General features: G+C 67.4%; 52 protein-coding genes and 1 tRNA gene (1 of these 53 only partly in view). 14 read left to right on the top strand and 39 right to left on the bottom strand.

From position 1 onward, the window contains the following. Positions 1-145 precede the first annotated feature (145 nt). Together pth and ACFWUP_RS27725 are read right to left on the bottom strand one after the other, a co-directional pair. Positions 146-724, bottom strand: a complete 579-nt coding sequence (pth, locus tag ACFWUP_RS27720) for an aminoacyl-tRNA hydrolase (RefSeq protein WP_379238916.1) — start codon at positions 722-724, stop codon at positions 146-148. A gap of 21 nt (positions 725-745) precedes the next feature. After that, positions 746-1369: a 50S ribosomal protein L25/general stress protein Ctc gene (locus ACFWUP_RS27725; protein WP_379238917.1), complete on the bottom strand. Its 624-nt coding sequence runs from the start codon at positions 1367-1369 to the stop codon at positions 746-748. Positions 1370-1649: 280 nt separating this feature from the next. Here ACFWUP_RS27725 and ACFWUP_RS27730 point away from each other — a divergent pair, with 280 nt between their 5' ends. Then, positions 1650-3290, top strand: coding sequence for a peptide chain release factor 3 (locus tag ACFWUP_RS27730; RefSeq protein WP_379238918.1), 1641 nt, complete (start codon positions 1650-1652; stop codon positions 3288-3290). A gap of 49 nt (positions 3291-3339) precedes the next feature. Here the strand turns inward: ACFWUP_RS27730 and ACFWUP_RS27735 are convergent, their stop codons facing one another. Continuing rightward, positions 3340-3858 carry a nuclear transport factor 2 family protein gene (locus tag ACFWUP_RS27735; protein ID WP_379238979.1) on the bottom strand — a complete coding sequence of 173 codons (519 nt, stop codon included), beginning with the start codon at positions 3856-3858 and terminating at the stop codon, positions 3340-3342. Between the two features lie 294 nt (positions 3859-4152). Then, positions 4153-5025, bottom strand: coding sequence for an Abi-alpha family protein (locus tag ACFWUP_RS27740; RefSeq protein ID WP_379238919.1), 873 nt, complete (start codon positions 5023-5025; stop codon positions 4153-4155). Between the two features lie 297 nt (positions 5026-5322). On the opposite strand from ACFWUP_RS27740, the gene ACFWUP_RS27745 reads away from it, so the two are divergent. Next, on the top strand, positions 5323-6645 hold the full coding sequence (locus ACFWUP_RS27745) for a hypothetical protein (RefSeq protein WP_379238920.1): 1323 nt from the start codon (positions 5323-5325) through the stop codon (positions 6643-6645). Then, positions 6636-7538 carry an Abi-alpha family protein gene (locus tag ACFWUP_RS27750; RefSeq protein WP_379238921.1) on the top strand — a complete coding sequence of 301 codons (903 nt, stop codon included), beginning with the start codon at positions 6636-6638 and terminating at the stop codon, positions 7536-7538. The genes ACFWUP_RS27745 and ACFWUP_RS27750 overlap by 10 nt, the downstream gene beginning before the upstream one ends. Before the next feature lie 59 nt (positions 7539-7597). On the opposite strand, the gene ACFWUP_RS27755 is transcribed toward ACFWUP_RS27750, so the two are convergent. From ACFWUP_RS27755 to ACFWUP_RS27765, 3 genes are all read right to left on the bottom strand, one after another. Beyond that, positions 7598-9388, bottom strand: coding sequence for an ABC-F family ATP-binding cassette domain-containing protein (locus ACFWUP_RS27755; RefSeq protein WP_379238922.1), 1791 nt, complete (start codon positions 9386-9388; stop codon positions 7598-7600). Between the two features lie 182 nt (positions 9389-9570). Beyond that, positions 9571-9981: a hypothetical protein gene (locus tag ACFWUP_RS27760; RefSeq protein ID WP_379238923.1), complete on the bottom strand. Its 411-nt coding sequence runs from the start codon at positions 9979-9981 to the stop codon at positions 9571-9573. 102 nt (positions 9982-10083) lie between these two features. Then, positions 10084-11004: a 4-(cytidine 5'-diphospho)-2-C-methyl-D-erythritol kinase gene (locus ACFWUP_RS27765; RefSeq protein ID WP_379238924.1), complete on the bottom strand. Its 921-nt coding sequence runs from the start codon at positions 11002-11004 to the stop codon at positions 10084-10086. Positions 11005-11150: 146 nt separating this feature from the next. On the opposite strand from ACFWUP_RS27765, the gene ACFWUP_RS27770 reads away from it, so the two are divergent. Beyond that, positions 11151-11357, top strand: coding sequence for a heavy-metal-associated domain-containing protein (locus tag ACFWUP_RS27770; protein WP_379238925.1), 207 nt, complete (start codon positions 11151-11153; stop codon positions 11355-11357). A gap of 332 nt (positions 11358-11689) precedes the next feature. Here ACFWUP_RS27770 and rsmA read toward each other — a convergent pair whose 3' ends face one another. The 6 genes from rsmA to ACFWUP_RS27800 form a co-directional block, all read right to left on the bottom strand. Next, a complete protein-coding gene (gene rsmA, locus ACFWUP_RS27775; protein WP_379238926.1) occupies positions 11690-12574 on the bottom strand; it encodes a 16S rRNA (adenine(1518)-N(6)/adenine(1519)-N(6))-dimethyltransferase RsmA in 885 nt (294 codons plus the stop codon). A 34-nt stretch (positions 12575-12608) separates the two neighbouring features. After that, positions 12609-13763 (bottom strand): lipase family protein, encoded by a 1155-nt coding sequence (locus tag ACFWUP_RS27780; RefSeq protein WP_379238927.1) that lies wholly within the window; start codon positions 13761-13763, stop codon positions 12609-12611. A gap of 78 nt (positions 13764-13841) precedes the next feature. Continuing rightward, positions 13842-14999, bottom strand: coding sequence for a lipase family protein (locus tag ACFWUP_RS27785; RefSeq protein WP_379238928.1), 1158 nt, complete (start codon positions 14997-14999; stop codon positions 13842-13844). 250 nt (positions 15000-15249) lie between these two features. Then, positions 15250-16386: an alpha/beta fold hydrolase gene (locus tag ACFWUP_RS27790; RefSeq protein WP_379238929.1), complete on the bottom strand. Its 1137-nt coding sequence runs from the start codon at positions 16384-16386 to the stop codon at positions 15250-15252. 217 nt (positions 16387-16603) lie between these two features. Beyond that, positions 16604-17731 carry a transglycosylase family protein gene (locus ACFWUP_RS27795; protein ID WP_379238930.1) on the bottom strand — a complete coding sequence of 376 codons (1128 nt, stop codon included), beginning with the start codon at positions 17729-17731 and terminating at the stop codon, positions 16604-16606. Between the two features lie 171 nt (positions 17732-17902). Then, on the bottom strand, positions 17903-18742 hold the full coding sequence (locus ACFWUP_RS27800) for a TatD family hydrolase (protein ID WP_379238931.1): 840 nt from the start codon (positions 18740-18742) through the stop codon (positions 17903-17905). Between the two features lie 16 nt (positions 18743-18758). On the opposite strand from ACFWUP_RS27800, the gene metG reads away from it, so the two are divergent. Then, the gene (gene metG, locus ACFWUP_RS27805) at positions 18759-20327 is read left to right on the top strand and encodes a methionine--tRNA ligase (protein ID WP_379238932.1); all 1569 of its coding nucleotides are present in this window, start codon (positions 18759-18761) and stop codon (positions 20325-20327) included. A gap of 88 nt (positions 20328-20415) precedes the next feature. Here metG and ACFWUP_RS27810 read toward each other — a convergent pair whose 3' ends face one another. The 3 genes from ACFWUP_RS27810 to soxR all read right to left on the bottom strand — a co-directional run bounded on the left by ACFWUP_RS27810 (position 20416) and on the right by soxR (position 22695). After that, entirely contained in the window at positions 20416-21312 is an 897-nt protein-coding gene (locus tag ACFWUP_RS27810) for a hypothetical protein (RefSeq protein ID WP_379238933.1), read from the bottom strand. A gap of 112 nt (positions 21313-21424) precedes the next feature. Beyond that, positions 21425-22177 carry an isocitrate lyase/phosphoenolpyruvate mutase family protein gene (locus ACFWUP_RS27815; protein ID WP_379238934.1) on the bottom strand — a complete coding sequence of 251 codons (753 nt, stop codon included), beginning with the start codon at positions 22175-22177 and terminating at the stop codon, positions 21425-21427. Positions 22178-22209: 32 nt separating this feature from the next. After that, positions 22210-22695 carry a redox-sensitive transcriptional activator SoxR gene (soxR, locus tag ACFWUP_RS27820; RefSeq protein ID WP_379238980.1) on the bottom strand — a complete coding sequence of 162 codons (486 nt, stop codon included), beginning with the start codon at positions 22693-22695 and terminating at the stop codon, positions 22210-22212. A gap of 142 nt (positions 22696-22837) precedes the next feature. On the opposite strand from soxR, the gene arcA reads away from it, so the two are divergent. Further along, positions 22838-24079 carry an arginine deiminase gene (gene arcA / locus ACFWUP_RS27825; RefSeq protein WP_379238935.1) on the top strand — a complete coding sequence of 414 codons (1242 nt, stop codon included), beginning with the start codon at positions 22838-22840 and terminating at the stop codon, positions 24077-24079. Next, complete coding sequence (locus tag ACFWUP_RS27830) at positions 24079-24438, top strand: GntR family transcriptional regulator (protein ID WP_379238981.1); 360 nt, start codon at positions 24079-24081, stop codon at positions 24436-24438. Before arcA ends, ACFWUP_RS27830 begins: the two co-directional genes overlap by 1 nt. Here ACFWUP_RS27830 and ACFWUP_RS27835 read toward each other — a convergent pair. Next, the gene (locus ACFWUP_RS27835; protein ID WP_379238982.1) at positions 24435-26012 is read right to left on the bottom strand and encodes a dolichyl-phosphate-mannose--protein mannosyltransferase; all 1578 of its coding nucleotides are present in this window, start codon (positions 26010-26012) and stop codon (positions 24435-24437) included. The genes ACFWUP_RS27830 and ACFWUP_RS27835 overlap by 4 nt on opposite strands. 217 nt (positions 26013-26229) lie before the next feature. On the opposite strand from ACFWUP_RS27835, the gene rsmI reads away from it, so the two are divergent. Beyond that, positions 26230-27057: a 16S rRNA (cytidine(1402)-2'-O)-methyltransferase gene (gene rsmI / locus ACFWUP_RS27840; RefSeq protein WP_379238936.1), complete on the top strand. Its 828-nt coding sequence runs from the start codon at positions 26230-26232 to the stop codon at positions 27055-27057. Positions 27058-27133: 76 nt separating this feature from the next. Here the strand turns inward: rsmI and ACFWUP_RS27845 are convergent, their stop codons facing one another. The 6 genes from ACFWUP_RS27845 to ACFWUP_RS27870 all read right to left on the bottom strand — a co-directional run bounded on the left by ACFWUP_RS27845 (position 27134) and on the right by ACFWUP_RS27870 (position 34587). Further along, positions 27134-28264 carry a glycosyltransferase gene (locus ACFWUP_RS27845; RefSeq protein ID WP_379238937.1) on the bottom strand — a complete coding sequence of 377 codons (1131 nt, stop codon included), beginning with the start codon at positions 28262-28264 and terminating at the stop codon, positions 27134-27136. A gap of 90 nt (positions 28265-28354) precedes the next feature. Beyond that, on the bottom strand, positions 28355-29338 hold the full coding sequence (locus ACFWUP_RS27850) for a GAF domain-containing protein (RefSeq protein ID WP_379238938.1): 984 nt from the start codon (positions 29336-29338) through the stop codon (positions 28355-28357). An 8-nt stretch (positions 29339-29346) separates the two neighbouring features. Further along, a complete protein-coding gene (locus tag ACFWUP_RS27855) occupies positions 29347-31164 on the bottom strand; it encodes a putative bifunctional diguanylate cyclase/phosphodiesterase (RefSeq protein WP_379238983.1) in 1818 nt (605 codons plus the stop codon). Positions 31165-31232: 68 nt separating this feature from the next. After that, positions 31233-33377: an Rv1355c family protein gene (locus ACFWUP_RS27860; protein WP_379238939.1), complete on the bottom strand. Its 2145-nt coding sequence runs from the start codon at positions 33375-33377 to the stop codon at positions 31233-31235. Positions 33378-33709: 332 nt separating this feature from the next. Further along, entirely contained in the window at positions 33710-34147 is a 438-nt protein-coding gene (locus tag ACFWUP_RS27865) for an AraC family transcriptional regulator (RefSeq protein WP_379238940.1), read from the bottom strand. Then, the gene (locus ACFWUP_RS27870) at positions 34144-34587 is read right to left on the bottom strand and encodes a GyrI-like domain-containing protein (protein WP_379238941.1); all 444 of its coding nucleotides are present in this window, start codon (positions 34585-34587) and stop codon (positions 34144-34146) included. The genes ACFWUP_RS27865 and ACFWUP_RS27870 overlap by 4 nt, the downstream gene beginning before the upstream one ends. Before the next feature lie 150 nt (positions 34588-34737). Between ACFWUP_RS27870 and ACFWUP_RS27875 the strand changes: the two genes are divergently transcribed. Next, complete coding sequence (locus ACFWUP_RS27875; protein WP_379238942.1) at positions 34738-37017, top strand: hypothetical protein; 2280 nt, start codon at positions 34738-34740, stop codon at positions 37015-37017. Between the two features lie 161 nt (positions 37018-37178). On the opposite strand, the gene ACFWUP_RS27880 is transcribed toward ACFWUP_RS27875, so the two are convergent. Next, positions 37179-38066, bottom strand: coding sequence for an alpha/beta hydrolase (locus ACFWUP_RS27880; protein WP_379238943.1), 888 nt, complete (start codon positions 38064-38066; stop codon positions 37179-37181). 366 nt (positions 38067-38432) lie between these two features. On the opposite strand from ACFWUP_RS27880, the gene ACFWUP_RS27885 reads away from it, so the two are divergent. Continuing rightward, positions 38433-39917 (top strand): MDR family MFS transporter, encoded by a 1485-nt coding sequence (locus tag ACFWUP_RS27885; protein ID WP_379238944.1) that lies wholly within the window; start codon positions 38433-38435, stop codon positions 39915-39917. A 58-nt stretch (positions 39918-39975) separates the two neighbouring features. Here the strand turns inward: ACFWUP_RS27885 and ACFWUP_RS27890 are convergent, their stop codons facing one another. The 6 genes from ACFWUP_RS27890 to ACFWUP_RS27915 form a co-directional block, all read right to left on the bottom strand. Next, positions 39976-41565 (bottom strand): glycosyltransferase family 39 protein, encoded by a 1590-nt coding sequence (locus ACFWUP_RS27890; protein WP_379238945.1) that lies wholly within the window; start codon positions 41563-41565, stop codon positions 39976-39978. Positions 41566-42100: 535 nt separating this feature from the next. Beyond that, positions 42101-42173, bottom strand: a tRNA-Ala gene (locus ACFWUP_RS27895). Positions 42174-42270: 97 nt separating this feature from the next. After that, entirely contained in the window at positions 42271-43269 is a 999-nt protein-coding gene (gene glpR, locus ACFWUP_RS27900) for a gephyrin-like molybdotransferase receptor GlpR (RefSeq protein WP_379238946.1), read from the bottom strand. A 136-nt stretch (positions 43270-43405) separates the two neighbouring features. Then, entirely contained in the window at positions 43406-44056 is a 651-nt protein-coding gene (locus ACFWUP_RS27905) for a GNAT family N-acetyltransferase (RefSeq protein ID WP_379238947.1), read from the bottom strand. A 12-nt stretch (positions 44057-44068) separates the two neighbouring features. Next, positions 44069-45328: a gephyrin-like molybdotransferase Glp gene (glp, locus tag ACFWUP_RS27910; RefSeq protein ID WP_379238948.1), complete on the bottom strand. Its 1260-nt coding sequence runs from the start codon at positions 45326-45328 to the stop codon at positions 44069-44071. A 39-nt stretch (positions 45329-45367) separates the two neighbouring features. Continuing rightward, entirely contained in the window at positions 45368-46294 is a 927-nt protein-coding gene (locus ACFWUP_RS27915) for a UTP--glucose-1-phosphate uridylyltransferase (protein ID WP_379238949.1), read from the bottom strand. A gap of 184 nt (positions 46295-46478) precedes the next feature. Here ACFWUP_RS27915 and ACFWUP_RS27920 point away from each other — a divergent pair, with 184 nt between their 5' ends. From ACFWUP_RS27920 to ACFWUP_RS27930, 3 genes are all read left to right on the top strand, one after another. Further along, a complete protein-coding gene (locus ACFWUP_RS27920) occupies positions 46479-47078 on the top strand; it encodes a 5-formyltetrahydrofolate cyclo-ligase (protein WP_379238984.1) in 600 nt (199 codons plus the stop codon). Between the two features lie 71 nt (positions 47079-47149). Further along, entirely contained in the window at positions 47150-47455 is a 306-nt protein-coding gene (locus tag ACFWUP_RS27925; RefSeq protein WP_379238950.1) for an FmdB family zinc ribbon protein, read from the top strand. 89 nt (positions 47456-47544) lie between these two features. After that, a complete protein-coding gene (locus tag ACFWUP_RS27930; protein WP_379238951.1) occupies positions 47545-48213 on the top strand; it encodes an SAF domain-containing protein in 669 nt (222 codons plus the stop codon). 176 nt (positions 48214-48389) lie between these two features. Here the strand turns inward: ACFWUP_RS27930 and ACFWUP_RS27935 are convergent, their stop codons facing one another. The 9 genes from ACFWUP_RS27935 to ACFWUP_RS27975 form a co-directional block, all read right to left on the bottom strand. Then, on the bottom strand, positions 48390-49049 hold the full coding sequence (locus tag ACFWUP_RS27935) for an MspA family porin (RefSeq protein ID WP_379238952.1): 660 nt from the start codon (positions 49047-49049) through the stop codon (positions 48390-48392). Between the two features lie 63 nt (positions 49050-49112). Then, positions 49113-49781, bottom strand: a complete 669-nt coding sequence (locus tag ACFWUP_RS27940; RefSeq protein WP_379238985.1) for an MspA family porin — start codon at positions 49779-49781, stop codon at positions 49113-49115. 269 nt (positions 49782-50050) lie between these two features. Further along, positions 50051-50707, bottom strand: a complete 657-nt coding sequence (locus ACFWUP_RS27945; RefSeq protein WP_379238953.1) for an MspA family porin — start codon at positions 50705-50707, stop codon at positions 50051-50053. A gap of 66 nt (positions 50708-50773) precedes the next feature. Beyond that, positions 50774-51454 carry an MspA family porin gene (locus ACFWUP_RS27950; protein WP_379238954.1) on the bottom strand — a complete coding sequence of 227 codons (681 nt, stop codon included), beginning with the start codon at positions 51452-51454 and terminating at the stop codon, positions 50774-50776. Positions 51455-51978: 524 nt separating this feature from the next. Beyond that, positions 51979-52200: a hypothetical protein gene (locus ACFWUP_RS27955; protein WP_379238955.1), complete on the bottom strand. Its 222-nt coding sequence runs from the start codon at positions 52198-52200 to the stop codon at positions 51979-51981. Continuing rightward, on the bottom strand, positions 52197-52691 hold the full coding sequence (locus ACFWUP_RS27960; RefSeq protein ID WP_379238956.1) for a molybdenum cofactor biosynthesis protein B: 495 nt from the start codon (positions 52689-52691) through the stop codon (positions 52197-52199). Before ACFWUP_RS27960 ends, ACFWUP_RS27955 begins: the two co-directional genes overlap by 4 nt. A 47-nt stretch (positions 52692-52738) precedes the next feature. Beyond that, positions 52739-54007 carry a S1C family serine protease gene (locus ACFWUP_RS27965; RefSeq protein ID WP_379238957.1) on the bottom strand — a complete coding sequence of 423 codons (1269 nt, stop codon included), beginning with the start codon at positions 54005-54007 and terminating at the stop codon, positions 52739-52741. Between the two features lie 93 nt (positions 54008-54100). Further along, complete coding sequence (locus ACFWUP_RS27970; RefSeq protein WP_379238958.1) at positions 54101-55555, bottom strand: ATP-binding protein; 1455 nt, start codon at positions 55553-55555, stop codon at positions 54101-54103. A gap of 9 nt (positions 55556-55564) precedes the next feature. After that, complete coding sequence (locus ACFWUP_RS27975) at positions 55565-56251, bottom strand: response regulator transcription factor (protein ID WP_378911181.1); 687 nt, start codon at positions 56249-56251, stop codon at positions 55565-55567. A 301-nt stretch (positions 56252-56552) separates the two neighbouring features. Between ACFWUP_RS27975 and ACFWUP_RS27980 the strand changes: the two genes are divergently transcribed. Continuing rightward, positions 56553-56733 carry the 5' portion of an ATP-binding protein gene (locus ACFWUP_RS27980; protein WP_379238959.1) on the top strand. It continues 2582 nt past the right edge of the window, so only the first 181 of its 2763 coding nucleotides appear in the window; it begins with the start codon at positions 56553-56555; its stop codon lies beyond the right edge, outside the window.

The raw sequence follows: 56733 nt of genomic DNA on the forward strand, positions 1-56733 counted from the left end.
GCGACGAGGCGCAGCCTCCAGCAACGGCGGCTAACTCGCGGCCCCCAGGGGGCCGCGCTCGAGCGCGCCAGCGCTCCAATAAACACAGCCCCAAACCTCAGGGACTACTCAAACCCCCGGGCCACTGCCAGCCGACTGAAAAACCCTAATGCAGGCTGTTCTGAGCCGCTTCCAGCCCAACCTTCAACAGCATCTCCACCGCATCAGCAGCCTGCTCGACAATCACCGGAACCTCTTTACGCTCCGGCCCCGAAAACGCCTTCAACACATAATCGGCCGGATCCTGCCGCCCCGGCGGACGCCCGATCCCGATCCGCGTCCGCAGATACTCCTTGGTAGTCAACGCCTGCGAAATCGACCGCAGACCATTGTGTCCACCCTCGCCGCCGCCCTGCTTGAGCCGCAACGTCCCGAACGGCAGATCCAGCTCGTCGTGAACCACGATCACCTGATCGGCGGGCACCGAGAAAAACTTGGCCAGCGCGGCAACCGGCCGCCCGGACAGATTCATGTACGTGCGCGGCTTCGCGATGAGGATCTGACGGCCGTCCAGGCGCGCCTGCAACAGGTCGGCGCCGGACTTCTTGTGCACGGCAAAACGGCCGCCGACGCGCTCAGCGAGCACATCGGCGACCAGGAAGCCCACATTGTGGCGGGTGCGCTCGTACTCGGGGCCGGGGTTGCCCAGTCCGACTACGAGCGCGGGCCCGGAAGATTCGGTCACAGGCCGAACCGTAGCGCAGTCCTACTCGGACTCGGGAGCGGTCTCCGCGGTGACGGTGTCGGCGGCGGTGCCTTCGCCCTCGTCGTCCATCTGCGAGGCGGACGGCGCCTCGATGACGTTGACGATCAGCGCTTCCGGGTCACCGGCGAGGGTGACGCCCTCGGGCAGCGCGATGTTGCCGGCCAGGATCTGGGTGCCGGTGGCGACGCCCTCGACCGAGACCTCGATGGTCTCGGGCAGGTTCATCGCGTCGGCCTCGATCGACAGGCTGTTGAGTTCCTGGGTGATCAGGGCGCCGGAGACGGCGTCGCCGACGACCACGACGTTGACGTCGGTGGTGACGCGCTCGCCACGCTTGACGATCAGCAGGTCGGCGTGCTCGATGTAGCGGCGGATCGGGTGGACGACGACCGACTTGGTCATCGCCAGCTGCGGCTGGCCGTCGATCTGCAGGTTCAGGATGGCGTTGGTGCCGTGCAGACGCAGGATCTTGGCGAACGCCTTGGCGTCCAGCGACAGGTGCTGCGGCTCGGCGTGGTGGCCGTACAGCACGGCGGGCACGTTGCCGTCGCGACGGGTACGGCGAGCGGCGCCCTTACCGAATTCGGTGCGGACGGCGGCTTCGATCAGATTGGCGTCGGACATACGAATGCGCTCCTACGGCTCGGTCGTGGGTGACCCTCCTGGTGGGGTCAAGGTCTGCTCGTCGGACGAAGAACGAACGAGGACGGCCCAAACAACTCAGCCGAGCCGCGTCGATCACGGTGTGCGCACCAAAACGGGCACTCACCCTCGCCGAGACAACCCGCCAACCATACCGCACGTGCATCGCCGGTGAAAATCAGGGCCGCCACCCCGGCGACCTGGCGATAAGCCCGACCTCTAGGCTGGATAAGTTGCCGCCCACTGCGAAAGGTCTCATCCGTTGAGCGAGTCCGGAGAAATCGTCGCCGCCACCCCACGCGGGCTACCCGCCGAGGTGGCCCGTCGACGTACGTTCGCCGTGATCTCGCACCCCGACGCGGGTAAGTCGACGCTCACCGAAGCACTGGCCCTGCACGCGCGGATGATCTCCGAGGCGGGCGCCATCCACGGTAAGGCCGGTCGCAAGTCGACGGTGTCGGACTGGATGGAGATGGAGAAGGCGCGCGGTATCTCGGTGAGCTCGACCGCGCTGCAGTTCAACTACCGGGTCGCCGGGTCCGATATCGACAATGTGATCAACCTGGTCGACACCCCCGGTCACTCCGATTTCTCCGAGGACACCTACCGCGTGCTCACCGCCGTCGACGCCGCGGTGATGCTGATCGACGCGGCCAAGGGCCTCGAACCGCAGACTTTGAAACTGTTCCAGGTGTGTCGTCACCGTGGCATCCCGGTGATCACCGTGATCAACAAGTGGGACCGGCCCGGCCAGGATCCACTGGCCCTGCTCGACGAGATCAGCGAGCGGATCGGCCTCACGCCCACTCCCCTCTTCCTGCCGGTCGGCATCGCGGGCGATTTCCGTGGTCTGCTGCGCCGTGGACCCGAGGGCGAGGCGGCGCAGTACATCCACTTCACCCGTACCGCCGGTGGCGCGACCATCGCACCCGAGGAATACCTCACCGCCGACGAAGCCGAAGCGCGCGAGGGCGAACCGTGGACGACCGCCGCAGAGGAGAGCGAACTGCTCTCGGCCGCGGGCCAGGACCACGATCAGGAAATGTTCCTCGCCGGCCAGACCTCACCGGTCATCTACGCCTCGGCGATGCTGAATTTCGGTGTGCGCCAACTGCTCGAGACGCTCGTCGAGCTGGCGCCGGCGCCGGGTCCGCGCGAGGACGTGACCGGCAAGGAACGCACGACCGGTGACCCGTTCAGCGCGGTGGTCTTCAAGGTGCAGGCAGGCATGGACACCGCTCACCGCGACCGGCTGGCATTCATGCGGATCGTCTCCGGTGAATTCGAACGCGGCATGGTGGTGACCCACGCGCAGACCGGTCGCCCGTTCGCCACCAAGTACGCGCTGACGGTCTTCGGCCGCGAACGCACCACCGTCGACACCGCCTACCCCGGCGATGTCGTCGGCCTCGTCAACGCCACCGCGCTCGCGCCGGGCCACACGCTGTTCGTCGAGAAGAAGGTCGAATACCCGCCGATCCCGAGCTTCGCGCCCGAGCACTTCGCGACGCTGCGGGCCCAGAGCGCGGGCAAGTACAAGCAGTTCCGCAAGGCCATCGACCAGCTCGACTCCGAGGGCGTGGTGCAGGTGCTGCGCAACGACGCCCGCGGCGACGCCACCCCGGTGCTGGCCGCGGTCGGTCCGATGCAGTTCGAGGTGGTCACCGCCCGGATGCAGGGCGAGTTCAACGTCGAGACCCAGCTGGACTTCCTGCCCTTCACCCTGGCCCGGCGCACCGATGCCGAGTCGGCGCCCGAGCTGGATCGTCAGCGCGGGGTCGAGGTGTTCACCCGCACCGACGGCGTGATCCTGGCGCTGTTCAGCGACAAGTGGCGGCTGCAGTACATCGAGAAGGAACACCCGAAGCTCACCCTCGAACCGCTCGTCGCGACCGCGGATTAGCCCGTCCCAGACGGCCGTTCACGGGTTTGCGGCGCCAGCCGCCAAAAATTCAAGCTCCGGGGTTGCGTTCCACCGACGAGATGTGGTTCTCCTGCGCGATCATTCCCCAGCGACTCGCGGTGAGCCGCAGGCTGGGCAGGTCGCTGAGCGAGAGCACTACCTCGTAGGTGCGCTCGTAACCCGTATGCGAGATGCGCCAGTGCCCGTCGTCGCAGCGCACGTAGCTGTCGGTGTAGAAGGCGGCGCCGCGTAGGCACATGTTGTGCTCGGGGATGATCACGGTGTCGGCCAGGTACCAGGTGCCGGTGGCGGTGTCGCCGTCGACGTCGATCTCGGGGTGATCGCAGCGGTGCTCGGTGATCACGTGCGGGCCGAGGGTGTTGCGCAGGAAGGCCAGGAAGGCCTCGCGTGACTCGAACTGCAGGTACTCGCTGTAGGTGGCGGTCGCCTCGGGAACCAGCGTGTCGGCGAACTCGTCCCAGGACTTCGTGTCGAGACTGCGTAGGTAGCGGTACTTCAGCCTGCTGATCGCGATGAGGTCGTCGGGGTGATCCGGCGGTCGCGCGATCGGTGCGGGCTGGTCGTCATCCTCCGACGGCGTCGAGTCATCCGACAGCGCCATCCACGCCTCCCCCGAGTCCGACCCGGCGACCAACGGCTCGTCATCACCGGGCAGCAACGGCACAGGACCGATCCACGCGGGCGCGACAGGTTCGTCGACGTGCACGTTCGGAGATTCCGGGCCCTGATCCATCCCTCCACGATCCCACCAGAAACGGCTCGCCGCCCGTTCTGTATCAGATCGCTATCACTGCCGACACCGGAGTGTGACCTCCGGCGCCGGCTGCCCCGGCTGTCTGGGCTACCCCATGGTGAAGCAGGTGCGGCAGAAATCCTCACCGAATTCCGACAGTCGCAGGCTCTTGCGCACGATCTTGGGCGCACGGCCCGCCTTCTTGAGCGCCTGCTCCACGACCGGCTGCACTTCCAGCACCATGTACCGGCTCAGGACCACCGGATCGTCGGAGGTGAGCGTGAGACCGAGGCGGTTGAGGTTGATCAGGTAGGACCGCGAACGGTCCGGGTAGCGCACGCCGGCCTGCTCGGGAACCGAGGTCAGGTCGCCCTGCACCAGCTCCGAGCCGATGCCGAGCGGGCGGTTGGTGCGCACGTCGACCGAGGGTTGCGGACCGTTGAGGGCCATGAACCGCAGGATGCGGGCCTCGTCGGGCGCGACCTCGTCGAGGATGCGGTCATACGCCGGGTGCACGTCCTCGGTGAAGTACACATCCGCCGAGCGGGCCAGCAGCGCGTCGCCGCGTCGGCGCAGGTCATCGGTGGTGGCCGAACGCAGGTACGGGCCGACGGTGATGGCCTGCTGGTTCGCGCCGTTGGGCGTCGGCACATAGCTGACGATCTCGCGCACCGACCCCTCGGTGACGCCGAGTGCGCTGCGCGCGATGGAGCGAAGGGCATTGCCGGTGCGCTCGGCGATATCGGCGGAGGATTCCCCGTCGAGTGCGGCCTGGGCGAGTTCCTTGGTGACCTCGTAGGTGGTGCCGACAGCCCACTGGCTGCCGCGCACCGCGGTACCGGCGGCCAATCCGGCGGCGCGGAAGACGCCACGGATCAACCGTGCCTCATTACTGATCTGGCGCTGCTCGACATCCGAGCTGCGCTCGACGGCGCGGGTACCGGCACGGGCCAGGTCCTGTCCGGTCCTGTCGTCTGTCACGTCCTACTCCGAAGTCTCGCCATGTGAACAAGTACTGCCAGCTATCGCGCGTCCCCTCTGCACGATATTTGTGGCCTGTCACGAACGGTGTTGGTGGTTATTGTGTCCGACTCGCCACGGCGAGTACGGCATTCGGGACAGGTTCTGTGACTGATGTCTCAGACACTACCCTGTGGCCTGACGCACGACGAATGGACCCAGTTCCCCATCTCACAGTAGGGTCACCTCGCCGCGGGGGTGATAAATTTTGGTTCTCGGTGAGGCGGTGGTCACCGGGTATCGGCAGGAGGGCGTGTCGTGTTGGAGAGTGTGTTCGGGTTACACCCGACACTCCTGCTGGAAATTCTGACCATTCCACTTTTCACAGGAATTATCGGTTACATAACCAACTGGTCCGGCATTCTCATGCTGTTCCAGCCGATCCAATTCCACGGTTTCCGGCTGCCCGGTCTGCGCGCGGTCTTCCCCTATCTGCCCAAGCGAATCCAGATTTTGCCGCTGCTCAGCTATGACGGCCGGATCGGCTGGCAGGGCATCGTGCCCTCGCGCGCCGACAAGATGGCCAGCATCGCGGTCGACAAGGGGCTGTCCAAGCTCGGCAGTGTTTCCGACTTCTACCGCGAGCTCGATCCGGAGAAGCTGGCCGAACATCTGGCCGAGGTGGCCGACGCGCAGATCCGCGACATCGTCGAGGTGATCCTGCGCCGCGAACATCCGCAGCTCTGGTACAACCTGCCCGCGGGCGTGCGCGAGATGATCCACGAGCGGGTGCGCTCGCAACTGCCGGAGATTCTGCGCGACTTGACGATCGAGCTCGGCGCCAACATCGACCAGTTGCTCGATGTGAAGCAGATGGTGATCCGCTACTTCCAGGCCCGACCGCAACTGCTCAACCAACTGTTCGAGGTACTCGGCGCCAAGGAACTGCGGTTCATGCAGAACTTCGGCTTCTACTTCGGCGCACCGTGCGGGCTGCTGCTGGTACTGGCGCTGCACACCACCGGGCTCTCGCCACTGATCGTGCTGCCGGTCGGCGGGATCATCATCGGCTGGGTGGTGAACTGGGTCGGCATCAACATGATCTTCGCGCCCGCCACGCCGAAGTGGTGGTGCCCGTGGCGGCAGGGTCTGCTGATCAAGCGTCAGCCCGAAATCACCGCCGGTTATGCGGCTTTGGTGTCCACCGAGGTCGTCACCGTCGCCAATATCGGCGACGAACTGCTCAACGGCCCGCGCTCGGATCGCACGCTGCAGATGCTCGAGGACACCCTGCGCCCCGCCGCCGATCGGGCCCTCGGACCCGCGCGGCCCGCGGTGAAGTTCATGCTCGGCAGCCGCGAATACGACACGCTGCAAACAACACTCACCGCGCAGGCCATGGCGATCGCGCCGCTGGCCTTCGCCGACCCCGCGTTCAACGCCCAACAGGGCAGGCAGGTCAACGAGTACATCGCCCGGCAAATGTCCGCACTTTCGCCGCACGACTTCGTGGACATGCTGCGTTCGGCGATCAAACAGGACGAATGGTTGCTTTTCGTCCACGGCGGCGCGCTGGGACTGCTCGCCGGATACGCTCATATCCTGGTCTTCGGCACAGGAGTAGCTACAACATGGATGTAGACGACGGGACCCCGTCCACCGATGTGGTGCGACGATCGGTACCGCCGCTCGAGGTCTCCGGCGACAAGCGCGGGCTGCTCCCGGTCTCGCCGGTACGGACAGTGCGGGTGGCGACCGGTGTCGCCCGGGTCGCCCTCACCGCCGCCTCGGGTATGACGCTGTGGACCCTCGATACCGCCCTCGGCGTGACCGCCACGGTCCTGCGCGGCAGCATGGCGGGCAACCCGCCCAACGAGGTGCTCGCCGAAGCGGAAACCGAAGTGCGCGAACGGCTTCGGCACGCGCTCGGCTTACCGTCGGGCACCGAACAGCCCGGCGACGCTGGTATGCCGACCCTGCGCGAACAGGGCGCCGAACTGCTGCGACTGTCCGTCAGCACCCATGCCACCCAGCCCGACACCCATCCGGCCTACCCCGGCATCCTCGCCGAGATCACCCCGGATGAGGCCCGGATCCTGCGGTTTCTGCACGTCGACGGCGCACAGCCGTCCCTCGACGTGCGCACCGGCCGCCAGCGCGCGTTCGGCGGCGAGCGGCTGATCAGCGGGCTGACGATGCTGGGTGAGCATGCGGGCCTTCGGTTTCCGAACCGGGTGCCGCAGTACCTGCCCAATCTGCGCCGGTTGGGGCTCATCGAGACCACCCGCGAACCGGTCGGCAACCCGCACCGCTACCAGGTCATCGAGGCTCAGGAGCAGGTGCGAGAAGCGATGAAGCGCCCCGGTTTCGGGACGAAGGTGAGCTACCGCAGCATCGTCCTCACCGAATTCGGGGCGGACTTCGTCCAGACGTGTATCCCGGTCGTCATCAACGACGGTCGCGAAACCACTAGCCCGCCTCCCCGCGACTTCGGGCCGGACTCGGGTGCGCGGTCACGCAGCGTCGGCGGCTGACAGCAGGTCTCCCGGTCCGGCCAGCCCGTACCCCGGGAGTTACCCATGTCCGTCCGAGATCAGTTGTCGGCCTCCTCTGCTAGTACCATCCAACGCTCTTCTGCCGCTTCCTTTTCGGCCACGACAGCCTTCAGTTCTGAGCCGAGCGTGACCAGCTTGTCCGGGTCCGTCGCGGCGTCGGCGAGGGCCTTGTGGAGCTTCTGTTCGCGCTCGTCGAGTTTGGCGATGCTGCGTTCGACCTTCGACAGTTCCTTGCGGGCCGCGCGACGATCGGACGAATCCGTCGAGGTACCACCGGTTTTCGCGGTGAGCGGCTTGGTGTTGCCCGCCATGGTGGCGCGCTTGGCCAGGTAGGAATCGATGCCGCCGGGCAGGTTGGTGAGCTTGCCGTCGCCGAACAGGGCCCAGGTGGAATCGCAGATGCGCTCGACCAGGTAGCGGTCGTGGCTGATGACCACCAGCGTGCCAGCCCAGTTGTCGAGCAGATCCTCGAGCTGCTGCAGGGTGTCGATGTCGAGGTCGTTGGTCGGCTCGTCGAGGAGCAGGACGTTCGGCTCGGCCATCAGGATGCGGGTGAGCTGCAGGCGGCGGCGTTCACCACCGGAGAGGTCACCGACGGGGGTGCGCTGGCGGGCCGGGGTGAACCCGAGCCGTTCGGCGAGCTGACCGGCGGAGATCTCCTTGTCGCCCAGCATGATTCGCTGCGCGACCTGCTGCACGGCTTCGAGCACGCGCATATCGGTGGGCAGGTCGTCGAGTTCCTGACGCAGCCAGCCGATCTGCACGGTCTGACCCTGGATCCGCTTGCCCTTGGCGGGCTCGGTCTCCCCGGCCAGCGCGCGCAACAGGGTGGTCTTGCCCGACCCGTTCACGCCGACCAGGCCGACCCGCTCGCCCGGCGCGAGCCGCCAGGTGAGGTCGTCGACCAGCACGCGACCGTCGGGGGTGGTCAGGGAGGCATCCTCGAGTTCGATCACCACGCGGCCCAAGCGCTTGCGCGCGAACGCGGCCAGCGAGACCGAGTCACGCGGCGCGGGCACATCGGCGATCAGGGCCTCGGCGGCCTCGACGCGGTAGCGGGGCTTGGAGGTGCGCGCCTTGGCACCGCGACGCAACCAGGCCAGTTCCTTGCGGGCCAGGTTCTGACGGCGAGCTTCGGAGGCGTCGGACTGACGGGCACGCTCGGCACGGGCGAAGATCCAGTCGCCGTAGCCGCCCTCGTAGACCTCCACCTTGCCGCCGACGACCTCCCAGGTGCGGTTGGCGACGGTGTCGAGGAACCAGCGATCGTGGGTGACGACGACGAGCGCGGTGCGCCGGGCGACCAGGTGCTGGGCCAGCCACTGCACACCCTCGATGTCGAGGTGGTTGGTCGGCTCGTCCAGGACCAGCAGGTCCAGGTCGCGCACCAGGGCGGCCGCCAGGGCGACGCGGCGGCGTTCACCACCGGAAAGGTTCGTGACGAGAGTGTCCAGGCCCAGATCGGCGATGCCGATGCCCTCGAGGATCGAGCGCACGCGCGAATCGGCAGCCCACTGGTGGTCGGCGATGTCGGCGGTCGACAAGTCGTCGGAAAGCCCGGCGAACACGATCGAACCGATGCTCGCGCCCTCGGGCAGCACGCCGCGCTGGGTGACCACGGCCATCCGCAGTCCACCCACCCGGCTGACTCGGCCTTTGTCGGGCGGCTCCAGTCCGGTCAGGACCTCGAGCAGCGTGGTCTTACCGCCACCGTTGAGGCCGACCACCCCGATCCGTTCCCCGGCGTGAATGCCGAGGGATACGTCGTCCAACAGCGGCTTGATACCGAAGCTCTTGGAGACTTGTTCGAGGTTGATCAGGTTCGACATAGAGGTAGTTCGCCCGCCTTCCGCGTGACTGTTCGCCCGGACGAGCCTACTTGCCTGGTCCGACACGGGTTCGCCCGGCGGGGCAAGACCGGCACAGCCCCGGCCGGTGGCGGCAGACGCGGGCACGGGGTCGACGTGTGCCGGTCACATCACGTCGACCCCGCGATGCCGGTGCCCGTGCGTCAGCGGATCGGCTTCGCCTCGACGAACTCGCCGTCAGCCATCATCCGCTCCAGCTCCTCGGCGGAGACTTCCAGCACCTTCGTGGTGCCGTTCGCTCCGCTGGTCGTCATGGTGCCGTCGGCCTGCGCTCCGTTGCCCTCGGTGGCCTGGACGAACTGCCCGTCGGCGATCATCTTCTGGAGTTCCTCGGGCGAGACTTCGAGCGGCTTGGTATTGGAAGCGCCGCCTTCCCGGAATCCGGGGTTGTCGCTCGTACCGACGGTCACGCTGTGGTCCTGCGCCACAGGGCTCGCGGCGTCGTCGTTCGCCCATGCGGCACCGGGAACGGCCACTGCGGCGAGGGCGGCGGCGCCGAGGGCGGCCATTCCGACGCGACGACGAACGGTGCCTGCGGTGGAGGTCTTGCGCATATCCATTACTCCTTCGGTTGCGCCGAACGCGTTGATCGCTTCGACGAACACCAAGGTATGGACGTATTTTTCAGAAGCGGTTGGCTCCGAATGAGGGTTTGGTCAGGAACCGTCGAGCACGCGGGCGCCCGGAACCGGACCGCTCGCCGTGCGCACGCTGCGACACACGCCCGCGCCCGCCAGTTCGGCGGCGACACCGATCGCGGCTTCCTCGGATTCGCAGAGGAACGCGCAGGTGGGGCCCGACCCCGAGACCAGCCCGGCCAGCGCGCCCGCGCCGACACCCGCGCGCAGGGTGCGACGCAATTCCGGTTTCAGCGACAGCGCCGCGGCCTGGAGGTCGTTGCCGAGCAGCGGGGCGAGGGTGTGCGGGTCGCCCGCGGCCAGTGCCTGCATGAGTTTCTGGGGGTCGCCCAGGCGCGGCGGCTCACCTTCGGCGCGCAGGCGGTCGAGTTCACGGAAGACCGAGGGTGTCGACAGGCCTTCCTTGGCGAGCGCGAGCACCCAGTGAAAAGTGTTGCGCGACAACACCGGAAGCAAGCGTTCGCCGCGGCCGGTGCCCAGCGCGGTGCCGCCGTGCAGGGAGAACGGGACGTCGCTGCCGAGTTCGGCGGCGATGGTGGACAGCTCGTCGCGGCCGAGGCCGAGATCCCACAATTCGTTCAGGCCGACCAGGGTCGCGGCGGCGTCGGCGCTGCCGCCCGCCATGCCGCCTGCCACCGGGATGCCCTTGGTGATGGCGATCTCGACCAGCGGGGCCCTGCCTGCCAGATGGGCCAACCGGACCGCGGCCTTCCAGACCAGGTTGGTGCGGTCGGTGGGCACCTCGGCCGCGCCTTCACCGGTGACGCGCACGGTGAGCGAGGCGGCCGGGGCCAGTCGCAGGTCGTCAGCCAGGGATAACGCCTGGAAAACGGTGGTGAGGTCGTGGTATCCATCCGGGCGCAGATCAGCGACTCCGAGATGCAGGTTCACCTTCGACGGAGCTCGCACGACGACCGGGCTGGGCACAACTGACAGCACGATTGCCAAGCGTAATAGGTTCTACCGACTAGTACGTACGCCGAACACGCACCGCCCGGCCACGGGGTTGCGCTCGGTACCCATGGGGGGTATGTTCGTTCGTGTCGGGGACATACCCCTGGACCGTATGAGCGAAGGAGTCGGCCATGGCCACCAGCACCTACACCGTCACAGGGATGACCTGCGGACACTGCGCGAGCTCGGTCAAGCAGGAGATCGGCAAGATCGACGGCGTCACCAGCGTGGATGTCGACCTCGCCAGCGGCCTCGTCCGGGTCGACAGCGCGAGCGAACTCGCCGACACCGAGGTGGCCGCCGCGGTCGACGAAGCGGGTTACGCACTGAGCGCGTGATCGCACGACCGCCGACGCGAGGTTGTGCTGGGCGAGATGCGTTCTCGCCCAGCACAGTGGCGCGCCTGCTCGACACCGCTACGTTCACCAGCGGTTCACCCTTGCCGCTGACGCAGATCGAATCATCCACAGAATCATCCACAGCGCTCCCCAGGCCTGGTGAGACACCGATTCCGGGGCGCCACCGGGAGCGCTGCCCGCAGATCATGATCAACTGCGGACGCGGCGAAAACCGGTTGTCCACAATTGCTTTCACACCGCGCCACGCGAGCTGCCCCGATGAACGGCCGGTGTACTGCGGGTTCCCCTGCGGGAGCCCACGATTCGCCGAGTTAAGTCGTCGCCGCCAACCGGACGAATGCCGCGGTTTCGAGGGTCTCGCCCCGCGCGGTCGGATCGATACCCGCGGCGACGAGCCGACGCTCGGCCTCGGCGGGCGAGCCCGCCCATCCGGACAGCGCCGCCCGCAACGTCTTTCGCCGCTGCGCGAACGCCGCATCGATCACCTCGAACACCCGCCGACGATGCGCCTCGTCCATCGGCCACGGCGGTTCGGCGTACCGGTCGATCCGCACCAGACCCGATTCGACGCGCGGCACCGGCCAGAAGACCTGCGTCCCCACGTGCCCGGCCCGGCGAACCTTGCCGAAGAAACCGGCCTTGACACTTGGCACCCCGTACACCCGGTTACCGGGCTCGGCGGCCAGCCGATCGGCCACCTCGGCCTGGACCATCACCAGCGACACCTTGATGCTCGGCAGGATCGCGAGCAGGTGCAACAGCACCGGCACCGCCACGTTGTACGGCAGGTTCGCCACCAGCGCGGTCGGCATGGCGGGCAACTGCTCCGGCCGCACCCGCAGCGCGTCGGCTTCGACCACTTTCAGGTGGTCGACCAGGCCGGGCGCGCGATCGGCAACAGTTTCGGGCAGGTAGTTGGCGAGCACGGGGTCGATCTCGACGGCGACCACCTGGTCGACCACGTCGAGCAGCGCCAATGTCAGCGAGCCGAGGCCAGGGCCGACCTCGAGCACGGTGTCACCCGCGCCCACACCGGCCGCGGACACGATGCGTCGCACCGTATTGCCGTCGTGCACGAAGTTCTGTCCGAGCTGCTTGGTCGGTCGGACGCCGAAACGTTCGGCCAGCGTCCGCACCTCGACGGGACCGAGCAGTGCGGCACGGCTACCGCGAGCGGAATTCTCTGGTTCGGACACCGCTAGAACCTACCAACCTCGTCGATCGGGCAGCTCAGCGCTGTGTCGGGGCCGCGTTGACACGCGCGAGGAAACCGTCGATGGCGGCGAGTTGTTCCGGGGTGACCGAGCCGTGCCTGCCGGTACCGACGAGCACCTGCTGGTCGACGCCGTTGGCCGCGAACTGGGCCACCAGTGCCGCGTGCAGCGGAGACGGCACGACCGTGTCGGTGGCGTTCATCGTGAGCAGGATCGGGTCGTCGTAGCCGCTGGTCGGCAGTGCCATGTACGCGGTGAGCGCGTCGCGGAGCGGGGCGAGCGGGCGCGCAAGCAGCTCGGCCGAGGTCACCCCCGTGGTGGCGGCGATGATCTCGTCCAGGCACTGGGTGCCTGCGCCGTCGACCAGTGCCTTGCCGCGCTCGGTCAGATAGGAGTCCACGTCGAGTTCCGGGTGGGTGGCGCGCAGCCCGGCCAGGATGTTGACGACGAACGACATGGTGCCCGACAGTGCCGGTACCGACGGCACATTCGGCCCGAGCAGCGGCAGGACCTTCTCCACATCGGAGGCCGCGTCGATGGCGACGGTCCCGCGGAAGTCGAGCTCGGGGGCGTATTCGGCCTGCAGGTGCGCCGCGCTCAACGCCGCGTGCCCGCCCTGGGAGGTGCCGGCGGCACTCCAGGTCCGTGACAGTTCGGGGCTGGCGGTGCGGGCGGCACGGACCAGGTCGATGGTCGCGGTCGCCTCGCTGCGCGCCTCGAGATACGGGTGCGGGCCGGTGTCGAAACGGCCGAGGCCGAGGTAGTCGGGGGTGACCACGGCGAAGCCCTGGTCGACGAAACGCTTGATCAGCCGGTCCTCGGCGGCGCGGTGCAGTGGCAGCGGCCCGGTCTCCGGGTTTGCCTGACCGCCGCAGCCCTGACCGGCGCCCGAGGAGCCGTGGGCGTAGGCCACGATCGGCCAGCCGCCGGCCGGGACGTCACCTTCGGGGAGGAACATCGCGCCGCTGGCCGGGCGCGGCACGCCCGCCGAGTCGCTCATCCAGTACTCGACCGACGAACCCCTGGTGAGTCCGTGCCAGCCCGCGGGTTCGGCCTGCACCGCGATGAGCGAACCGGGGGGCTCGGCCGCCGCGGGCGCGAAACCGGACGCGGCCAGCGCGCTCGCGGCCAACGCGGCGACAACCGTCGCCCGGATCGGGTTCTTCAGCACAGTGTTCGTCTCCCTACCAGGCGATCAAGATCGGAGCACCAGGATAGTTCAGCACCGACCCGCACCGCGGCGGCCCGACTAGCGCTGCGGCGGCGTCGCGTTGATCCGCTCGACGAAATTGTCGAGGGCGGTCCACATCTGCGGAGTCAGCGTGGTGTGCTGGCCGAACCCGGTCACCGTCTCGAAGTCGACATCGCCGACCGCGAACTGGGCGATCAGCGCGGCGTGCAGCGGCGAGGGCACCACCGTGTCAGTCGCGTTGACCAGCAACAGGATCGGCGCGTCGTAGCCGGTGGTCGGCAGGGTCATGTACTCGGTGAGGGCGGCGCGCAGCGGACCCTCCGACAGCGGCCTGGCGAACAGCTCGCCCAGGCCGAGGCCCTTCACATCAGCGACGATCTCGTCGATGCACTGGTCGCCCGCCGCGTCGAGGACCTCTTTGCCCTTTGGCGTGAGGTAGGAGTCGACCTGCGCCTCGGGGTGGGTGTCGCGCAGGCCTGCCAGGATGCTCACGGTGAAACCGGTGAGGCCCGCGGTGCCCTCCATCGCCGGGACGCCAGGTCCGAGCAGCGGCAGCACCTTCTCCACGTCGGAGGCCGGGTCCACCGCGGCGGTGCCACGGAAGTCGAGTTCGGGGGCGTAGCTCGCCTGCACCGACGCGGTGCTCAGCGCGGCGTGGCCACCCTGCGAGGCGCCGACGGCACTCCAGGTGCGCGACAGGTCGGCATTGGCGGCACGGGCGGCGCGCACGAGGTCGATCGTGGCGGTGGCCTCGCTTCGCACCTCGAGGTACGGGTGGGGGCCGGTGTCGAAACGGCCCAAGCCGAGATAATCGGGCGCGACGACGGCGAAGCCCTGGTCGACGAGGCGCGCGATCAGCTCGTCCTCGGCGGCCCGGTTGACCGGCAGCGGGGCCAGATCGGGATCAGCCTGGCCACCGCAGCTCGTTCCGGAACCGAGGGTGCCGTGGTCGTAGGCGATGATCGGCCAGCCGGTGGCGGGCGCATCGCCCTCGGGCAGAAACAGCGCGCCGCTGGCGGGGCGCTCGGCGCCGGACGAATCGGTGGTCGTGTACTCGATCACCGAGCCACCGAGACCGTTGTGCCAGTCCGCCGACTGCGGTTCGGTGCCCAGCAGGCCGCCCGGTTCCGCCGACGCGGGCGCATAGGTGGCGGTCACCAGCGCAGCAGCGGTGAGGGTGGCTGCGAGCGCAGCGCGGTTCATGGTCTTCGGCATCTGGTGGGGTCTTTCGGGTCGATCGGTACATTGACCTGGACGACCGTGCAGGAGCGATCCTGAGAGAGAACGGCTTCTCGCTATCTCTCGGCAATCCCCGAAAGACGCGCTTGTCCAGGGGTTATACCGATAATTCGGACGCCTGAGAAATTCTCAGTAACGCGGAAGAGTTGTGAGGTGACTCGCAACAGGGGTGATCAGTGAACCTGATCGAGGAAGGTATCGATCGCTGAAAATCAAAAGGTCTGCGCTATCGCGGGTAGACCCGATTCAGGAAAGTATCGATCTCTGACCACATTGCTGGATTCAGGTCGCAGTGGCGGCCGAATCCGACCACCGGCGTGTAGTTCACCCCGCCTGCGGTGAACTGGGCGGCCAGGGAGGCGTGCAGCGGGGAGGGGACCGTTTCGTCGGTGGCATTGACCAGCAGCAGAATCGGCGCGTCATACCCGCTGGTCGGGACCGTCATGTAATCGGCCATCGCCGACCGCATCGGCTCCTCGCCCAGCGGCTTCGCCAGCAACTGCCCCAGGGTCAAGCCCGCGACCCGCGCGTCGATGTCGTCCTGGCACATCGTGCCGATCTCGTCGACGACCTGCCGACCGAGCGGACTGAGGAAGCTGTCCACCTGCGCGTCCGGCCGCGACGCCCGCATCCCCGCCAGAATGCTCGCCGAGAATCCGAGAATGCCCCCGCCGAGCCGATCAGGATTACCAGGAACGAGCACCTGGGCCACCTTCTCCACATCCGATTCCGGGTCGATCGCGATGGTCCCCCGGAAGTCCAGTTCCGGCGCGTAACTCGCCTGCCGATGCCCCGTCCCCAACGCCGCCTGTCCACCCTGCGACATCCCCGCCGCCACCCACACCGGCGACAGATCCGATCGCACCGACCGCGCCGCCCGCAACAGGTCGATGGTGGCCGTGGCCTCGGTGTCGATCCCCAGATAAGGATGCGGACCCGTGTCGAACCGCCCCAGCCCCAAATAGTCGGGCGCGACAACCGCGAACCCCTTGCTCACCGCCCGCCGCAAGAACTCGTCCTGCGTCACCGGCCAAGCGGTCCCACCCGCATTCGACATGCCCCCACACCCCGATGCGAGCCCCGTCGTCCCGTGATCCCACGCGACAATCGGCCACCCGCCCGCTGGCGCCTGCCCCTCGGGCACGAACACCGCACCGCTGGCAGGCTGCGCAACCCCACCGACGCCCCGAGTCCAGTAGTCGATGATCTGGGTTTCGCCCATCCCCCGAAACCCGTCGGCCCGCTCGACCGCGATCACCACTCCCGGCGTCTCGGCGTGCGCGACAGCAGCCCCACCGAGCCCGACACCCGCCGCCAACGCTGCGGCAACAGCCGCCCGCAACCACGCCGAACTCGAACGCATCAGAAAACCACCCGTCGCCGCTGTTCCGCCTCTCCGCGTATTCAGCGTGCCGTCCGGTAGCTCGACCGTTAGTTCTCGGCCTCGCGAACAGTGCGCACCAGTTGGAGGGGGTTGGGGAGTTACCCATGTACTTGCGAAATCAGCGTAGTTCCAAGCGACCGGTGCACGCGGGCGACGCGCCCCAGCCCTGGCGTGCCCGGGTCAGGTACTTACGAAATCAGCTGAGCCCCAAACGACCGGTGCAAGCGGGCCATGCGCCCCAACCCTGGCGTGCCCGGGTCACTTCCGCGATCGCGATCTGTTCTTCGCGGGTGGCCAGGTCGGCGCGGGGGGCGTACTTCAGGCCACCCTGGCGTGCCCATGTGCTCTCGTCGAACTGGATTCCGCCGTAGTAGCCGTTGCCGGTGTTGATGGCCCAGTTCCCCGTCGACTCGCACTGCGCCAGCGCGTCCCACACCGCACCGTCGCGGACCGGCGGCACCTCGGTGCCCGGCTTGGCGCCCTTGCGGATCGTCTTGTTCTGCGCGGGCGTGATCACATTCGAATGCACCTGCACGCGTTCGGCTTCGACGCCGTTGACCATTTTCACCGCGAACGTCGCCTCGTGCAGACCGGCCGAACCCGGGTTCTCGACCACCGTGCGGCTCATGTTCATGGTCACGTCCTCGATCACCGTTTCGGTGGGTTCGAGCGGCAGGGTTTCGGTGCGGTGCTCGGTGCGCTGCCGAGTGACGACAACCTGCATGCCCTCGGCGAGGGGGGTGTCCGCGGCGGGCGTCGAGAAGTCCTCGGCCGCGAGCGGAATGCCTGCGGCGGTGAGGAATTCACCGACGGTCGCGGCGGCGAGGCGCAGGTCGACCGGAGCGGCGGCGCCGTCGATCAGCGAGATGTTGCGCGGGGTGTAGACGCTCAGCGCGGCACCCTCCAGCGGCAGCTTCTCGGCGCGCGAGGGCAACACGTGCGTGTCGGACGGGATCTGCATCGCCACGAGCGCGTCGCCCGCGGTGGTGCCGGTGGTCCACACCTTGCGCTCGACACCGTCGACGGTGACCGTGATCTCGCGGCCACGATTGAAGGTGATGGTGGCGCCGTCGCCCACCTTGGCGCCCGCGGCCGGAATCACCTCGTCGTGTTCGGCGATCTCGTAGCCCGCGTCGGCCAGAATGGCGCGCACATCGCGGGACATGGTCGTGAGCTCGGTGCGTTCGCCGTCGACGACCAGGGCGACCGTCTTGTGATTGACGATGGCCAGTGAGGCGCCGACGAGCAGAATCAGCAGCATGGCCGCCACCGCTGCGAACAGCAGCGGTGAACGTGACGAGTTGATTCGTGCGAAAGCTGACATGGTTACAGAACGATAACGACAAGGTTGGCGCCAGACAACACCAACTGCCCGATCAGCGGGACTGCAGATCACGATTCGATATAGACGCCGCTGGTAGATAACGGCCAGGTGGGCGAAATGTGAGCCGGAACACGTTTAATGTCCAGTCCCCTTCCGACCAGACGAAACGGACTATCGAATCCGATAGAGCCTGCGCGCGTTGGCGGTGGTGATCTCGGCCAGCTCCTGAGGGTCCTGCTCGCGAACTTCGGCCAGCGCGCGCACCGTGTACGGCAGGCAGTACGACTCGTTCGGCGCCCCGCGATACGGGTGCGGCGTCAGGTACGGCGCGTCGGTTTCCACCAGGATCTGATCATCGGGGACCAGCTTGGCGGCTTCGCGAAGTTCGTGCGCGTTCTTGAAACTGACGGTGCCGGAGAAACTCAGCACGTACCCCTCCGCCACGCACGCCTGCGCCATCGTGGCGTCGGAGGAGAAGCAGTGGAAGATCACCGTGTCCGGAGCGCCCTCGTCGAGCAGCACCGTGAGCAGGTCGTGGTCGGCTTCGCGGTTGTGGATCATCAGCGGTTTGCGCACGCGCTTGGCCAGGTCGATGTGCCAGCGGAACCCCTCGATCTGGGTTTCGACATCGGCGCAGCCGTCGAGCTTGCCCGGCCAGTAGTAGTCGAGGCCGGTCTCCCCGACCGCGACCACGCGCGGGTCGGCGGCGAGGCGTTCGAGTTCGGCCTTGACCTTGTCATCCAGCGCGTTGGCCCGGGTCGGATGCAGTGCGACGGCGGCGTACACCCGCGGGTCCCACTGCGCGGCCTGCACGGCCCATTGCGCGGCCGCGAGATCGTCGGCGACGGTCACCACATGGCCGACACCGGCCGAGGCGGCGCGGTCCACGATGGCCGTGGTCGACTCGGCATCGGTTGCGCCACAGGCATCGAGGTGCGTATGCGCGTCGATCAGGGGTGCGAGCGGCGCGGGAACAGGCGGAGCCGGACGATTCGTGTTTGCCACCCGCATTACAGTAATGGGCATCATGAGTGCAGCCGAAGGCGCCGAGGCGCCCGCCTTCTACGTCACGACGGCCATCGCGTACCCGAACGGTGTGCCGCATATGGGCCACGCGTACGAGTACATCTCCACCGACGCGATCGCCCGCTTCAAGCGACTCGACGGGTACGACGTGTTCTTCATGACCGGCACCGACGAGCACGGTCAGAAGATGCAGCAGACCGCGGCCACCGAAGGCATCCCGGTGCAGGAACTCGCGGCCCGCAATTCCGACGTCTTCGAGGCGATGGACAAAGCGCTCGATATCTCGTACGACCGCTTCATCCGCACCACCGATGACGACCACATGGCCGCGAGCGTCGCCATCTGGGAGCGGATGCTCGCCAACGGCGATATCTACCTGGACAACTACTCGGGTTGGTACTCGGTGCGCGACGAGGCCTTCTACAACGAGGACGAGACCACCCTCCTGCCCGACGGCACCCGCGAGTCCACCGAGACCAAGACCCCGGTCACCTGGTCCGAGGAGTCGAACTACTTCTTCAAGCTCTCCGAGTACCAGGACAAGCTCCTCGCCCTCTACGAGGAGCGGCCCGAATTCATCGCGCCCTCGACGCGGCGCAACGAGATCGTCAGCTACGTCAAGTCCGGCCTGAAGGACCTGTCGATCTCCCGCACCACCTTCGACTGGGGCGTTCCGGTCCCCGGCGCGCCCGAGCACGTGATGTACGTGTGGGTCGACGCGCTCACCAATTACCTGACGGGCGTTGGCTTTCCGAACACCGACTCCACCGCGTTCAAGAAGTTCTGGCCCGCCAACCTGCACATCATCGGCAAGGACATCACCAAGTTCCACACGGTGTACTGGCCCGCCTTCCTGATGTCGGCCGGGATCGAACTGCCGGGCCGGGTGTTCGTGCACGGGTTCCTCTACAACAAGGGCGAGAAGATGTCGAAGTCGACGGGCAATGTCGTCGACCCGCTCGAGCTGGTCCAGAAATACGGCCTCGACCAGGTCCGTTTCTTCCTGCTGCGCGAGATCTCCTACGGCCAGGACGGCAGCTACAGCAACGACGCCATCGCGGGCCGCATCAACGCCGACCTGGCCAACGAATTCGGCAACCTGGTCCAGCGCAGCCTGACCATGGTGAACAAGAACTGCGACGCCAAGTCCCCCACCCCCGGCGAGTTCACCGACGAGGACCGCGCCCTGCTCGACCGCGCGAACGGCCTACTCGCCAAGTGCCGCACCGAGTTCGACGCCCAGCAGATGCACCTCGCCCTGGAAGCCATCTGGCTCACCCTCGGCGAAACCAACCGCTACTTCTCCGCCAACGCCCCATGGGCACTGCGCAAATCAGGCACCGTAGAAGACCTCGCTCGCATGGCCACGGTCCTCTACGTCACCCTCGAGGTCATCCGCATCGTCGCCATCCTGGTCCAACCGGTCATGCCCGGCTCCGCCGCCAAAATCCTGGACCTCCTGGCCCAGGAAGGCCGCACCTTCGCCGACATCGCGACTCCCCTGGTCTCGGGCGTCGACCTCCCCACCCCGGAACCGATCTTCCCGCGCTACCTCGAGCCCAAGGAATAGCCGAACACACTGTGGCGCATGGTGTTTCGCTGTGCGCCACAGTGGCCGGACAGTCCACTCCGACTCGAGTTCCGGGGCCGCGCGGTCATCATCTCTGGCATTTGTCGAAGTCGGCTCGGATGCGCGCCTGGATTCCCGCACTCACCGACGATTGTCCGCCGGGATGCGGCTGGGTCGTGAGGCAGCCGTAGATCGCGGCACTTCCGGAGTGCTGCGACGCTTCCCGCGGGAAGTCCCACTGGAGCTGGAGCGGGTGCTCAGGTGTCGGCGCGACCACCGCGATCAGATCGCGCAGTTCCTGTTCCGCGCTGTTCACATCGTGGACGGTGACATCGAGGTTTTCCAGGTGATCGTCGGCAATGCGAACGTAGCTGTAAGCCGCGGTCGGTAGTCGTGCCAGCTCATCACGAATGCGCAGTTCGGTTTCCTCGGTGAAGGGGAATGACACCGTCCACGCGTTCGCGTTCCTGGCCGGTTCGATCCGCACGCTGGTGGGCTGGGTACCGACGGCCGCGCGGACAGCCGCGAGCACCTCCGGGGTCGGCGACGCTCGCACGATTTCGAGCCGAGCTTGCGTGTGGTGCAGCGGTTCCCAGCTGACAGCGGACCGCGCAACCTCGACTCCGAGGCGCCGGATCTCCTCGGTGTGCTCGGTGACAACGGCGCGATCCGGTGCGGCACCGTACTTCAGCGTCAGCCCGGTGCCGACGACGATCTTGGTAGTCAGGCTGTAATCGTCGAAGTGGCGACGCTGGTGCCGTGCCAGTTCGTCGACCGCATCGGCGATCTGCGCTTCGGCCGCCTGACGCATCGTGAGCGTGACAGTCAGGTAGACCCCCTGGGTCATGGTGTTGGAATAGCCGACGTCGACATCATCGACACCGGCCATCGCCGCGAGCGCCTGCTTAACCTGCTCGGATTCAGCATCGCGATCCGGTGTGGCCGACAGCGAGACAATGACGACTATCCCCACCACGGCCAGCATCACAGCACCGAATAGTGCGGCCAGAATTTTGGCCGCTGTACGCAGCTTGATGACATCCCCCTCTGAGACAAGTCCAACCCGGTCAGACCCCGAAGTCGTTTGCCGCGCGGCCTTACTTCCAGGCTGCCAGCAGGTTTGTCGCTTCGGTGCCCAGTGCCGCCTGGAGGAATGGGCCGAAGCTGATGCGGGCTACGCCGAGGTCGGCGAAGTGGGACTTGACGGGGGTGCCGGGTTGGGCGATCGCGTTGATCGGGAGCGGAAGGTCGGTGGCGAGGCGGCGCAGGTCGGCGTCGGGGTGTCGGCCGACGGGGTAGAGGACGTCGGCGCCGGCTTCGGCGGCCAGGGTGAGGCGGGCGATGGCACGGTCGAGGCGGTCGGATTCTTCGCCGTCCTGGCGCAGGAACAGGTCGGTGCGGGCGTTGACGACGACGTGCACACCCGCCGCGTCGGCCGCTTCGCGCAGACCGCGGACCAGGTCGGCGTGTTCGGTGGCCCCGCGCAGGCGCTTGCCCTCGCTGTGGACGGTGTCCTCGATGTTGAGGCCGACAGCGCCCGCGGCGAGGAGGCCGTCGATGAGCTGGAGGGGCTCCAGGCCGTAGCCGGATTCGATGTCGACCGAGACCGGGACCTCGACCGAAGCGGTGACCTGGCTGACGCGGGCGAGCAGTTCGTCGAAGCTCATGCCCTCACCGTCGGCGCGACCGATCGAGTCGGCGACCGGATGGCTGCCCATGGTCAATCCCGAAAACCCGGCTGTCACAGCGATATTCGCCGACCACGCGTCCCACACGGTCGGCAGCACCACCGGATTTCCCGGCTGGTGCAGTTCGAGCAGCGTCTTGGCCAAAGTCTCGAGAGAAGTCATACCGCGATGATGCCCGAGGCCTCCGACAACATCTAGACGCAGCCGGATTTCGGCGGGCAGTTCACGTGAACATCGAGCACGCGCGCGCCCGGACCTTCGGCGCCGAGCCGGTCGTGCTCGTTGACGAGTTTGCACGAGCCGAGCGACAGGCATCCGCAGCCGATGCAGCCGGTCAGGTTGTCGCGCAGGCGGACGAGCTGGGTGATGCGGTCGTCGAGATCCTCGCGCCAGGTCGTCGACAGGTTCTCCCAGTCGCGACGGGTCGGGGTGCGGCCTTCGGGGAGGCGATCCAACGCCGAGCGGATCTCACTGAGTGGGATGCCGACGCGCTGCGAGATGCGAATGAACGCCACCCGCCGCAGGGTCTCGCGCGAATATCGACGTTGATTGCCACTGGTTCGACGGCTCGATATGAGACCTTCGCGTTCGTAGAAGTGCAACGCGGACACTGCAACTCCACTACGATCGGATAGCTGCCCCGGGGTCAGCTCCTTCGTTTGCCAATCGGCCATCGTCATCATTAGCTCCTCCCACTTCCACCTGAACAATACTTCAGGTATTCGTGTCCTGTACGAAAAATGAGCGGAACACCTACGCACGACGAGCCGAACCAGCGCGTTGCGGCTCGCAGACACGCCGTCCTCGCATTACGGTTTGCAGATGGGAACCGCCCCCGACTCACGCCTGACCGTCACCTCCGAGGTCGGCCGGCTACGCACCGTGCTGCTGCACCGCCCCGGCGCGGAACTGCGCCGCCTCACCCCGAGCAACAACGATCAACTACTTTTCGACGGCATCCCCTGGGTCGAACGCGCGCAAGAAGAACACGACGCCTTCGCCACCGTACTGCGTGAGCGCGGCGTAGCAGTGCTGTTACTGGCAGATCTGTTGACCGAAACCCTCAGTGCCAGTGGGGCGGCCAGAATCCAGGGCATCTCCGCGGCGGTCGACGCCCGCAGGCTCGGTCACGGTCTGGCCGACCAGCTCGCCGCCGAACTGCGCAAATTCGACGCCCGCGAGCTCGCCGACATCCTGATGGCCGGGATGACCTTCGACGAGCTGCCGTTCGGCCCCGACGCCACCTCGCTGGTGCGGCGCATGCACCACGGCGGCGATTTCGTCATCGATCCGCTGCCGAATCTGCTGTTCACCCGCGATTCCTCGTTCTGGGTCGGCCCCAAGGTCGCGATCACCTCCCTCGCATTGCCCGCGCGCAGCCGCGAGACCTCCATCACCGATCTCGTCTACGCGTTCCATCCACGCTTCCTCGGCGTGCGGCGCGCCTACGAATCGCACACCGCGCCGATCGAGGGCGGCGATGTGCTGCTGCTCGCCAAAGGTGTTGTCGCCGTGGGTGTGGGCGAACGAACCACGCCCGCCGGCGCGGAAGCATTGGCGCGCAGCCTGTTCGACGACGAGCTGGCGCATACTGTGCTGGTGGTGCCGATCGCGCAGAACCGGGCGACCATGCATCTCGACACCGTGTGCACGATGGTCGACACCGACGCGGTGGTGATGTATCCGGGCGTGCGGAAATCCTTGGAGGCGTTCACGATCCGCCGCGAGGACGGTTTCGCCGGGCGCGGCGACCTCGAACGCATCAGCATCACCGGACCCGAACCGTTCCTGCCCGCGGCCGCCGCGGCGATGGGTATCTCGAAGCTGCGGGTGATCGACACCGGCCGCGAAGGACCCGACGCCGAACGCGAACAGTGGGACGACGGCAACAACACCCTCGCCCTCGCACCCGGCGTGGTGGTGGCCTACGAACGCAACGAGATGACCAACTCACGCCTGACGGAAGCGGGGATCGAGGTGGTCACCATCAGCGGTTCGGAGTTGGGTTCCGGTCGCGGTGGTCCCCGCTGCATGTCCTGCCCACTCTCCCGAGACGAGGCATGATGTTCCACGTCGAGCTGTCCACCGATTCCACCCAGCCGCCCTACGAGCAACTGCGAATGGGCGTGATCGAGCAGGTCCGCGCGGGTACGCTCACCGCGGGCACCAAGATCCCCACAGTGCGCGCGCTGGCCGCCGACCTGGGCATCGCCCCCAACACCGTCGCCCGCGCCTACCGCGAGCTGGAAGCCGACGGTGTGCTCGAAACCCGTGGCCGCCAAGGCTCTTTCATCGCCTCCTCCGGCGACCCCACCCGCGATATCGCCAGCCGCGCCGCCGTCGACTACGTCACGACGATTCGCCGTCTCGGGCTCGAGGACACCGACGCGATCGAGTTCGTTCAGCGGGCGTTGGACACCTAACGCCAGCTCGGGAGCCAGAGGTGGTCTTGCCAGTTCTGTGGCGTGATCGCCTGACCGGTGAGGATCGGCCACAGCCACACGAAATTCGCGATCACCAAACCCAGATAGATGCTCACGATCAGCAATCCGAGCGCGTATCGCTCGTTCACCGGGGCCGGTAGATAGGTGCCCGTCGGACTGCGTGGTATCCCCGCGGGTCTGGCCGACCCCAGGATGTCCCCCAGCGCCAGCGCCATTCCCATCACCAGGAACGGCGCGAGCACCACCGCGTAGAAGAAGTACATCTGCCGGTCCAGCGTCAGGAACCACGGCAGCAGCCCGGCGCCGTAGCCGACCAGCACCGCCGCGTAACGCCAGTCGCGGCGCACGACCGAACGCCACACCATCCAGCCGATCAACGGCAGCGCCAGCCACCACAGCGCCGGCGTGCCGACCGCCATCACGGCCTTCACGCACTGCGCTTCGCCGCAACCGGTGACCGTGCCGTCGGCGTAGTAGTAGAGCATCGGACGCAGGCCCATCGGCCAGGTCCACGGCTTGGATTCCCACGGATGGTGGTTGCCCGCCGAATTGGTGAGGCTGGAATGGAAGTCGAGGGTCTCGCCCTGGTAGTACCAGAGCGAGCGCAGCGCGTCGGGCAGGAACGCGAACGCGCCGCCGCTGCCGACCTGATTGCCGACGGCGTACCGGTACGTCCCGGTCTCGCTGGCGAACCACGCCCAGTACGAGGACAGATACACCACCAGCGGAATCACCACCAGCGCGTACAGCGCGGGCCCCACATCGCGCACCGCGGTGCCGAGCCACGGCCTGCGCACACCGTAGGCGCGGCGCGCGCTCACGTCGAAGGCCACGCTCATCAGGCCGAAGAACATGATGTAGTAGATGCCCGACCATTTGGTGCCGCACGCCAGCCCGAGCAGCACGCCCGCGCCGAACCGCCACCAGCGCACACCGAGTCGCGGCCCCCAGTCCGAGACGCCGATCCGACCGGCCAGGTCCGCGCGAGCCAGCCGCTCGCGGACTTCGTCGCGGTCGACTATCAGACAGCCGAAAGCGGCTGTGACCAGCAGTGACATGAAGATGTCGAGCATGCCGATGCGGGAGGAGACGAAGGTCAGGCTCTCGGCGATGAGCAGCACGCCCGCGAACGCGCCGATCAGCGTCGACCTGGCCATCCGACGCACGATCCGCACCACCAGCAGCACCAGGACCGTGCCCGCCAGCGCCGCGGTGCCGCGCCAGCCCCACGCGTTGTAGCCGAAGAGCGCCTCGCTGATGGCGATGAACTGCTTGCCGACCGGCGGGTGCACGACCAGGCCGTAGGCGGGGTTGTCCTCCACGCCGCCGCCGGTGACCATCTGCCAGGCCTGTGGGGCGTAATGCTTTTCGTCGAAGACGGGGGTGCGCGCGTCGGTCGGGTAGTTCAGGTTGACGAACCTGGTCAGCGCGGCGATGAAGGTGAGGACACCGGTGACCACCCAGCCGCGCGCGGTGTCGAGCGGTCCGAAATCGGGGGCCGGGCGCAACGGCGCCGGACTGACCACCGCCGACACGGGACGCGACGGGGGCATCGCGCGCTCATCGGTCACCGGGATCACGCCCCGATCGTAGGCGGTGACACCCACGAAGTCCGACCCGACACTTGTCCCCCCTCGTTTCCCCACTACGCGCCCTCGGGCGCGGCTTCCCCGCCTGACAGAATGAAGCAGGCGCCATCTGCTCACCTGGCTTTCCAGGCAACCCTCGCTCGCCTGCGGGGAGAACTTACCGGAGAGGTCGGACAACACTGTGTTGGTCTTAGCGGCAACCCCCATGGGCGATATCGGCGACGCGTCGCAGCGACTGCGCGACGCGCTCGGTTCGGCCGACGTGGTCGCCGCCGAGGACACCCGCCGCACGAAATCGCTCGCGAAGGCGCTCGGGGTGGAGATCACCGGCCGCATCGTCAGCTTCTACGACCATGTGGAGACCGCCCGCATCCCCGCGCTGCTCGACGATATCGAGAGCGGGCTGCAGGTCCTGCTCGTCACCGATGCCGGGATGCCGTCGGTGAGCGACCCCGGTTATCGACTGGTCGCCGCGGCCGTCGAACGCAACCTGCCGGTCACCTGCCTACCCGGCCCCTCCGCCGTCACCACCGCGCTGGCCCTGTCCGGCCTCCCGGTCGAACGCTTCTGCTTCGACGGCTTCGCCCCCCGCAAGGGCGGCCAACGCCGAGAGTGGTTGCGCACCTTGGCATCCGAACAACGCGCCATCGTCTTCTTCGAAGCTCCCCACCGCCTCGCCGACTGCATGGCCGACGCGGTCACCGTCCTCGGCCCCGACCGCCGCGCCGCCATCTGCCGCGAACTCACCAAAACCTACGAGGAAGTGGTCCGCGGCACCCTCGGCGAACTGGCCGCCTGGTCCGCCGACGGCGCCCGCGGCGAGATCACCGTCGTCCTCGAAGGCTCCCAACCGGTTTCGGCCGAACCCGCCGAATTGGTCGACGAGGTCGAAACATTGGTGTCCGGTGGTATGCGACTCAAAGACGCATGCGCCGAAGTCTCCGCAGGCCGAGGCGCCTCCCGCCGCGAACTCTACGACGCGGTCCTCGCCGCACGCTCGGAGACCTGAACAGCTGATCACCACGCCCTCAGCACGTTATTCTGTCCGAAATCCCACCATGAGAGCATGGTGATCAGCCGTCCAGTTATGGGCGACCCAGGACTGCCAGCATTCCGGCGACGGCGCGGGGCCAGCCGAATTGTTCGGCTCGGGAGCGGGCGGCTCGGCGGCGGGTGGGAGTCGGCATGGCCAGGACTTCGGTGACGGCCTGAGCGAAGGCTCGGGGGCGGTCGGCGGAGATGGCGCCGCAGTCGGTGGTGACTATGTCGGCGAGGGCGGAGGAGCGGCTGGCTACTACCGGGGTGCCTGCGGCCAGGGCTTCCAGGGCGGCGAGGCCGAAGGTTTCGTGAGGGCCCGGAGCGAGTGAAACGTCTGCGGTGGCAAGGAGTTTCGCCACCATCGCGCGGTCGTTGATGAAGCCGGTGAAGTGGACCGCGGGTTCGCCGCCGGGGAGGGTGGGCAGGGTGCGGGCGCGGCGTTCGAGGGATTCGCGGCGGGGGCCGTCACCGGCGACGACCAGGCGGGCGGGGACACCGGCGCGGTGCAGGGCGCCGACGGCTTCGATGCTGCGGTCGACGCGCTTCTCCACCGACAGGCGTCCGCAGTGCACCAGCATCGGATGGCCGTCGACGCCGAGGTCGGCGCGTAGGCCGAGGTCGCGGCGGCGGGGGCTGAACAGGTCGAGGTCGACGCCGAGCGGGACGAGTTCCACGTTCGGTGCGCCGATCCGCAAGAACTCCTCGCGCGCGAAATCGGTGGTGCACACGACCATGTCGTAGTCGTCGGCCGTGCGCCGGTTGGCGACGTCGGCGCAGCGGCGCGCGACGGGCCCGGGCAGGAACTGGCCGAGCAGTCGGTCGAGGCGTTCGTGCGAGATCATCACACTCGCCACCCCGCGTCGCCCCGCCCAGCGGCCGAAACCGCGCAGTGTGAGCCGGTCGGACACTTCCAGGACGTCCGGTGACAGCCCGGACAGCACATCGGCCACCCGCCGCGGATCGGCCGCCCGATAACCACCGGTCCACGGAATCCCCAATGCGGGCAAGGTGATTCGAAGCGCTCCCGTGGGCAGCACCTCTTCCGACCGCCGTGACCCCGGCACGATCAGCACCACTTCGTGCCCGGCTGCCACATACCCCTCACCGAGGTGGTGCAGGGCAGTGCGCAACCCGCCCGATCGCGGGCCATAGAAATTGGCTAACTGCACGATGCGCACCTGCCGATCGTCGCGCCGCGCGGGTTACCCAGGGGTTATGCCCGAGGAACGGGGAGTGAACAGCATCGAAAGATGCACCCAACCGGGGCCTCACCGGTCATCTAGAGGCCAAACCCGCAACAGCCCGTGCCCGGTGGCAGCGGTGGTGATCGTCACCAACTCGGCCTGCGCGCGGATCCACTCCCCCTCGGCGAAGCGGACCCGCAGGTCGAGCCGCCGGGTGGCACCCGGGTCCGCGGCGACAGCAGCGCAGGCGGCGCGCAACGCGGCAAAATCGGCGGGGTCGATGGTCGGTCGCTCCACTGCCCACCGGTCGAGGGGCGGTGGCGGATCTGCGACCCATTCGTAGATGACCCCGCTGGACAACAGGATGATGCCGACGCCGACCCCGCTGCGCTGCGACACCGCGCGCAACATAGCGACGTCGAGGTCGACAGCCGTGGTGTCGTCGCCGAGTTCGGGGATCGCGTGCATCAATGCGCTCACCCTGCGCTGGTCGGGCCGTGCCCTTGTCACCATCTGGAATCGGCGAACGCCGTCGTCGTCGCCGAGCATGTCGACCTCGCCCTGCCAGTGCCCGCCCGGTTCCAGCCGGGTAGCCATTTCGAAGTATTCGACCCTGCCGTCGAAGCGAACCATTCGCCCGAACGCGTCCGGCGGCGTACGCACCACCTGCACCTGATCGGATTCCCTGGCGAAGACGAGTTCCTCCAAACCGGGCCCGTGGTGGGCGAGTTCGGTGACCGCGTCCCAATCCCAAGCGGCGACCCGCCGTCTCGGCCGCACCGGCGCCTCCGCCGAACCCACCCAGATCTGGACACCGTGGATTCCGTCGAATGCGCACCGAACCGGCTCGGCCAGCACCACGCTGTCACCTACGTCGACGCGCTCGGGGTCCCCGTCGTCCGCGCATCGACGGACCGCGTCGAGCACGACGCGGGCGCACGCCGGACCGACGCTGCGGTGCAGTCGCGCGGCCGCGGTCCACGGTTTGGTGCGGGCGTCGTCAGCGACGAGTGTGGGCTCATGATCCCCGGTGAGGGACTCGAACAGCAGCCATCTACCGCGCGACATGTCCGCGATCAGCTCGGCGCCACGCCGCGCCCCGCGCGCGGCAGGTCGAGATCCAGCGGGATGCGGCCCTCGCGTAACTGCGCCTCGACTTCCTCGGCGGGCATCGGCCGCGCGATCAGGAAACCCTGCGCGCGATAGCAACCGAGCCCGACGAGGGTTCGCGCGGCCATCGCCGTTTCGACACCCTCACCGACCACGCCCAGGCCGAACGAACCGGCAAGTCCGATAATAGATTTCACGATAGCGAGGTCGTCGTTGCTGTCGCCGAGGCGCTGCACGAACCCGCGGTCGATCTTCACCGCGTCCACCGGCAGGGCCTTGAGGTGCGACAGCGAGCTGTAGCCGGTGCCGAAATCGTCGATGGCGATCTGCACGCCCATCCGCTTGAGCCCGCGCAGAGTGAGCCGGGTGCGGACGAGGTCTTGCACCACAACGTGTTCGGTGATTTCCAGGCACACCGAACTGCCGTCGATATTGAACAGACGGAGGACGTCTTCGATGCGTTCGACGAAATCGACCGAAACCAGCTGCACCGGAGACACATTGATCCGGATCACCACATTCGAGGCCAGCCCGCGCCTGCGCCAGTCGGCGAATTGCGAACAGGCGGAACGGATCACCCACCGGCCGAGCTCGCCCGCCAGGTTGGTGGCCTCGGCCACCGAGACGAACGCGCCGGGCGGCAGCAGCCCTCGGGTGGGATGCTGCCAGCGCACCAGCGCTTCCAGCGCCACGATCCGGCCCGTGCGCAGGTCGACTTCGGGCTGATAGTGCAGCACCAGCGACCCGTCCGACACCGCGCTGCGCAGATTCAGCTCCACGTCGTCCTGCAGTTCGAACTGCGCACGCATGGCATCGGTGAACACCGCGACCCCGTTGCCACCGCCGGACTTCGCCGACAGCAGCGCGTGATCGGCACGGCGCAGCACATCCGAGACCAGGGTCTCACCCGGAATGCCCAGCGCCACACCGACACTCACACCCCGGCTCACCGATTCGCGCCCCACCGAGACGCGGCGGCCGATGAGTTCCTGGATGCGGGTCGCCTCCAGCTCGGCGGCGACGGCGTCCATCGGCGCCGCGGGCACGATCACGAACTCGTCGCCACCGAGGCGCGCGATCATGTCGTCGGGTTCCAGATTCTCGCGCAACCGGTGGGCCAGCGTGCGGATGAAGTTGTCGCCCGCGCTGTGGCCGAGGAAGTCGTTGAGCGCCTTGAGCCGGTCCAGGTCGAGGAAGAAGGTGGCGATCGGTCCCGGATTGCCCGGCTGCAGTCGCCGCTCCATGTATTCGAGCAGGGCGCGCCGGTTGGCCAGCCCGGTGAGGTCGTCGTGCAGGGCGATGTAGCGCAGCTTCTCCTCGGCCACCACGCGCGCCTGCAACTGCGCGAACAGCGCGGCGATCGCCTTGAGGACGTTGAGTTCGCGTTTGGTCCAGGCCCGGTCGCCCATCTTCACGAAGCCGAGCACGCCTGTCGACTCACCGCGCGAGACCAGCGGCACGCACGCCATGGCCACCTCGGGGATACCAGAGGACTTGCGGATCGTCTCCTGATAGTCGGCGCTGTCGGTACCCGGTCGCACGATGATCGGTTCGACGGCGAACTCGAGGGCACGGAAGACCGAATCGGCGTGCTCGAATTCGACCTCGCGCAGCGGGTCGGGATCGGGGATGTCGGCGCGCGGCGGCCACTCCGCGACGAGGACGGTCGAACGCCGCGCACGGTCGGTGTGGCGTAGATAGCTCACGTCGACATCGAAGTGCTCGACCAGGGAGGCGAGCACTCGCTCGCTCGCCGCCACCATGGTCGTGGCGTCGACACCCATCAACTCGGAGGCGACCTGGGTCACCAGTGAGTCGAGCGTTTGCCGAGGCACGTTGTCTCCGATCCGCGCTATCCGTCGTTGCTACTGCCGGGCACCGGCACAGTCCCACTGCCGGGCACCGGCAACCGTCGACTGCGAACGCTCGCAGCCGCGGCGTAGCTCAGACGAAGAACCAATGCCACGTTCTCATCCTCAGGGATTCCCAGTAGGTCCAGGAAACGTCTCTGAATGCTGGCAAGTGTATCTGTGAACTCGGGAGAAACGCTGCGCAAATCATCGGGCCGGTCCGCGTAGAGGAACACCGGCGACACCGGCTGCACCGCCAGACCCAGCAGTTGCGCACGTAGCCACACTCTTTCCACCGCGGCACCGGCGCGCGCGTAGGCGGCCAGATCCGGTTCGCCGCCGCCGGTCTCGAAGGTGATCGCCACCAGCGCGGAACTGGCCCGCACCCGGTCGACGGTGAATTCGCCGAGTGTCGAACCGGCCGACCACTCGCGCAGCCGATCCATCACATCGGTGCGCCGACCGACCTGCATCTTCGCCAGTTCGTCCGGGGCCGGATCGAGCGTGCGCACATCGATCCCGGTGCTGAGATCCTCACCTGGCCAACGGAATTCGGCGTAGAGCTGTTCGTGCAGCTGGGGCGTGAGGAAGCGGACGCGGTCGCTGGCACCGAGCAGCAACGCGGCCTCGGCGAGCGCGTCGGTGCCGGTGATCGCGCGCACGCGCGCTCGCTCGGCCGCCGCGGCGCCTGCCAGTGCGGGCAGCACCGTTGCGGGCAGCCGCATCGGGATGCCGCGGCGGCGGTTGGTGTGCCTGGCGAGGGCGAGCGGATAGTCGGCGGCGAGGTCGGGATCGGTGCCTGCGCGCAGTCGCAAGCGGGCGAGCAAGGGCGCGGTTGGGTCGTCGAGGATCAGTTCGGGATCCGCGAGCAGGTTGTGCGCGGCGGCGGCCGCTCTGGCGTTGTGCAGTGCGGCGCCGACCGCGACGGCGCTGCCGCGCAGGTGCACATCCATCGCGGTGGTCGCGGTGGGATCGAGGGCGAGTTCGATCGTGGTGGCATCGCCGCGCAAGCGCCACGGCTGGACATTGCCGCCCGACGGCGCACGCTGGGCGCAGGCCAGGATCGCCTCGATCGGGTCCTCGGGCGGCGCTTCGACGGGGGCGTCGACGATGGAGTCGATGCCGTCGTCGAGGTAACCGGGTTCGGCGAGGGAGTCGAGAGTGGCGTCGAGGTCGACGCGGGTCCTGCCCGAGGACAGCTTGGCGCCGAGCCCGATCCGGCGCACCGCCGCGGTCACGATCGCGGCGCCGAGCTGCACGTCGCTGCCCAGTTGCGGCCAGGTGGTGATCGTCTCCCCGATCTCGGCGAGGCTGGCCGCCATCCGCGCCGACAGCTGTCCGGGATCGAGGATGCGCAGCACGTGCGGCGCCTTGGCCTTGGTGTCGAGGTCGGCCAGCTGTTCGCCGGTGGTCGCGCCGAGCAGGCCGTGGAAGGGTTCGCGGTCGGGTTCGAGGTCGTAGCGTTCGACATCGAACAGGCCGCGGTCGCTGGTCTCCATGAGCAGCGGCATCCGGTGCCTGCGCGCGGCCTCGCGGACCGCGAACTTGATGTCGAGGGAATCGCATTCCTCCACCACCACCGACAGTCCGTCGAGGAACTCGTCGACGGTGTCGGTCAGCACGCCCGCGGGCCAGATCTCGACCGGCAGGAACGGGTCGAGTTCGGCGATCCGGCGGGCGGTGACGATCGCCTTGTTCACGCCGACGTCGAACAACCCCCCTGGCACCCGATTCAGATTCGACAGTTCGATGGTGTCGAAGTCGGCGAGGCGCAGCAGCCCGCAGGCCCCTTCCAGCGCGAGGGTGTAGGCGACCGAGTGGCCGACGCTCTGTCCGACGACACCGACGGACAGCTGGGCGAGGCGCTGCTGTTCGTCCCTGGTGAGTTTGTTGCGATTGCGGTCCGAGCGGATCGCCTGGAACGCGGCAGGCCCGAGGACGGCGACCAGCGCGCGTCGCCACGGGTAATAGATCCAGCGTTCCTCGCTCGCGTCGATCCCCGGCGGCCCGCCGGTGAGCCGGTCCAGCTCGGCACGCAGCCCCGCACGCAGGTCGTCGGTGCGGATGTCGGGCAGGCCCGCCAGCTGCCGCAGAGTTGCCGCGTCGGTGGGGTCGGCCGGATCGAGGACGAGGGGGCGGTGGTCCATCGCCGGATAGTCAGGGCTGGTCACCGAGTGTGCCGACCCCGTGTCGGGCGCACCTCGACCGATTCGGTGCGACGGTGAATGCCCCGCAACCACACTCCAGCCTGTATTACTTCGACAGCCATCGTGTTCCTACTCCGTGCTCAACGCCCGCGCGCGGTCGGCGTCCTACCGATGCCAACTGGTGCAGTATCCGTCATCCGGAAGGAATGCACCATACGAGTGGCTAATTTTCCGGTAACCTTCTGAGCCAGTTGAAATAAGCCCAGGTCAGAACGGGTGTATACACGAGAGTGAGGCGAGTCCAAACCGATCGGTTCGAATTCGGCTAACTTTCAGTTATCTACCGTGATCGACACGAAGAGTTCGACCGTGCCGGGGCCGTGCCACACCTCGATCTCCTCGCCGTAGGCGCGCGAGATCTCGGCCGACGCGGTCGCGTCGTCGACCTGAGCCCAGACGTCCTCGACCGGATCGTGGTAGTCACCGTTGGGCGCGAAACGGGCGTAGATGCCCTTGGGGACGCGCAGCATGAGGTCGCCGACCGGCACGTCGGCTGGGGTCGCGTATTCGCGCGCGACCAGCGCGTTCCAGTTGCCCGCCGGGTCAGGGACATAGACCGTGTGCAGCGGTTCGCCGCCACCACGTTCGCGCAGCCGGTCCTTGAGGAACTCGATCAGGTCGCTGTTGCTCACCTTGAAGCTCGGATGGACTCGCGGCACCGCGAGGCCGCCGTACAGCGCCGCGCCGCGCACCACGATCGAATAGGTCATCGCGGATCGACCGCCAGGTACAGGTCGATCTTGTACGCGTGCGGGTAGCACTCGAAATCGCCGGTGAAGGTGCGCTTGATCTGGTTGTGCTCTTCGGCGTAGGCGATCTGGGTCCACAGATCCGTCATCACCTGCGGGAAGTTACCGACCGAGGAGAAGCGCGCATAGGTGCCGCGCGGTAGCCGGGTCGCCAGATGACCACGGGTGACCTGCTCGAGCGAATCGCACTGATAACCCACGATCTGGGTGTTGTAGGTGCTCAGCTCGCCGGTGTAGTCGGTGTAGGCGCTGGCCAGTGGCCCGCCGAGATCCTGGTGCAGGACGGCCGACCAGGCCGCCTCGAGGTCGCGGTCGCGCAGCTCACCGAGTGCGCGTTTGGGACTGCGGACCGGAAGCCCGGCCACCCAGGTCTCGTCCCGCTCGACGATTTCGAACTGCAATTGATGACTCTCTCGAAGGTCGTGCTCGGGTTGCGCCATGCTATCAAACCCCAGCCTGACCTCACCTGAGCTGGACAAACGTCCACCACCGTGGCGTGGATTCCGCGCGCTATTGTTCGATTCACCTCGATGCCTTAAGCTCCCGCGCTCGTGTGGGTACGCGCGGAGCTCGAACCGCGAAAACAAATCGCGCAGTGGGCCGGTGTCGTCGTCGCCGCCGTTCTGGTCGGGTATCTCGCCGTACTGCTCGGCGATTCGCGGCACTTCTATACCGATGACACCGAGGCGCAATACGTGCCGATGTGGCAGCTGCTCGGTACCGAACTGCGGGCGGGCCGATTCCCGGCGATGGTGCCGTGGGAATGGATGGCCGGTAACTACAGCCTCGAGGAAGCCGGGCTGTACAACCCCGCGCAGTTGCTGGTGTACCTGCTGGCGCCCTCGTTCGACAATCTCGCCATGTACGCGACCGCCGTGAAGTTCGTGTTCTCGGCGATCGCCGCGCTCGGCGTGTTCCGGATCTGCCTGGCCTACGGTGCCCGCGCGCCGTGGGCCGCCGTCGCGGGCGTGGCGTTTCCGTTCAGCGGCTGGTTCCTGTTCTTCGACGAGGCCAGCTGGTTCACCTCGCAGACCGGCACCGCCTGGCTCGTACACGCCTGGGCCTCGGCCGTGCTCTACGCGCGCGGACGCAGCGGGCCGATCCCGGTGTTCGTGTTCCTCTATCTGGCGCTGACCATCCAATACGCCTTTCCCGCAGTCGAATCCGGGCTGATGATCGCCACCGTCGCCGCGGGTGAGTACCTGTACCAGCGCAAATGGGCGCCGGTGCTGCGACTGCTCACCGCGTCCGGTCTCGCGGTGCTCGCGTCGATGATCGCGAATCTGCCGATCCTGCTGTCCTCGCAGGCCACCTGGCGCGGTGATGTCTCGACCATCCACAACGACCCCTTCCTGACCGTGCCGTGGTCGGAATCGCTGAACGCGAGCCTGCCCAGCACTGTGCCCGCCTTCACCGGGTGGTGGGGACACGTCCAGCCCCTGCCGATGGTCTATATCGCGTGGTTCGTGATTCCCGCGCTCGCGTTCATCGATTGGAAGGCCGCGGCCCGTCACGCCGCCTCGTGGAGTGGGATCGCGCTGTTCGCGGTGGCGACCCTGATGTGGACGGCCGGGCCAGGAGCGATCGGGCCGCTGCGTTGGCCTGCGCGGGTGTTGCCGATGCTCGCGATCGCGCTGCTGGTGCTGGTATGTGTGCTGATCAGTCGCTACGGGGATTTCGCGCCGTCGCGGCGGCGGTACGCGGCGGCGGGCGCGCTGATCGCGTTGCTGTTCATCCGATCGTTCTCTGCCGCACCGGAACTCGTCGAACGACACGCCCTCGCGGTGTTCGCGGTGGTGGGGCTCGGCGCCGGGGCGGTGTGGTTGGCACGCACCCGCGGAATCGCCGCTGCGGCCGCCCTGACCATCGTCGCGACCTTCCCGATCGCGTTCGCCCAGGTGGCGTCGGCGCCGCGGACCCCACTGTCGTACGGATTCGCCGAGAAACGCTCGGAGATGACGGCAGCGTTCCCCGACTTCGACGGGCGCACACTGCAATTGGCGGACCGCATCATGGTGCGCGACGAAGAGCGCACGCTCGCAGACACTTACGGCTCGATCGCTCTCGGCAGCTACGCCAAGAACCTCGGCCTGCAATACGTGAACGGCTACACCCCCGTCGGCCACGCGGCCTTCGCCGGCCTGCTGTGCATGGCCTGGGACGGCGGCACCTGCCCCGACGCCTACCGGCGAGTCTTCGCCGTCGAACCGTCCACCGACACACCGGTAGTCGACCTGATGCGCATGGATCGCGTTGTCCTGCAACGCAGTCAGTACCCCAACGCAGGCAACGAACCCGCCCCCGCCGGTTGGAAATTCGTCCACTACCCCGGCCACGAACACCAGATCTGGGTACTGGAACGCGTCAACCCCCTCCCCTCCCCCGGCGACCTCATCGCCCACGAGTCCGGCGTCCACGCCACCGTCATGCCCGAAGCAGGCCTCACCAACCGCGCCACCGTCTCCTCCGGCACCGGCGGCCGAATAGTGCTGTCCCGCCTGGCCTGGCCCGGCTACACCGCCACCCTCGGCAACAGCGAAATCCCCATCCGAGCAGTAGCAGGCACCTTCGTCGCCGTAGACATCCCCCCCGGCACCCACAACGCCACCCTCACAGTCACCTGGCGCCCACCCGGCCTGTCCATCAGCCTCACCTGCGCCCTACTGGCCCTGATCGGCATCGCACTGCTGCAGTGGTGGTCCCGCCGCGCCCGCCGCACACCCCACAAGGCACACCCCGAATCCGCCATGACCGCACAACCCAGCCACCACGACCCGACCCCGAGGAGGGTCCCGCCGCGCAGCGGCGGTAGCGGCCCGGCCGCGAGTTAGCCGCCGTTGCGTCGAGGCGCAGCCTCTAGCAACGGCGGCTAACTCGCGGCCCCAAGGGGGCCGCGCTCGAGCGCGCCAGCGCTCCAACAAACACAGCCTAAAACCTCTGGGACAACTCAAACCCCGAAGGCTCTGCGATACAACCCCGCCCGAACCACCACTCAGCTGATAGCACCGGCCAAATGCGGCCAGGCCTCATGCAAATCAGCCTCGAACTGCCCCCACGTATGCGACCCCGTCGGCCTATGAACATGCACAGCCGGTATCCCCAACTGCCCCAACCGCCCAGCGAACGCCGCCGTGCACGCCCCGGCAAGCGTCTCGATCGGCGGCATCGGCAACCCCCGATCCGCCGCACCCGGCAACCCCGTCGCAGCCGACAGGAAAATAGCCTTCCCCGCAAGCCGCCCCGCATTGGCGAACACATCGTGCTCCTGCCACCCCGGCCCACCGGGAATCCCCCACATGTTCCCCGGATTCCCCCCACCACGCACCGCCTGCGCACTCGCCATCGCGATCCCCATGGGATCCGAAGCCCACGGACACCCACTCAACGCCGCCACCGCGGAAAACCGCGACCCACTCTGAATAGCCAGGTCCAAAGCAGACGCCGCGCTCATCGACACACCCGCGATCGCATTACGCCCACTCGTATCGAGCGCACCGTCGATCACCCCGGGCAGCTCCTGAGTCAGATACGTCTCCCACCGCACCCGCCCCACACCCGGGTCATCGGAAATCCAGTCGGTGTACAGCGTGAACGCACCACCCACCGGCATCACCACGTTCACGAACTTGTCGGCGAAGAAGTTGCGGACATCGGTGTTGTCCCACCACGAGATCCCGTCGGCCCCGCCGCCTGCCCCGGTGAGCAGGTACAACGTGGGCGCCCCGGCCCCCGCCGCCTTGATCACCTTGTTCTGGATCACCCGCCCCATCGCGGGCGAGTACACGTCGATCTGCGCGGACCTACCACCCAGCGGCACCTCCCCCGCCACATGTGCCCCCGGATCAGCCGATGCCTTCGCACCCCCGAGGACAGCAACCATCGCGCATACCACAGCAAGCCACGTTCTCGATGCAGTCACTGTTCGTTTGTACCCCGCTCTCGCGGGCCCACACCCGCGAACACACCGAACCGCTCCGGGTCGAAATCCACCAGTGACCAGGCTCACCATCGGCTGTGAGATGCGTTTCGATAACGCCCGGACCTGCGATCTTCGATACGCACCTGGCGTGTCGCGCCCGAAAAACCAGGTGATTTGTGTCGTACCCGAACGGAATACTGTCCCTCGCCCGATGAGTTGGACCGACGGAACCCGTCTTTTCTCTTGTGGTGCCGGGACGCGGATCGACTCGGCATCGGGCGACAGCTCACGCCCGCCGAATCCACCCATGCTTCCCGGAGGTACCCGATGCCAGCCGATATATCCCCACCGATGACGAAGGGCAAGACACCGACCGTCATCCGTGTGCTGGTCCTGGCGACCTTCGTGGTGATCCTCAACGAGACCATCATGATCAACGCGATCCCGCGTCTGATGGCCGATCTGCACGTCACCGAGGTGGCCGCGCAGTGGGTGTCCACCGCGTTCATGCTGACCATGGCCGCGATCATCCCCACCACCGGCTGGTTCCTGCAGCGGGTCACGACCCGCCAGGCCTATGCCACCGCCATGGGCGTGTTCATCGCGGGCACCGTGATCTCGGCACTCGCGCCGACTTTCGCGGTGCTGCTGATCGGGCGCGTCGTCCAGGCCGGTGGCACCGCGGTGATGATGCCGCTGCTGATGACCACCCTCATGACCGTCGTGGCCGAGAAGGACCGCGGCCGCGTGATGGGCAATGTCACCCTGGCCATCTCGGTCGCACCCGCGATGGGCCCGGTCAGCTCCGGCCTGATCCTGCAGATCGATGTCCCGGGGATCGACTCGTGGCGACTGCTGTTCGTGGTGATGCTGCCGATCACCGGTCTGGTGACCTGGCTGGGTCTGCGGCAGCTCGAGAACGTCGGGGAACCGCAGCCGGGCTCGCTCGACCTGCCCAGCGTGGCGCTGGCGGGTCTGGGCTTCGGCGGACTGGTGTTCGGTCTGAGCAAGTTCCACGGTGACAGCTACAGCACCGCGGCGCTGATCACCGCCGGCGGTATCGCGCTGATCGCGGCGTTCGCGCTGCGTCAGATCAGTTTGCAGCGCAGCGGCACCCCGCTGCTGGATCTGCGTGTGCTGTTGCAGGGCACCTACACCAAGGCGCTGGTCCTGATGTCGATCGCCTTCCTGGCGATGATGGGTTCGATGATCCTGCTGCCGCTGTACCTGCAGAACCTGCGCGGTCTGAGCCCGCTGCAGACCGGTCTGCTGGTGATGCCGGGTGGTCTGGCGATGGGTCTGCTCGGTCCCACCGTGGGCAAGCTGTTCGACAAGTTCGGTGGGCGCGCGCTGGTGATCCCCGGCTCGATCGGCATCTTCGCCTCGCTCGCCGGTTTCACCCAGATCTCGATGGACATGCCGTACTGGCAGCTGCTCGGCCTGCACATCCTGCTGATGGTGTCGCTGGCGGCGGCGTTCACGCCGGTGTTCACCCTTGGCCTCGGCGCCCTGCCGATGAACCTGTACTCGCACGGCAGTTCCATGCTCGGGACCCTCCAGCAGGTCGCGGCCGCGTTCGGTACGGCGCTGGTGGTCACCGTCATGTCAGCGCGCAGCACCTCGCTGATCGACGAGGGCGTCGCACCGGCCACCGCCGCCCTGGACGGTATGCGCCTGTCCTTCCTGATCTGCGCCGCACTGGCCCTGGTCGTGATCGTCATGGCGGTCCTGCTCCCCAGCCGCGCCGCGGTCGACCCGCACGCCGCGCCCGTGCAGGACGCCATGGACGAACCGGAGCTGGTCAAGAACTGACTCTCGGCGCTCGAACGACGAACCCCCCGGCCGCACGGTCGGGGGGTTCGTTTTGTTCTCAGTGTGTGGGGCGGGTGGTGGTGTTGGGGTCTCGCCACAGGCCGAGGTCGAAGTACAGGGTGGTCATGGTGTCCCACATGGTCGACCACTGCTGTTTCGGGCCCTTGCAGACCCAGACGGCGGTCATGCGGTCGATGCCGGGGGTGCCCATGGGGTCGTCGAGGTGCACGATGCGCTCCACCTCGGTGAAGCGGGAGCGCAGGTCGGCCTCGGCGGTGTCGAGTCCGACGTAGACCACCGAGGTGGCCGAATTCGGCGGCGGGCCGAAGAAACCGAAACCGCGGCTCGGGCTGTAGGTGGCGGGCAGTCCGTACTTTCGGCCGAACTGCTCGACCGCGCCCGCCTGCGGATAACCTTGCGCGACAATGACAGCGGCGGCCTTTTCTTCCGGCGTCAGCGTCGCATATCCGTCGTTGACAGCGGCAACCATCAACGCCCAGTTGGTGTTTCCGAAGAACGCCGTCTTGAGTCCGAGATCGAGGGCATTGTCGGCCTGACTACGCCACTCGGGCGACAGCGGAATCACGGTCAGCGTGACGACGGTCGTCAGGACCGAGGCCGCGGCGATCGGAATCACCGAGAGGGTCATCCACCGTTTCCGGTCGTACTGCCAGAAGCCGACGGCACCGAAGGCGAAAACAGCGGGGAACAGGCCACCGGGGTAATAGGGCCGACCGTGCGTGATCATGACGAACACGGTCATGATGATCAACGCGACCGGGATGAACCGATAGGGCCGCAGCGATTCCTGCTTGAACGCCGCCCAGAGCCCGATGACGAGCAGCAAGGTGCCCATGATGCCGGCCAGGATGGGGAATTGCGGCAGGAAGCCGATCGGGCCGTAGCCGGTGGCGTCCTGTTCGGCGCCGATGACCGAACCCATGGCCAGCTGGGGCCAGTTGTGCTGAGACTGCCAGTAGAGGATCGGGATCAGCGACGCGGCGAGGATGCCGGTCGCCACCCACAGCGCCGGGCGGCGCAGCACTTCGCGGGGACCGCACACGATGACCGCGAGGCCAAGGCACGCCCAGACGATGGGGATCATCCACTTGACCTGCATGTCAAGGGCCGCAACGAGACCCGCGACGACGATCAGCCAGTCCTGGCGGGTGCGCACCCAGCGGATCAACAGCCAGGTGATCACGGCGGTGAGGGTGGCGTCGAAGGAGAAAGTGCTCAGGACGACCTGGTTGGCCGCCAGACCCGACAGCGCGTAAGCGGCCGCGGCGAGCATCTGGACGCGGTGGTTGCCGCGGAGTTCGTAGGCGATCAGGCCCGCCACGATCACCGCGCCCACGCACATCAGCACGGACGGCAGCCGCAGCACTGTCACCGATCCCGGTGCGAGCTGGTCGGCGATCCAGGCGAGCATCGGCACGATCACGCCCTGGTCGGCGTAGGTGTAGTCGAGCCTGCGTCCGGCCGAGAGGAAGTAGAGCTCGTCGCCGAAATAGTCGTAACGGCCCGCGGTCGCCGTCATCACGACGGCCGTGATCGAGGCGATCACCGCGATTCCACGTACTGCGAGCGACGGTGGGGTTTTCGGAATATCTTCCGGCTCGGTACGAACCTCGATGACCGCTGTCATGAACTGCCTCTGACTACTCTCCAACAGACGCCTTCGACGCCCCTCCCGTTAGTGGCGTCGCATCTGTTCGCTGGTGAACCGATTCCTCCCCGGCAGCGAACTTGATGAGCGCGGGCGCTCTTGGTCCTGCGCGGCTTATTCAGATTTACCAAAACGTTAGCTTCTGCCCATCGACTCCGCAAATAAACTTCACACCAATAGCTGATGGCTGTGAATCGACATAAGGCAGTGGGCGCGACCACTATGACCTGGGAAGTTAATTCCATGCGAGCAGAATGTGACGTAAGACTCAGCCGAAATCAGTAACACTCCGGCTAATCCCGGGCGGGCGGCGGGTCGTGCCCCTAAAACAATGGGCTGGCGCGCGCGAAGAAATGCAGAGTGAATCTTTCACCGCGCATCGCGCTATTGATCGAACGGAAATGTAAATACCCCTGACGCATCGGCATTTGTTCATCCGCCGTTCAAGCATCACCAACGGCCCCGACCGGACGAAAAACGCCGCCCGACCTGATGGTCGAGCGGCGCTGTTCTGTGGAGCTAAGGGGAATCGAACCCCTGACCTTCTCGATGCGAACGAGACGCGCTACCAACTGCGCTATAGCCCCGTGCGGCTCTGGTGAACCGCGCTGTGACACTGTATCAGGGGTTGCGCCCCGATACCGAATCGGTACTCTGACCTGCAGATATTGCGTGGTTCACCAGTTACTCGCCGACGGCTTGACCGAGGTCTTCGACCCGGTTGCGGAGTGCGCGAGAAGTGGCCGGATCGAAGATCTCGAGGAACTCGAACCTCGGGTCCTCGTCGTCGGTGTCGAGCAGGGTGGAGCGGCGGCGCAGGGCACGTGCGGTGTCGCGGTCCATCGTGCGACGGGTGGTGGCCGCCTCAGGGGTGGCTTCGGCGGCTTCCTGGCGCCTGCCACGGGTGAGGCGGGCCGCGCGCCTGCGACGGATCTCCTCCTCCACGTGGACCTGCTTACGTAAGTAGGCGAGATAGCCGGCGAGCACGGCGGCAGAGAGCCCGCACGCCCACCAGAACATCGAGTTGAGCAGCAGCCCGAACGCGGCGAACAGGATCATGCCGATGATCAGACCCATGACCGCGCGCTGACGGAAGCTGTAGCGGGCGGCACGGGCGATGGCGTCGGCTTCGGGGTCGTAGCCGCCGCGACCGCGACGCGTGGGGGTGAAGCCGTCGTCCTCGAACTCGGTGTCGTCGTCCTCGGCCACGAGGTCGTCGAGGCGAGCCGGGGGCGCGGGTGGGATGCGCGCGGCGACGGGCGGGTCTTCGTCGGCTTGCGCCGAGACCGGTTCCGCCGCATCGTCTTCCGTCGCGGCGTCGTCGAGTTCCGCTGTCGCGGTGGCCTCTTCGACGTCGTCAGCTTCGGCCGCGTCGAGTTCGACCGCGGGAGTCGGCTTTTCGTCGTCGTCTTCGGTGACGGGCTCTTCGGACGTCATCCGGTCCTCCGAATCAGTACGGTGGGGGCGCTTGTTCAGCACACGGGGTCGGTAATCGGGGTCACTCTCGTGACCGCCCGCGGCCCCGATGCGGATCCGTCGTTCGGCCCCGCCACGGTGCAGCACGCGTGTGGCGAGCGCGGCATCGGTGGTGCGGCGGATCCGGGGATGCCGGTCCGCCATGATCGGGAACAGGACGAAGACCCACAGCACCACCAGTCCGATCCACAGGATCGAGTTCGGCATCGCGGTCATCACCTCCCGTCCCCACCTACGTGTTGTCCATCTGCGGACGCACCACTGACGTCCGTAGGCTAATTCGGGCAGACGCGCCCGTGTGGCAGGCGCGCCGTGCACACCTGCCACATGAGTAACAGAAATTTCACGGCTGCGCCGCCCGACCCTCCCTGACCAGGCGATCCACCACGGTGCCCATAACCTCTTCGACGGTCAACCCGACCAGAAGGTGATCGCGCCACGCGCCGTCGACATCGAGGTAGCGGCGCAACATGCCCTCTTCCCGGAAGCCGACATTGCGCAGAACCGCTTGGCTGGCAAGGTTTTCCGGCCGCACCGTCGCCTCGACGCGATGCAGACCGACCGGGCCGAAGCAGTGGTCCAGACCCAGCGCCAGCGCGGCCGTCGCCACCCCTTGACCGCCCAGATCCTTGGCCACCCAGTAGCCGATCCAGCCCGAACGCAGCGCGCCGCGCACGATATTGCCGATGGTGAGCTGGCCGCTGAACTGCCCGTCCACCTCGATGACCAGCGGGATCATCGCCCCGCGCCGGGCCTCGGCTTTCAAGCTCGTCCACAGCGACGGCCAGTTCGACGCGTGATTGCGCGCCTCCCAGCTGCCGCGTCCGGTCGGTTCCCAGCGCTCCAGGTGGTCGCGGTCGCGCAATCGGATCCGGCTCCACGCCGCAGCGTCGCGGAAACGCACCGGCCGCAGGGTCACCTTGCCTGCCGCCACTGTCACCGGGCCGAGCCGGGCGGGCCATCCGGGATGCTGTCCGGCCCGGAACACGTTCATGGAGTCCACTTTTCAGCCGCGCTGCGCCAGGAACGCGACCTGTACTTCGTCACCGGTGCGGAAATCGGTGTCGTCGGGTTCCACCACGATCAGGCTGTTGGCCTCGGCGAGGGTCACCAGCAGGTGTGAGGAGCCGCCGTTGCCGTTGCCGAGCGGCTGCACCAGGTAGTCGCCGGTCGCCTCGTCGCGCAGCAGTTGCGCGCGCAGGTAGCCCTTGCGGCCCGGCATCGAGGTGATGGGAGTGATGGTGCGGGCGCTGACAATTCGACGCATCGGCTGGCGGCGGCCCAGTGCGATCCGGATCAGCGGACGCACCATCACCTCGAACACCACCAGCGCGCTCACCGGATTCGCGGGCAGCAGGAAGGTGGGCACCTCGTCGCGGCCCAGCCGGCCGAAGCCCTGGACCGAACCGGGGTGCATCGCCACCCGGTCGACCTCCAGCTCGCCGAGCCCGTCGAGTGCCTCGCGCACCTGATCCGAGGCCCAGCCGCCGACCGCACCCGCGATCACCACGACCTCCGAACGCACCAGCTGTCCTTCGACCACGTCACGCAGCCTGCGCGGGTCGGCGCTGACGATGCCGACCCGGTTCACGTCGGCGCCCGCGTCGCGCGCGGCGGCCGCGAGGGCGTAGGAGTTCACGTCGTAGACCTGGCCGGGGCCGGGCGTGCGATCGATGTCGATGAGCTCGCCGCCGATGGAGATCACCGACAGCCGCGGACGCGGATGCACGAGCACCTTGTCCTGGCCGACCGCGGCGAGCAGGCCCACCTGGGCCGCGCCGATGATCGTGCCCGCGCGCACGGCCACGTCCCCGGGCTGCACGTCGTCGCCGACCCGGCGGACGTAATCGCCCGAGCGAACCGGCTCGAACACCTTGATCCTGGCCCGCCCACCGTCGGTGAACTCCACCGGCAGCACGGCATCGGCCAGGGTCGGCAGCGGCGCGCCGGTGTCGACCCGCACGGTCTGGCGCGGCTGCAAGCGGATGGGCTGGCGCGAACCGGCCACCACCTCGCCGACCACCGGCAGGGTGAGGTCGATCAGCTCGCCGTCTTCGTCGCGCACGTCCACGCCCGCGGCGGTGACATCGACGCTGCGTACCGCGTAGCCGTCGATCGCGGCCTGATCGAAGCCGGGCAGCGGCCGCTCGGTGACGACGTCCTCGGCGCACAGCAAACCCTGGGCCTCCGATATCGCCACCCGGACCGGCCGGGGTGCGACCGCAGCCGCGGTGACCTTGATCAGCTGATCCTCAACCGAGCGCATCGAGCTCCTGAATCTATGGCGGCGGCGTACCTACCGCATTTAGGCGACGGGCGACTGTGGATCCCACTCCGGGCTGAGCCGGAAGTTCAGCCACTCGCGCAGTTGCGGGCCGTATTCCTCCCGCTCGAGGGCGAAATCCACAGCAGCTCGAAGATAACCGCCCGGGTTGCCCAAGTCGTGGCGCGACCCACGGTGGACCACCACGTGGACCGGGTGTCCCTCGGCGATCAGCAGGGCGATGGCATCGGTGAGCTGCAATTCCCCGCCGGCGCCAGGGGTGATGCGGCGCAGTGCGTCGAAGATCACTCGGTCGAGCAGGTAGCGGCCTGCGGCGGCGAGGGTCGACGGCGCGTCGGCGAGGTCGGGCTTCTCGACCATGCCCTTCACGCGCAGCACGTCGGTCTCGGCATTGTCGGCGCATTCCTCGACGTCGAAGACACCGTAGGCGCTGACCTGGGATTTCGGCACGTCGATCGCGCACAGCACGGAGCCGCCACGTTCGCGGCGGACCCGGCTCATCGTCTCGAGCACGCCGCACGGCAGCACCAGATCGTCGGGCAGCAGGACGGCGATGGCCAGCTCGTCGTCGTCGAGGACGGCTTCGGCCTGGGCGACCGCATGGCCCAGACCCAGCGGTTCCTCCTGGACGACCGAGGTCACGTCGAGCAGTCCGGGGGCCTTGCGCACCTTCTCGAGCAGCGCGAACTTGCCGCGCTCGGCCAGGGTGCTCTCCAGGACGAGGTCCTCGACGAAGTGTGCGACGACGCCGTCCTTGCCGGGCGAGGTGACGATCACCAGTCGATCGGCACCGGAATCGGCGGCCTCCGCGGCGACCAGCTCGATGCCGGGGGTGTCGACCACCGGCAGCAATTCCTTGGGCACCGTCTTGGTGGCAGGCAGAAACCGCGTCCCGAGTCCGGCCGCGGGTACCACCGCAGTGCGGAAACCGGAAGTCTTGTCTGTCATGCGCATACCCTATCCATTCAGTGCCGTCCGATCGCCCGCGCGACGATCCGGCGTCGGCAAGAGCTTAAGGCGTTACCTCCGCATTCGCTCCGGCCGTGCGCGGCTGGAGGAGCGCTACGCGTCCGCGTGGAACCGGCGCAGCTCCGCCCGTACTCCTGTGCAGACTAAAGTGGTCGCTGTGGAGATGCCCGGTGAGCGCACCAAATATGCGTGGCGCCGCGAGATCCTTGCCACTCGCGCTCAGGTGAGCCCCGCCGAACACGCCGTCGAAGCGGCCGCGCTCGCTGCCTCGAACACCCGCCTCACCGGGGTCGATGACGTTGTGTGCGCTTACGTTCCGGTCCGTGGTGAACCCGGCGATCTGCGCATGCTCGACGCGCTGCGCGAGCACGGCGCCACAGTGTTGCTACCGGTGACCGGCGAACCCGGTCCGCTGAGCTGGGCGCGCTACGAGGGCCCGGATTCCTTGCGAAAGGCCCGATACGGCCTGCTCGAACCCACCACCGAGACGCTGGGGCCCGCGACGGTGGCCGAGGCCGCCACGATTCTGGTTCCCGCGCTGGCGGTGGATCGGCGTGGGGTGCGGCTCGGGCGTGGTGCGGGCTATTACGACCGGACGCTGGGCGCCGCGCGCGCGGACGTGCGGCTCATCGCCGTCGTCCGGGATAATGAACTGGTCGACCGGCTTCCCGAGGAACCGCACGATCGGCGAATGGGTTGGGCGCTCACCCCCGACGGTGGCCTGCGACAGCTGGGTCGCGACCTCCCCGTTTCGCCGGAATGAAACGGCGATTCGCGGCGTTGGCAGTGTCGGCGGTAGAGTGCTAGATCGACGAGAGACTTGCGGAGGATCCTGTGCCAACTTATTCGTACGCGTGCACCGAGTGTGACAACCGCTTCGACATCGTTCAGTCCTTCTCCGACGACACACTGACGGAATGCCCCCAGTGCTCCGGGAAGCTGCGCAAGCTGTTCAACTCGGTCGGCATCGTGTTCAAGGGCAGCGGTTTCTACCGCACCGACAGCCGTGGTGGTGCGTCCACCGCGAGTGAACCGGCGAAGACGTCGACCGATGGCGCGAGCAGCAGCAACGGCAACGGAAATTCTTCGTCGAGCCCGAGTACGTCGAGCACCAGCTCCACTCCGGCCGCCGCCAGCTGACTTTTTCCGAGTTATCCACAGCCCCGTAGTTATCCACAGGCGGGGCTTTCGGCGGCTTTTTCGCACCGCGGCGGTTCTACGCTTTCGCTATGACTCGCAGTTTCGCCGATCTGGGACGTGGCAGCTCCTGGCGTTTCACCCTCGGTAACCGTCCGGCCTGGGCCGATGCGCTGCTCGCCCGGCGCATCGCCGCCGTAGTGCTCGCGGTCGCCGCCGTGGTGTTGTTCGTGCGTGGTGACCCCGGCGCAGCGAAAGTCGACGTGGTCGTCGCGGCCCGCGATCTCGCGCCGGGCAGGCTGCTCACCGCCGACGATCTACGCGTCGATCGACACGAATCCCGCTCGCTGCCAACAGGTTCCGTCGGCGATACCACTGTCCTGCTCGGCGCGACGCTGACCGGCGCCATGCACGCGGGCGAGACCTTCACCGATCTGCGGGTGGTCGGCCCACGGCTGGCCGCCGCGGCCGCGGGCAGTCCCGATGCGCGCATCGTGCCGATCCGGTTGGCCGACGCGGCGGTGGCTGATGTGTTGCGGGCGGGCGATCGGGTCGATGTGGTCGGTGTCGAAGACGCGGGTGGGCCGGGGGCGAGCGCGCCCGCACGGACGCTGGCCACCGATGCGGCGGTCGTGCTCGTCACCGCGACGGGTGATCGGCGCGGCGCCGATCGGGTGGTCCTGCTCGCATTGGACACCGAATACGCCGCCGCGGTCGCCGGCGCGTCGTTACGAACGGCACTGACCGTCGTCTTCCACTGACCGGTTGTCGGTCGACCGTGATGTGGTTCGCGAGAAATTTGCCCTGACCCTCGATAGCATCGCGCGGTTCTCCAAGACCGAGGAGGCGCACGCTCTGAGTATGTCTGTGGGACAGACGGATCGGGGCCCGCTCCCTGGAGCAGACCCCGATCCGATTGTGCGACAGTCCTCTTCGATCAGCCCAAGCTGAACGGTGCACCCCAGAGGGTCACCCAGCTCATCACATTGTCGGTTTCCACCTCGACGCTCACGAAGGCGCGCGCCTGGGCGTAGCCGCCGCAACCGGTCAGGCCGATGGTTTCATCGGCCCAGGTCACCGAGCCCGAGCCGTTCTTGAAGGCGTTGCGGGTCTTGTGGGTTTCGTTGCCGAAGTCGTCGGCCATTTCGAGGTCGAGGACGTAGAAGGACTTCGACTGGCCCGGACCGACCGAGAGCTCGCCACCAGTGGTGACTGCACCGGCGGGATCCTTGCCGGTCTCCTGCTCCACTTCGGCACCACCCGTTGCACCGCCGCCGGCGATGTTGACCTGGCAACCCACGGTGTAACCGGGGAAGATCTTGCCGCTCCCACCGCCGGACACCGTCACCTGAGCGCTACCGGATACCCATGCATTCCGATGCGCGGGGGTGGCACCCATCGACGGATTGATATTGGCCGACTCGCCGACCAGCGCGATATCTACCACGGTGCCATCGGACAGCGTCTTGCTGATGTGGCCGCCCGGCAGCGGAACGAAGGTGTCGGCATTCGCCGCACCCGTGGACAGCAAGCCCAATGCCACGGTCGCCGCTGCCGTGTAACCGACTGCGCGCGCCATGCTCTTACGGTTGATCATCACAGTGACCCCTCGAGGGTGAATTCGTGTGAACGAGAAAGAGTTTCGGTTCCGGACGTGCGATCAGCCGATGCTGAACGGCGCTCCGTACAGCGTGGTCTTCGAGTAGTGATCGCCGATGATCTCGACAACCGAGTAAGACCGGGCCTGCGCGTAGCCGGCGCAACCCTGGATCTGGATCTCGGCATCCTGGTACTCGACCGAGTAGACGCCGGGCTTCAAGATGTCCTTGGCGTCGATCTGCACAAAGGCGACCTGCCCGGGCCCGAGGTTCAGGCCGATCGATCCGCCCGCGCTCACCCCGCTGGAAGACACTCCACCGGACAACCCGGCACTGACCGCATCATCACCGATGCTCACCTGGCATCCGACGAGGTAACCCGTATTCAGCTGCGACGCACCGTGCGTCGAAGAATTGTTGGAGCCGGGACGGTTGGACGCGCCGTTGTTCGGCCCGACCTCGCCCTCCGGCGTGACCTGCACATCGGCGCGCGCGTTGCCCGATACCCACACGACGCGACCAGCGCCGTTGGCGGCCAGCGACGGGGAGACGACGGCATGCTCGCCGGTACGACTCAAAGTGACTCCGGGACCGGCCTTCTGGCCGTCCGGCAGCGGTACGAAGGTGTCCGCGTTGGCAGCACCTGCCGACAGCAGGCCGATCGTCACGGCCACTGCGGCGCCTGCGCTCCACGCGCCGCGACGCCCGCGGTTGGTGCGGTTCTCGCTCATTCTTCCCCTCGAGGTATACGCAAATCCGACCTCGACCATCGAGGCCGATATCTGTGCTGCGCCCGGACCCAGCTGGGGTGTGTCACGAGGACAGGCACCGCTGGCAACAGGACAGAACATCCTGCCGGGAGGTGAATCGAGAAGCTATGAATCGGGGTTCAACATAATGAGGCGAACTCGTAATGTCCAGCGCGACGATGTTGAACGCACAACAAAACGGGCCGGTCGCAGTAGCGACCGGCCCGTTTCGAGTTCGGGATGCGAACAGATCAGCCGAGGCTGAACGGAGCGCCCCACAGCGTCACCCAGGAGATGACGTTGTCGGTCTCGACCTCGACGGAGACGAAGGCACGCGCCTGCGCGTAGCCGGCGCAGCCGGTCAGGCCGATGGTGGTGTCGGACCAGGTCACCGAGCCGGAGCCGTTCTTGAACTTGTTCGACTTGCTGTGCGCCTCGGAACCGAAGTCGTCGGCGATTTCGCGGTCGAGGATGTAGAACGAGCTCGACTGGCCGGGGCCGAGCGAGAGCTCGCCGCTGCCGCCGACTTCCACATCGCCCGAGTCGCCGGAGACGGAACCGTCGACGGAGGCGCCACCGCCACCACCGGCGATGTTGACCTGGCAACCCACGGTGTAACCCGGGTAGATCTTGCCGGAGCCGCCGTCGGAGACGGTGACCTGGGCGCTACCCGAGACCCACGCGTTGCGGTGGACCGGGGTGGAACCCATGGACGGGCTGATCAGGGCCGACTCGCCGACCAGGGCGATGTCGACGACGGTGCCGTCGGACAGCGTCTTGGTGATGTGTCCACCCGGCAGCGGAACGAAGGTATCGGCGTTGGCCGCGCCCGTGGAGAACAGGCCGACGGCCACGGTGGCCGCAGCGCTGACGCCCGCCACCTTCGCCATGAACTTACGGTTGATCATAGGATTTGTCCCTCGAGGATTGAGTTCGCCGCAGCGAGAAGAAGATTCGTGCCGGATCGAAGAACGTCAGCCGATGCTGAACGGCTGGCCGTACAGGGTGGTCTTCGAGTAGTTGTCGCCGATGACCTCGACGACGGTGTACGCCCGGGCCTGCGCGTAGCCGGCGCAGCCCTGGATCTCGATTTCCGCGTCCTGGTAATCGATCGCGTACGTACCGGCCGTCAGGATGTCCTTCGAGCTGATCTGCACGAACTTGACCTCGCCCGGGCCGAGGCTGATGCCGAGCGAACCGCCGACGCCGCCGCCGGTGGTGTTGATCTTGGCGGAAAGGCCGGCGCTGATCGCGTCATCGGCGATGCTCACCTGGCAACCGACGATGTAGCCGGTGTTCAGCTGGGAGGTGCCGTGCGTCGACGAGTTGTTGGAGCCGGGACGGCCGGTCGGGCCGTTCCAGGGGCCGACCTCGCCCTCGGGGGTGTCGGTGACCTCGGCGATCGCGGTGCCCGAGACCCAGACGACGCGACCCGCGCCGTTGGCGGACATCGACGGCGAGATCAGGGCGGACTCGTGGGTGCGGGTGATGGTCACGCCAGCAGGGCTGACCTTCTGGCCGTCCGGCAACGGCACGAAGGTATCGGCGTTGGCGGCACCGGTCGACAGCAGGCCCATGGCCACGGCGGCCGCGGCAGCGCCGACGCCCGCGGCACGGACGCCACGGCGCACACCGGTGGTGCGGTTCTCGCTCATACTTCCCCTCATCAGGTGTCTAACAGCCGACTTCGACTTTCGAAGCCGGACAAATGGACCTCACAGGGCCCAGATCAGTGTGTCGCCCCTTTGTTGCCGTTACGTAACCGACTGTTATTTCGGCGATACGGCGGGGCCGGTGTGGCGAACCCGAGCCAGGGTTCCACCGGGTGGTTCAACGCACAGAAGTCGGGCGTACTGCGGGGACCGATAGTTGGTGGCTCAATGGCGAACATTAAACGCCCGTCCACGGATACGGCAACGAAAGAGTTCGTAAATTTCACTGTGAACCACCGCACACATTCGTCTATCGCCACATGCTTTGACGTGCATTTATGCACCTGTAGAGGTTTCTGTCAGGGGGTCTTGACAGAAGTGGGCGCCGGGTAACGATCCGGTCCGTGGAACGACAAAAGACCACGCTTTCGCGTGGTCTCGAGTATTTGTCCGTTCTCCGCGCGCACACGGAAAACGACTATTCGTACGCCGCCTATTACGTAGCGGCTACGTAGATAACGGGGCGATCACCCATGATGCGGCGGAACTTGGGAACGTAACCATTCGTCACCTACGGAACCGCGCGAACCCTCGCCGCGCTCGTCACCGGTGGTTTCGGGCAATACGTCGCCGAAGATTCTCGCCAGCCGAGCCGCCTCGGCCGCTTTGCGCCGTAGCTCGTCGGCCGAAGTCGGTTCCCGGCCCTGATCGTCAGGTCCGGGAACCGCGTCGTGGGAATCGGAGGTCATTCGTCCAGACCGGACAGTTCGCCGATCACCTTGCTGGCCAGCGGGCCGAGGGTGGCCATGCCGTCCCGGATCGACGCGCGGGTACCCGGCAGGTTCACCACCAGGGTGCTACCGGAGATGCCCGCGACGCCACGCGACAGGCCCGCGTCGAGCGATCCCGCGACCCGGCCGGACGCGCGCAGCGCCTCGGTGATGCCGGGCAGCTCACGATCGAGCACCTGGCTGGTGGCCTCGGGGGTGATATCGCGCGGCGACATGCCGGTGCCGCCGACCGAGATCACCAGGTCGACACCGCCGATCACCGCGGTGTTGAGCGCATTGCGGATTTCGACCTCCTCGGCCTGCACCGTCACCGAGGCGTCGACGAGGAACCCTGCCTCGTTGAGCAATTCGGTGACGAGCGGGCCGAACGAATCCACGCCGCCATGAGCCGTCCGATCGTCGACGACAACAACCAGTGCGCGCCCTGCCACGGGAGCATCGATGTCCATGGTCATCACCGTAGCGCTTACGCACGACAGGTTCGCCGTCGATCGCATCATCGGCCGCCTTCCGCCGCCGCGGCGGTGAGCGTGACCTCGACGGTCTTGGGATTACCGCCCTGTTCGTCGGTGTAAGTCACCTTCACCTTGTCTCCTGGCTGATGTGAGCGGACGGCCGCGATCAGCGCGTCGCCGGAATCGATGGGTCGGTCGTCGAGGCGGGTGATGACGGCGCCGGTCGGGATGTTCGCCTTGGCGGCGGGCCCGTCGGGCGTGGCCTCGAGCACCCGTGCCGCGGTGTCCTGTGGGCGCAGTTTGATGCCGATCTGGGCGTAGGTGGCGTGGCCGGTCTTGATCAGTTCGTCGGCGACCCGGCGCGCCTGATCCACCGGGATCGCGAAGCCGAGGCCGATGGAACCGCTCTGGGTGCCGCCCGCCGCCTCGCCGCCGAGGCTGGCGATGGCGGTGTTGATGCCGATCAGCTTGCCCTGCCCGTCCACCAGCGCGCCACCGGAATTACCGGGGTTGATCGCGGCATCGGTCTGGATCGCGTCGATCACCGGGTTCACCTGGCTCGGCGTGCCCTCGCCGCTGGTCGAGACCGGGCGATTGAGGGCGGAGACGATGCCGGTGGTGACCGTGCCCGCCAGGCCGAGCGGGGAGCCGATCGCGATCACCGGCTGGCCGACGGCGAGACCGTCGGAGGTGCCGAGTTCGATCGGCGTGAGGCCGGTTTTGCCGCTGACCTTGATCACGGCCAGGTCGGAGACGGGATCGGCGCCGATCATGGTGGCGGGTGCGGTGCTGCCGTCGCTGAACACCACCTCCATCTTCGCCGAGGCACCCGCGCCCGCGGCCACGTGATTGTTGGTGAGGATCAACCCGTCCGAGGACAGCACGACACCGGAGCCCTCCCCCGAAGCCCGATTACCCGCGACCTTGATCATCACGACACTGGGCAACACCCGCTGCGCCACCGCCTGCGTCGACCCGGCGGGCGCGTTGGCGACGTTGTTCACCGCAGGCTTGGGCGCTTCGAGCGCGTTGGTCACCGGCGCGGAACCCCCATCGGCGGCGAGCACGCCCACAACGCCACCGACACCGCCACTGACCAGTGCCAACGCCGTCGCCCCCGCGATCAGGCCGAGCCGCAACGGCTTTCGCTGCGGGGCCGGCGCGGGCCCGAATGCCTGCGGTTGCGTACCGAACGCCGGTTGACCGCCGTAACCGGCCGTCGGTCCCTGCGCGGTGTGCGGCTGGGCGAACGCCTCCGGTTGCCCGCCGTAGGGCGAGGGGTCAGCGGGGTGCTGGGGATCGTCGGTCATGGTGTCTGTCTCCTCACGCTTGCAGACCAGCTTCCTGACGGCTACTGAGAGGCGCCTGAGATCGGACTATCAGTTCCCCGAGACTCCAGCGCCTCACTCGGTGCCGGTCTCGTCGAGCACGGTCGGCGCCTCCCCCGGCAACACGATGCGCACCAGCGCGCCGCCCCGATCGGAGGTGTCGATGGCGATGGTGCCGCCGTGTTTGGTGACCACCTGCTTCACGATCGCCAGCCCGAGCCCGGAACCGGGCATCGAGCGCGAGGCGGTGGTGCGGTAGAAGCGTTCGAAGACCAGTTCGCGTTCACCGGACGGGATACCGGGGCCCGCGTCGCCGACGGCCAGTTCGAGCAGTCCCGGTCCGGCCGGGCGCATGGCGATCTGCACGACCGCATCGGGCGGACTCCACTTGGCCGCGTTGTCGAGGACGTTGAGGACGGCCCGTTCCAGCCCCGCCTCGTGCCCGTAGACGAACCAGGGCGCCAGATCGGCAACGAAGGTGATCCCCACCCGTCTGCGCCGCGCACGCTCGAGCGCACGCTCGGCCACCTCGCCCAGATCTACCCGCTCGTACACGGTTTCGGGGGCGTCCTCGCGGGCCAGGTCGACCAGGTCGCCGACCAGCGTCGACAGCTCACCGATCTGGGCCACCACGTCGGCGCGCAATTCGGCCATGTCCTCGTCGGGCAGTTGGGGCGCGCCCGGCCTGCCGGAGGCGATGAGCAGTTCCATGTTGGTGCGCAGCGAGGTGAGCGGGGTCCGCAGTTCGTGGCCCGCATCGGCGACGAGGCGGCGCTGGCGGTCGCGGGATTCGGTGAGCGCGCGCAGCATCGTGTTGAAACTCTCGGTGAGCCTGGCCAATTCGTCGTCGCCGGTCACCGGGATCGGGGTGAGGTCGTCGGTGCGGGCGACGCGTTCGGTCGCCGCGGTGAGCCGGGCGATCGGGCGCAGACCGGTGCGGCCGACGGCGGTTCCGGCCGCGGCGGCGAGCACGACACCGCACGCGCCGACCACGAACAGCAGCCACGCCAGCTGATCGAGCACCTCGCGGGTGCGGTAGAGCTTCTGCGAGATGATCAAGGTCGCGCCGCTGTGCGTGCGCGCGGCGAGTACCCGCTGGTCACCCACGGTGCGCAGCGACGAACCGATCTTGCCGTCGGCCACGGCGAGTTCCTGGGCGCCGACCGGCGGAATCGTCTGCTGTGGCGGCATATACGGCTTGTGCCCGGCATAGATCAGCGCCACGCCCACATCGTTGGAGAACAGTCCGGCCAACACGATCGACTGGAAGCCCGCGGTCTCGAAATTGTTGTTGATCATGGTCGCCGCGCGCGCCTCGAGCTGGGCGTCGACATCGGCGTAGAGCGCGCGCGCCACCATCGCGTAAGCCGCGATCGAGGTCACCGCGACCGCGATCAGCACCACCGACGCCGCCAGCAGGGTCACCCGCCAGCGCAGCGACACCGAGCGGGTGAGCGGGGTCGGCGGACGCATCTCGCTCGCGTCCAGCGGCCTGCCGAGTACGGCGACCGCGGGTTCCTTGTGTGCCATGCCGCCCGCCTACGGAGGGGTCTCGCGCAGCACGTAGCCGACGCCACGCACGGTGTGGATCAGCCGCTCTTCGCCGTCGGCCTCGGTCTTGCGCCGCAAATAGCCGATGTAGACCTCCAGCGCGTTGCCGGAGGTGGGAAAGTCGTAGCCCCAGACCTCTTCGAGGATTCGCCCGCGCGTGAGCACCCGGCGCGGATTGGCCATCAACATCTCGAGCAACGAGAACTCGGTTCGGGTCAGGCTGATCGCGCGTTCGCCGCGCGAAACCTCGCGGGTCACCGGATCCAGCGACAAGTCAGCGAACACCATCGCCTCCGACGCTTCACCGGGATCCGGCGTTCGACGGCGCAGCAACGCGCGTAAACGCGCGAGCAATTCCTCCAACGCGAAAGGTTTCGGCAAATAATCGTCGGCACCCGCGTCGAGGCCGGCCACGCGCTCGGACACCGAATCGCGCGCGGTCAAAACGAGAATCGGCAGATCGTCGCCCGTGCTGCGCAGTCGTCTGCACACTTCGAGGCCGTCCAGGCGCGGCATCATGACGTCGAGGACCAGGGCATCGGGCCTGGATGCGGTCACTTTTTCGAGTGCGTCCAGACCGTCGACGGCGAGGTCGACGGTGTAGCCGTTGAAGCTCAGTGACCGGCGCAGTGATTCCCGCACCGCGCGATCGTCGTCGACTACCAGAATGCGCATGTGCAGTAGTTTGCCGTGATCGACTGAGAACGCACTGAGAGGGCCGCCGGGCGCGTCGAGGTGTCCGCGCACAGCACTTCGGCAGTTCGCTTGTAGGTCTTGACAAAATCCGCGGAATCGTCGTTGTGGCGCTGGCTATTCGGAGAATTATCGAACGTGCCGCCCGGATTGCCGTTGCCCACCCAGCACGGTATCTTTCCTGCGGTAAAAGAAGACCTCCAGTTGGTTCTGCGCTCGCATCGCTCCGCGACCTCCCCGCGCGGGCCGGGGTCACACGTGGAAGCAGAGGCAACGCACGCGGATGGAACCTGCATCGCGCTCCTGGCAATTCAGCCTGTCCAACTGGTCGGTAACGCGCAAGGTCGGTGTGGTGCTGGTGCTGCCGGTGATGCTCGCGACCACCTTCGCGGTGCTGCGCATCAACAACGAACTGCAGACGATGACGCAGCTCGGCGCCGCTACCGAGCAGGCCACCGTCATTC

Source organism: Nocardia sp. NPDC058658 (genome assembly GCF_042716665.1).
GTDB lineage: Bacteria > Actinomycetota > Actinomycetes > Mycobacteriales > Mycobacteriaceae > Nocardia.

What these genes read in the sequence shown, in the direction of transcription:
- ACFWUP_RS27725 (WP_379238917.1), bottom strand. Translation starts at nt 1,369, where the DNA reads ATGTCCGACGCCAATCTGATCGAAGCCGCCGTCCGCACCGAATTCGGT.
- ACFWUP_RS27750 (WP_379238921.1), top strand. Translation starts at nt 6,636, where the DNA reads ATGGATGTAGACGACGGGACCCCGTCCACCGATGTGGTGCGACGATCG.
- ACFWUP_RS27755 (WP_379238922.1), bottom strand. Translation starts at nt 9,388, where the DNA reads ATGTCGAACCTGATCAACCTCGAACAAGTCTCCAAGAGCTTCGGTATC.
- ACFWUP_RS27760 (WP_379238923.1), bottom strand. Translation starts at nt 9,981, where the DNA reads ATGCGCAAGACCTCCACCGCAGGCACCGTTCGTCGTCGCGTCGGAATG.
- ACFWUP_RS27770 (WP_379238925.1), top strand. Translation starts at nt 11,151, where the DNA reads ATGGCCACCAGCACCTACACCGTCACAGGGATGACCTGCGGACACTGC.
- ACFWUP_RS27785 (WP_379238928.1), bottom strand. Translation starts at nt 14,999, where the DNA reads ATGCCGAAGACCATGAACCGCGCTGCGCTCGCAGCCACCCTCACCGCT.
- ACFWUP_RS27790 (WP_379238929.1), bottom strand. Translation starts at nt 16,386, where the DNA reads ATGCGTTCGAGTTCGGCGTGGTTGCGGGCGGCTGTTGCCGCAGCGTTG.
- ACFWUP_RS27795 (WP_379238930.1), bottom strand. Translation starts at nt 17,731, where the DNA reads ATGTCAGCTTTCGCACGAATCAACTCGTCACGTTCACCGCTGCTGTTC.
- ACFWUP_RS27800 (WP_379238931.1), bottom strand. Translation starts at nt 18,742, where the DNA reads ATGCGGGTGGCAAACACGAATCGTCCGGCTCCGCCTGTTCCCGCGCCG.
- metG (WP_379238932.1), top strand. Translation starts at nt 18,759, where the DNA reads ATGAGTGCAGCCGAAGGCGCCGAGGCGCCCGCCTTCTACGTCACGACG.
- ACFWUP_RS27810 (WP_379238933.1), bottom strand. Translation starts at nt 21,312, where the DNA reads ATGCTGGCCGTGGTGGGGATAGTCGTCATTGTCTCGCTGTCGGCCACA.
- ACFWUP_RS27815 (WP_379238934.1), bottom strand. Translation starts at nt 22,177, where the DNA reads ATGACTTCTCTCGAGACTTTGGCCAAGACGCTGCTCGAACTGCACCAG.
- soxR (WP_379238980.1), bottom strand. Translation starts at nt 22,695, where the DNA reads ATGACGATGGCCGATTGGCAAACGAAGGAGCTGACCCCGGGGCAGCTA.
- arcA (WP_379238935.1), top strand. Translation starts at nt 22,838, where the DNA reads ATGGGAACCGCCCCCGACTCACGCCTGACCGTCACCTCCGAGGTCGGC.
- ACFWUP_RS27830 (WP_379238981.1), top strand. Translation starts at nt 24,079, where the DNA reads ATGTTCCACGTCGAGCTGTCCACCGATTCCACCCAGCCGCCCTACGAG.
- ACFWUP_RS27835 (WP_379238982.1), bottom strand. Translation starts at nt 26,012, where the DNA reads ATGCCCCCGTCGCGTCCCGTGTCGGCGGTGGTCAGTCCGGCGCCGTTG.
- ACFWUP_RS27850 (WP_379238938.1), bottom strand. Translation starts at nt 29,338, where the DNA reads ATGTCGCGCGGTAGATGGCTGCTGTTCGAGTCCCTCACCGGGGATCAT.
- ACFWUP_RS27855 (WP_379238983.1), bottom strand. Translation starts at nt 31,164, where the DNA reads ATGGGTGTCGACGCCACGACCATGGTGGCGGCGAGCGAGCGAGTGCTC.
- ACFWUP_RS27860 (WP_379238939.1), bottom strand. Translation starts at nt 33,377, where the DNA reads ATGGACCACCGCCCCCTCGTCCTCGATCCGGCCGACCCCACCGACGCG.
- ACFWUP_RS27865 (WP_379238940.1), bottom strand. Translation starts at nt 34,147, where the DNA reads ATGACCTATTCGATCGTGGTGCGCGGCGCGGCGCTGTACGGCGGCCTC.
- ACFWUP_RS27880 (WP_379238943.1), bottom strand. Translation starts at nt 38,066, where the DNA reads ATGGTTGCTGTCCTCGGGGGTGCGAAGGCATCGGCTGATCCGGGGGCA.
- ACFWUP_RS27885 (WP_379238944.1), top strand. Translation starts at nt 38,433, where the DNA reads ATGCCAGCCGATATATCCCCACCGATGACGAAGGGCAAGACACCGACC.
- ACFWUP_RS27890 (WP_379238945.1), bottom strand. Translation starts at nt 41,565, where the DNA reads ATGACAGCGGTCATCGAGGTTCGTACCGAGCCGGAAGATATTCCGAAA.
- glpR (WP_379238946.1), bottom strand. Translation starts at nt 43,269, where the DNA reads ATGCCGAACTCGATCCTGTGGATCGGACTGGTGGTGCTGTGGGTCTTC.
- ACFWUP_RS27905 (WP_379238947.1), bottom strand. Translation starts at nt 44,056, where the DNA reads ATGAACGTGTTCCGGGCCGGACAGCATCCCGGATGGCCCGCCCGGCTC.
- glp (WP_379238948.1), bottom strand. Translation starts at nt 45,328, where the DNA reads ATGCGCTCGGTTGAGGATCAGCTGATCAAGGTCACCGCGGCTGCGGTC.
- ACFWUP_RS27915 (WP_379238949.1), bottom strand. Translation starts at nt 46,294, where the DNA reads ATGACAGACAAGACTTCCGGTTTCCGCACTGCGGTGGTACCCGCGGCC.
- ACFWUP_RS27920 (WP_379238984.1), top strand. Translation starts at nt 46,479, where the DNA reads ATGCCCGGTGAGCGCACCAAATATGCGTGGCGCCGCGAGATCCTTGCC.
- ACFWUP_RS27930 (WP_379238951.1), top strand. Translation starts at nt 47,545, where the DNA reads ATGACTCGCAGTTTCGCCGATCTGGGACGTGGCAGCTCCTGGCGTTTC.
- ACFWUP_RS27935 (WP_379238952.1), bottom strand. Translation starts at nt 49,049, where the DNA reads ATGATCAACCGTAAGAGCATGGCGCGCGCAGTCGGTTACACGGCAGCG.
- ACFWUP_RS27940 (WP_379238985.1), bottom strand. Translation starts at nt 49,781, where the DNA reads ATGAGCGAGAACCGCACCAACCGCGGGCGTCGCGGCGCGTGGAGCGCA.
- ACFWUP_RS27945 (WP_379238953.1), bottom strand. Translation starts at nt 50,707, where the DNA reads ATGATCAACCGTAAGTTCATGGCGAAGGTGGCGGGCGTCAGCGCTGCG.
- ACFWUP_RS27950 (WP_379238954.1), bottom strand. Translation starts at nt 51,454, where the DNA reads ATGAGCGAGAACCGCACCACCGGTGTGCGCCGTGGCGTCCGTGCCGCG.
- ACFWUP_RS27955 (WP_379238955.1), bottom strand. Translation starts at nt 52,200, where the DNA reads ATGACCTCCGATTCCCACGACGCGGTTCCCGGACCTGACGATCAGGGC.
- ACFWUP_RS27960 (WP_379238956.1), bottom strand. Translation starts at nt 52,691, where the DNA reads ATGGACATCGATGCTCCCGTGGCAGGGCGCGCACTGGTTGTTGTCGTC.
- ACFWUP_RS27965 (WP_379238957.1), bottom strand. Translation starts at nt 54,007, where the DNA reads ATGACCGACGATCCCCAGCACCCCGCTGACCCCTCGCCCTACGGCGGG.
- ACFWUP_RS27970 (WP_379238958.1), bottom strand. Translation starts at nt 55,555, where the DNA reads ATGGCACACAAGGAACCCGCGGTCGCCGTACTCGGCAGGCCGCTGGAC.
- ACFWUP_RS27975 (WP_378911181.1), bottom strand. Translation starts at nt 56,251, where the DNA reads ATGCGCATTCTGGTAGTCGACGACGATCGCGCGGTGCGGGAATCACTG.